A 56594-nucleotide genomic window follows, 5' to 3' on the forward strand; every position below is an offset into this window, starting at 1 on the left:
GGATGCCGAGCATCCGAACTGCGCCTACAAGTTCATGGAGCACAGCCTGAGCTCCAACCTCCAGTCGGACCTGTCTGTGTGGTTTGGATCGGTTCCCGCGGTGCCGGCGGCCTGCACGGACGGGTCGGGGATGCAGACGCAGGAAGGCTGCCACGCCAATGGGCTGGACGATTTCGACCGCATCCAGTTCTGGCGGACGCCGGTGGCCGACTGCTCCCAGGGGGAGGACGCCTGCGTGCCCTATTACCGCTGGGTGAGCGACTACATCGGCGTGATCGGCGGACGCTGAGCCACGGGTCATATAACCGGGGGCCCTTGCGGACCCCCGGGCACTCATTAACCAGCACTAGTGCGGGGCTTTATCGGCTCGCTCCGGTTGTGGGAACCTGCCCGAAGGGATCGTTCACGGATTGGCGATGATCCCGTGATCGGGCCATAGATTGATGAAGATGGTCGGGTCCACTCTGCCCAAGAAGTGCCTGTCCTGGAGCCGACGGAGGAGGTCGCGATGATTCCCGCCATATCGTTTCGGGGCGTGTCACGGCATTTCGGGACCGTCCGGGCCGTGGACGGGGTCGATCTGGACATCGCGGAAGGCGAGTTCTTTGCCATGCTGGGGCCCAGCGGGTCGGGCAAGACCACCTGCCTGCGGCTGGTCGCGGGCTTTGAGACGCCCACGGCCGGAGACATCCGGCTGTTCGGGGAGAGCGTGGCGGGGCTGCCGCCCTATCGGCGGGCCGTGAACACGGTGTTCCAGGATTATGCGCTGTTCCCGCATCTGAACGTGCTCGACAACGTGGCTTACGGTCTGATGATCGCGGGGGTGCCGAAGCCCGAGCGGCGCAGGCGGGCCGAGGAGGCGCTGGCGATGATGGCGCTGCCCGGCTACGGGGCGCGCCGTCCGAGCGAGCTGTCGGGCGGGCAGCGGCAGCGCGTGGCGCTGGCCCGCGCGCTGGTGAACCGGCCGAGGGTGCTGCTGCTCGATGAGCCCCTGGGGGCGCTGGACCTCAAGCTGCGGGAGCAGATGCAGGACGAGCTCAAGGCCCTGCAGCGCCGGGTGGGGATCACCTTTGTCTTCGTGACGCACGACCAGGGCGAGGCGCTGTCGATGGCGGACCGCGTGGCGGTGTTCAGCGACGGGCGCATCCAGCAGGTCGGCACGCCGTCCGAGGTCTATCTGCGGCCCCGGACGCGGTTCGTCGCGGACTTCGTGGGCTCCAGCAACGTGCTGGCCCCCGAGGTGGCGCGGGCCTTTGGCGGACAGGCAGCCTGGAGTTCGCTGCGCCCCGAGGCGCTGCGGGTGGTTGCGCCCGAAGGGGCGCCGGTCGCGGGGCGGGTGGTCGCGGCGCGCTATCTGGGATCGGCCACGCGGCTGGTGGTGGCGCTGCCGCAAGGCGAGGTCGCGGTGCTGGTGCCCGGCGGGCAGGCCGTGCCCGAGACGGGCGCGCAGGTCGGCCTGGCCTGGGAGGCCGGCGCGCTGCACGCGATGGAGGCGGCATGACCGTCATGGCGGACGCCGGGGCGCCGCGGCCCGCGCGGAGCGGAGTGTCGGATGCCCTGTGGCGGCATCCGCGCTTGATGCTGGTGCTGCTGCTGGCCCCGCCGCTCTTGTGGCTGGGGATCGTCTATCTTGGGAGCCTGTTCGCGCTGCTGGCGCAGAGCTTCTTCTCCATCGACGAGTTCTCGGGCGTGATCGACCGGACGCCGACGCTCAAGACCTATGGGGAGCTGCTGCGGCCCGCAAACCTCGACATCATCTGGCGGACGGTGCTGATGGCGGCGCTGGTGACGGTGGCCTCGGTCACGGTGGCGTTCCCCATCGCCTATTATGCCGCGCGCTATGCGCGGGGGCGGTGGAAGGCGGTGTTCTACCTGGGCGTGATGCTGCCGCTGTGGTCGAGCTACCTCGTCAAGGTCTATGCCTGGAAGCTGATCCTCGCCAAGGAGGGGATCGTCGGCTGGGGGTTCGAGGGGCTGGGCCTGGGCTGGCTGCTGGACGCCTTTCTGTCCGTGCCGGGGATCGGGGGGAACTCCCTGTCGGTGTCGCCCACGGGGACGTTCATCGTGTTCGTCTATGTCTGGCTGCCCTACATGATCCTACCGATCCAGGCGGCGCTGGAGCGGGTGCCGGGGTCGCTGGTCGAGGCGTCAGGGGATCTGGGGGCGAGCCCCGGGCAGACGTTCCGGCACGTGCTATGGCCGCTGGCGCTGCCGGGCGTGGTGGCGGGGTCGATCTTCACCTTTAGCCTGACGCTGGGCGACTACATCATCCCGCAGATCGTGGGCACCAGCGCGCGGTTCATCGGGCTTGCGGTGTACCAGTACCAGGGGACGGCGGGGAACGTGCCACTGGCGGCGGCCTTTGCGGTGGTGCCCATCGTCATCATGGGGATCTATCTGGCCGTGGCGAAGCGGATGGGGGCCTTCGATGCGCTTTGAGCGGGCCCCGTGGTGGCTGAAGGCGCTGGCGGGCGGGGGGCTCTTGTTCCTGCACCTGCCGATCCTGCTGGTGTTCCTGTACGCCTTTACCACCGAGGACCGGAGCTATGTCTGGCCGCCGCCGGGGCTGACGCTGCACTGGTTCGCGCGGGCCTGGGCGCGGCCCGATATCTGGGAGGCGCTGTGGCTGTCCCTGCGCGTGGCGCTGGTCGCGACGGCGGTGGCGCTGGTGCTGGGGACGCTGTGCGCCGCCGCCGTGGCGCGGTCGCGGTTCTTCGGGCGCGAGGCGGTGTCGCTGCTGGTCGTCCTGCCCATCGCCCTGCCGGGGATCATCACGGGGATCGCGCTGCGGTCGGCCTTCAGCCTGGCCGACATCCCGTTCAGCTTTTGGACCATCGTGCTGGGGCACGCGACCTTTTGCGTCGTCGTGGTCTACAACAACGCGGTGGCGCGGTTCCGGCGCGTGTCGGGCAACCTGATCGAGGCGTCGATGGACCTGGGCGCGACCTATGGGCAGACGCTGCGCCATGTGATCCTGCCCAACATCGCCACCGCGCTGCTCGCGGGTGGGATGCTGGCCTTTGCGCTGTCGTTCGACGAGGTGATCGTCACCACCTTCACGGCGGGGCAGCAGGCCACCCTGCCGATCTGGATGCTGGAGGAGCTGGTGCGGCCGCGCGAACGGCCCGTCACCAACGTCGTCGCGATGGTCGTGGTGCTGGTCACGTTCCTGCCGATCCTTGGCGCGTATCATCTGACCCGCGGGACCGACACGGTCGCGGGGAGCGGAAAATAAGGGAGAGTCCCATGACGTTGCACGACACCCAGATGCTGATCGGCTCCAGCTTCGAGGCGGGGACGGAAGGGGAGGAGACGATCCTGAACCCCCGCACCGGCGAGACGATCCTGAAGCTGCCCGAGGCGGGGCAGGCGCAGATCGACCGGGCGGTTCAGGCGGCGCGCAAGGCGTTTCTGACGTGGTCGCGGACCACGCCGGCGCAGCGGTCGAACCTGCTGCTGAAGATCGCGGACCGGATCGAGGCCGAGGCCGAGGAGTTCGCGCGGCTGGAGGCGCTCAATACCGGCAAGCCGATCAACGCGGCGCTCAATGATGAGATTCCGGCCATCGTGGACTGCTACCGCTTCTTTGCCGGGGCGGCGCGGAACATGCACGGGGCGCTCGCGGGGGAGTACATGGAGGGGCACACCTCTATGATCCGGCGCGACCCGATCGGGGTCGTGGCCTCCATCGCGCCCTGGAACTATCCGCTGATGATGATGGCTTGGAAGCTGGCCCCGGCGCTGGCCGGGGGCAACTGCGTCGTCATGAAGCCATCGGAGCAGACGCCGCTGACGGCGCTGAAGCTGGCCAAGGTGCTGGCCGAGGTGCTGCCCGAGGGCGTGGTGAACATCGTCGTGGGACAGGGCGGGAGCGTGGGGAACACGCTCATCAACCATCCCGACATCGACATGGTGTCGATCACCGGGGACGTGGCGACGGGGAAGAAGGTGCTGCAGGCGGCAGCCAAGGGCGTGAAGCGCACGCATCTGGAACTGGGCGGCAAGGCCCCGGTCATCGTGTTCGACGACGCGGACCTGGAGAGGGTCGTGAACGGGTTGCGGGCGTTCTCGTTCTACAACGCGGGTCAGGACTGCACGGCGGCCTGCCGGGTCTATGCCGCGCCCAGGATCCATGACCGGCTGGTGGCGGAACTGGCGGATGCCGCGGCCTCCATCACCTTCGCCGCGCAGGACGACACGGTGAACGAGATGCCGCCGCTGATCTCGCTGCGGCAGCGGGACCGGGTGGCGAGCTTCGTTTCCCGCGCGGCGGAGATGAAGCATATGGAGGTGGTTACCGGCGGCGAGATGCCGGAAGGGCCCGGCTTCTACTACAAGCCCACGGTGATCGCGGGCGCGAAGCAGGAGGACGAGATCGTCCAGCGCGAGGTCTTTGGGCCGGTGGTCAGCGTGACGCGGTTCGAGGATGCGGAGCAGGCGATCCAGTGGGCGAACGACTCGCCCTATGGCCTCGCGTCCAGCGTGTGGACGCAGGACGTGGGCCGCGCGATGCAGGTGGCGTCGCGGCTCCAGTACGGCTGCACCTGGGTGAACACCCACTTCATGCTGGTCAACGAGATGCCGCATGGGGGCCTGAAGCAGTCGGGCTATGGCAAGGACATGTCGGCCTATGCGCTGGAGGACTACACGGCCGTCCGCCACGTGATGATTGCCCATTAACCCTTTGTTGACAGGAGGTCCGCCCGAGCGAACAGTCGGGCGGACCCTCGGAATGGAAGTGACGGAATGCCTGCGAACCTGACGCTCGACACCCTCCGCGCCGCCGTGGAGGCGGGCGAGATCGACACCGTGCTGTGCTGCGTCTGCGACATGCAGGGGCGGCTGGTGGGCAAGAGGTTCCACGCGCAGCACTTCCTGGACAGCGGGCACAAGGAGACGCATGGCTGCAACTATCTCCTCGCTCTCGATGCGGAGATGGTGACGGTGCCGGGCTACAAGTCGGCCTCCTGGGAGTCGGGGTACGGCGATTACGTCCACAAGCCGGACCTGGGCACGCTGCGCCGCGCGCCCTGGCTGCCGGGGACGGCGATGGTCATGGCGGATTTCCTGGACCACCACGGGGAGCCGGTGCCCCACGCGCCCCGGTCCGTGCTGAAGCGGCAGGTGGAGCGGGCCCGCGCCATGGGCCTCGAGCCGATGATGGCGACGGAGCTGGAGTTCTTCCTGTTCGAGGAAAGCTTCGAGCAGTTGTGGGACGCGCGCTACCGCCGGATGACGCCCGTCGTGCGCTACAACAACGATTACGGGATCTTCGGGTCGTCGCGCGAGGAGGCGGTGATGCGGCCCCTGCGGAACACGCTGTTCGCGGCGGGCATCCCGGTCGAGAACACCAAGGGCGAGGCCGAGGCGGGGCAGGAGGAGATCAACATCCGGTATTCGGATGCCCTCGATACCGCCGACATGCATTCCATCGTGAAGATGGTCACCAAGGAGATCGCGCACCAACAGGGCCGGTCGGTGACCTTCATGGCCAAGTACGCGACGGACCGCGCCGGGTCGTCGTCGCATATCCACCAGTCGCTGTGGCGGGACGGTGCGAACGCGTTCCGCGACCCCGAAGGCGAGCACGGGATGTCGGCGCTGATGCGGAGCTACCTCGCCGGGCTGCTGGCCCATGCGGCCGAGTGCACGTACTTCCTCGCGCCTTACGTCAACAGCTACAAGCGGTTCACGGTGGGGATGTTCGCGCCGACCAAGGCGGTCTGGTCCACCGACAACCGCACGGCGGGATACCGCGTCTGCGGGGCGGACACCAAGGGCGTGCGGGTCGAATGCCGCGTGGGCGGGGCGGACCTGAACCCCTACCTCGCGCTGGCCGCACAACTCGCGGCGGGGCTGGACGGGATCGAGAAGGGGCTGGAGCTGGAGCCCGAGATGGCGGGCGACATGTACAGCGCCGAGGGGGTGCGGGCGATCCCGCGCAACCTGCGCGAGGCCGCCGAGGCGCTGACCGGGTCCGCGATGCTGCGCGCGGCCTTCGGGGACGACGTCGTGGACCACTACCACCGCGCCGCGACCTGGGAGGTCGAGGAGGCCGACCGGCTCGTGTCGGACGTGGAGCTGATGCGGGGATTCGAGCGGCTTTGACCGCATGGCGGGTGTGCGCCGGCCCATATGGCCGCAGGGGCAGGCGTGGTGGTAGAGGTGCATGGAATTGGGGCTGTCCGGCCGGTGCCTGATGGCACGCACGGCGGGCCCCCTGCGACGAGGGACTGGAATGAGCTTGATCCGATGCGTCTCGCCCGTGAACGGCGAGGTCTATGCCGAGCGCGAGGCGCTGAGCCCCGAGGCGGCGCTGGAGGCGGTCGCGCGCGCCAAGGCCGCGCAGCCCGCCTGGGCCGCGCTGCCCCTGGAGGAGCGGATCGCGCGCGTTCAGGAGGGCGTGCGACGGCTCAACGACGACAAGGACCGCATCACCGAGGAGCTGGCCTGGCAGATGGGCCGCCCCGTCCGCTATGGCGGGGAGTTCGGGGGCGTCAACGAGCGCACCGCCTACATGTCCGGGATCGCGGCGCAGGCGCTGGCGCCGATGGTGGCCGAGGAGTCCGAGCGGTTCGAGCGGCGGATCGAGCGCGCGCCCGTGGGCGTCGTCTTCGTCATCGCGCCCTGGAACTACCCCTATCTGACCAGCATCAACACGGTCGTCCCGGCGCTGATCGCGGGGAACGTCGTGATGCTCAAGGCCGCGTCGCAGACGCTGCTCACGGGCGAGCGGCTGGCCGATGCCTTTGCGGATGTGCTGCCCGAGGGCGTGTTCCAGAACGTCGTGCTGGACCATGCGGGCACCGAGGCGCTGATCAAGGCGCGGAGCTTCGGCTTCGTGAACTTCACGGGCTCCGTCGCGGGCGGGCAGGCCATCGAGCGGGCTTCGGCGGGGACCTTCACGCCGCTGGGGCTGGAGCTGGGGGGCAAGGACCCCGGCTATGTCATGGAGGACGCGGACCTCGACTGGGCGGTGGACGTGCTCATGGACGGGGCGATGTTCAACGCGGGGCAGTGCTGCTGCGGGATCGAGCGGATCTACGTGCACCGGTCGAAGTATGACGGCTTCGTGGACCGGGCGGTGGCCTGGACCAAGCAGTTGCGGCTGGGGAACCCGCTGGAGCTGAACACCTCCATCGGGCCGATGGCGAACAAGCGCTTTGCCGACACGGTGCGGGCGCAGACCCAGGAGGCCGTCGCGGCGGGTGCCACCCCGCTGATCGGCCGGGAGGTGTTCCCGGAGGATGACGGGGGCACCTACCTCGCGCCGCAGATCCTGGTGAACGTGGACCATTCCATGCGCGTCATGCGCGAGGAAAGCTTTGGGCCGGTCGTGGGGATCATGCCGGTGTCGGGCGACGAGGAGGCGCTGGCCCTCATGAACGATTCACCCTACGGGCTCACGGCTTCGCTCTGGACGGGGGACGCGGAACGGGCGGCGCGGCTGGGGCGGCTGATCGATACGGGGACCGTGTTCATGAACCGGGCCGACTACCTCGACCCGGCGCTGACCTGGACGGGGACCAAGGACACCGGGCGGGGCACGGCCCTGTCGGTGCTGGGCTTCCACAGCGTGACGCGCGCACGCTCCTACCACTTCCGCAAGGTGAAGGCATGAACATCACGGCCAACTGGTCCTATCCCACCCGCGTCCTGTTCGGGCCGGGGCGCATCAGGGAACTGGCGGCGGCCTGCGCGGAGGCCAGGATCGCGCGGCCCCTGCTGGTCACCGACCGGGGGCTGAAGGGCATGGCCATCACCGAACGGGCGCTGGACCTGCTGGAGGAGGCGGGGCTCGGGCGCGCGATCTTTTCGGACGTGGACCCGAACCCGACCGACCGGAACCTGGACGAGGGCCTGCGCGCCTATCGCGAGGGGGGGCATGACGGGGTCGTGGCCTTTGGCGGCGGCTCGGGGATCGACCTGGGCAAGATGATCGCCTTCATGGCGGGGCAGACGCGGCCGGTCTGGGACTTCGAGGACATCGGGGACTGGTGGACGCGGGCCAACGCGGACGGCATCGCGCCCATCGTGGCGGTGCCGACGACCGCCGGGACGGGGTCCGAGGTGGGGCGGGCAAGCGTCATCACCAACTCGCAGTCGCATGTGAAGAAGATCATCTTCCACCCCAAGGTGCTGCCGCGCGTGGTGGTCAGCGACCCCGAGCTGACGGTGGGCCTGCCGCCCGCGCTGACAGCGGGGACGGGGATGGACGCCTTTGCGCATTGCCTGGAGGCCTACTGTTCGCCGTTCTTCCACCCGATGAGCCAGGGGATCGCGCTGGAAGGGATCCGGCTGGTGAACGAATACCTGCCGCGCGCCTTCCGCGACGGGTCGGACCTGGAGGCGCGGGCGAACATGCTGGCGGCGGGCTCCATGGGGGCCGTGGCCTTTCAGAAGGGGCTGGGGGCAATCCACGCGCTGAGCCATCCCGTGGGCGCGGTCTATAACACCCATCACGGCACCACGAACGCGGTGGTCATGCCCGCCGTGCTGCGCTTCAACCGTTCGGCGGTCGAGGAGCGGCTGGGCCGTGCGGCGGCCTATCTGGGGATCGCGGGGGGATTTGGCGGCTTTGCCGCGCGGGTGGATGAGCTGAACGATCTGTTCGGCCTGCCGTCCGGCCTGAAGGCCATGGGGGTCGAGGACAGCCGCATCCCCGAACTGGCCGCCATGGCCATCGAGGACCCGAGCGCGGGCGGCAACCCCGTTGCCCTGACGCGCGAGAGTGCCGAGGCGCTGTTCCGCGACGCCATGTGACGGGGCGGGGGGCCTTACGCGGCCCCCCACCTGTCCCGGTCAGCGGACGATGTAGACGATCTGGCGGTTGGACTGGTCCACGACGACCGGCACGCCGTTGACATACAGGTAGCCGAAGTTCGTTTCGGGCACGGGGAGGATCTCCACCTCCTCGGGGATGCCCGCGCCGACGATGACCTCGCCCTGCAGGTAGACCGGATCGGCGGGGTTCTCACGGATATAGGTCACGGTGGCGTCGTCGGGGGCCACGGCCGCGCCGGTCGCCGCGCCGATCGCCGCGCCTGCCACGAGAGCCGCCGGGCCGCCCACGAGCGCCGCCGCCAGCGCCGCGCCGCCCAGGGCGCCCGCGCCGGTCGCTGCGTCCTGGCCCTGGTCGAAGGTCACGCTGCCGACCTGGAGCGTGGTGCGATTCTCATAGAGCGGCACGGGGTCGGGCTGGTCGGCGAGGGTGGCGGTCAGGTACTCGCCGGACGCCCAGCCCAGCGTGCCCGCGTAATCCACGCGGCACCAGCTGTCGTCATCGAGGCAGCCTTCGACCGACACCGCCTCGTTGGCGGGGATCAGGCCCACGATCTCCTGCTCGGGGCCCGGGCCGGAGCGGAGGTTGAGATCGGTGGCGGCGATCGCCGCGACCTGGGCCCAGGCGGGGACGGCCAGGAGAAGGCTGGCGGCGGCCAGGGTCGAAAGGGATCGCTTGGGCATCGGTTCCTCGGGGTTGGCGACGGACCTTGGCCCGTCCAGACCCGGAGGAACGCCGGTCGGAGGCGGTTGGTTCACCGAAGCGAGCCGCTGAGGTCCGGGCCAGGCGCACCCGAATGGACAGGCCCGCAGCCCGCCCGATGGGGTCAGGCGACGCCGTCCGCCGCGCCCAGCACGGGGAGGAAGGTGCCGGTCATCGGGGCCTGCGCCCCACGGGGCACGAAGGCCACCACGTTGGTTCGAGTGGGCGCGGGCACGCGGCGCTGCCGTTCCGCCTGAAGTGTGGCGATCAGGTCCTGAAAGGCCCCTTCCGTCGCGGTGAGGCCACGAAAGGCACACAAGTCGCCCAGGGCCATGACGTCGCTGATCGCGTCATCGATCCATTCGTTGAGGTCCATCGCCCGCTCCTCCGACGGCGTGTCTGCCATCTTTGCCGTTTGAGCAGGCCAATAGGGCCGAAAATGAGCAAAACCGCGAAGAATTGGGGCAGCGTTGCGGCAACGCTTCAGATCCCCGCCACAGGTCCGATCAATCCGTTAATGCGGTGGAACCCTTGGCAGCCCGTAGGGGAGTCGAACCCCTCTTCCCAGGTTGAAAACCTGGTGTCCTAACCGATAGACGAACGGGCCGTGGCCAAGTGGCGGCTGATTAGACAATGCCGCGGGGGAGGGCAAGAGCCCTTTGCGCGGCATTGCAGGGATCTTGGGCTAGAGCAGGACGTCATCCCGGCCCAGCGAGCCGAGGTCGGAAAGCAGGATCTCGAAGTCAGGGCGGCTGTCGCCGTCGCCGCCCCGGTCGCCCTTGAGCAGCACGCCATCGGAGGTGGCGGTCCACCAGACCCGGGCGTCGCCTCCGGTCCGGCCGCCCCAGGTGAAGTCGTCGTTGCCCGTCGTGCCGAGGCGGGCGTCGATGGCGCTCAGGTCGATGCGATCGTCGTCCCGGTCGAAGTTCAGCACGATGTCGTGGCGCGCGCCCACGGCGCTGTCGGCGGCCGAGCGGAACACGATCACGTCCGCCGCGCCGTCCACCCCGGCATCGAGCCGGTCCTGCCCGCGCCCGCCGTTCAGCCGGTCGGCTCCCCAGCCGCCGAACAGGCGGTCGTCGCCGAAGCCGCCGAGCAGACGGTCGTTGCCGCCCTGGCCCCGGAGAATGTCGTTGCCGCCCTCAGCGTCGAAGATGTCGGCGTATTTGTTGCCGACGATCTCGTCCGGCCCTCTGAGCAGGCGATCGAAGGCGGTATCGTCCTCGAGATCGAGCCGTATGCCGGAGAGCGTCAGGATGGGGGAGCCGTTGTCCGAGAACTCCATGAACCGAATGGCCGGCGTAGTGCTGACGTCGGAGGCGACGGCTACGAATTCGAGGCCATTGTCGAAGGTCCCGGTGAGTCGCACGCGATCGTTCGATATCGCTTTGTAGTTCATTTCGCTGAGGTCGAAGTCGTCGCCGAACAGATCGTCTGCATCGTCGCCGAGTCCGAATCCTGCCGCGTCGTAGATCCTGACATAAGCCATGCTGCCTGCGTTTCCCTGCTATTTGCCTTGGCCGGACCGCGCCCGTCCCGAGATCACGCGCAAAGCTGGCCACGGCCTCTTACAGCACGCCGCGCCGGCGGCGGGAAGCAGGGTCGGATGCGCCACAGCGGGACGACCGCAAAGAGCGGACGTGGACGACACTGGATCGGCGGAGGAAACCTGGCAGCCCGTAGGGGAGTCGAACCCCTCTTCCCAGGTTGAAAACCTGGTGTCCTAACCGATAGACGAACGGGCCGCGGCAGGTGGGCGCTGGATAGACAAAGCCGCGGGCGGGGGCAAGGGGTCGCGCGCAGTTTCCTGGGGACAGCTTAGCGGCGCTGTGCGGGGGCGGCGTCCTCGAGCAGGAGCTGGACGTTGCGGCGGCCTTGCCATGTGTTGATCTCGAGCCGGCCCGCGACGTGGAAGCGGCCTCCGCCTGGGGTGAGGAGGCGGAGCGGACCCTCGGCCGCGCCGAAGGCGATGGCGTCGAGCCGTCCGCCCATGCCGTCGCTGAACGCGATCTTGAGGTGCCCGTTGCCGACGATGCGCTGCATGGACACGCCCAGGTCGGAGAAGGCGAAGCGGGGCGAGGGGGCCGAGGCGCCGAAGGGGCCCGCGCGTTCGATCAGGTCCACGAGGTCCGTGCGCGCGGCCTTTGGCATGAGGAGCCCGTCCAGGGGGAGGTCGCGCGGGCCGCCAGCGCCCGCGCCCTGGCGGGCCAGAAGCTCGGACAGGCGCTCCATTGCGGCGGGGAGCTTGGCGCGCTCCACCGTCAGGCCGGCGGCCATCTTGTGTCCGCCGCCGCGCAGCAGGAGGCCCTCGGCGGCGAGGCGGTGGATCGCGGCGCCCAGGTCCACGCCAGAGACCGAGCGGGCCGAGCCCTTGCCGATGTCGCCGTCGAGCGCGATCACCACGGCGGGGCGGTGCGTCGCGCCCACGAGGCGGGCGGCGACTATGCCGACGACGCCCGGGTGCCAGCCTTCGCCCGCCGCCCAGGCGAGGGGGCCGTCACCGCGCGATTCGGCCTGGGCCATCGCGGCGGCCTGGACCCCGGCCTCGATCTCGCGGCGTTCGGAGTTGTGGTGGTTCAGGCGCTCGGCTAGGGCTTGCGCCTCGTGCGGGTCGTCGGTGGCGAGGAGGCGCGCGCCGAGGTCGGCTTGGCCGACGCGGCCCCCGGCGTTGACGCGGGGGCCCAGGACGTAGCCCAGGTGGTGGCAGGTGGGCGCGGTGTTGAGGCCCGCGATGTCCTGGAGCGCCGCGAGGCCGGGGCGTTCGCGGCGGGCCATGACCACGAGGCCCTGGCGCACGAGGGCGCGGTTGACGCCGGTGAGGGGGGCCACGTCGGCCACGGTGGCCAGCGCCACGAGGTCGAGCATGGCCATGAGGTCGGGGGCCTGACGGCCCTGCGCCTTGAGGCGGCGGTTGGCCTCGACCAACAGGAGGAAGACGACGCCGGCGGCGCAGAGGTGGCCGAGGTCGCCGGATTCGTCCTGCCGGTTGGGGTTCACCACGGCGACGCAGGCGGGCAGCGTCTCGGCCCCCATGTGGTGGTCGAGCACGAGGACGTCCGCGCCCGCCGCGGCCTCGATGGGGCCGTGGGACAGGGTGCCGCAGTCCACGCAGACGATGAGGTCGTGGGTGGTGGCGAGGCGGGCCATCGCGGGCTCGTTGGGGCCGTAGCCTTCCTCGATCCGGTCGGGGATGTAGAGCGTGGCATTCCGGCCCATGCGGCGGAGCCAGACGAGGAGGAGCGCGGCGGAGGCGCCGCCGTCCACGTCATAGTCGGCAAAGACGGCGATGCGTTCCCCGCGCTCCACCGCCTGGAGAAAGCGGTCGGCGGCCGGGCCCATGTCGCGCAGGGACAGCGGGTCGGGAAGCAGGTCGCGCAGCTTGGGATCGAGGAAGGTGGCGGCCTGGTCCAGCCCCACGCCACGCCGCACCAGGGTCAGCGCCACGGCCCGTTCAAGCCGGGCGTCGCGGGCCATGGCCTCGGCGAGGCGGTCCTCCTCCAGGCTGGGGCCGATCCAGCGGCGGCCGGTGAGCGAATCGGAGACGTCGAGGAAGGCACCCATGCCGTCCCCTGTCGCCCAACCCGGCGTTTGATGGCAAGACGTCTCCGCGGGTCAGCGGATCGGGTTGGTGTAGGTCATGCGCCGCACCGAGCCGGTCTTGCTCCGCATCAGGACGGTTTCCACGGTGATCGATTCGGGGGTGCGGCGGATGCCGGGCAGGAGGCTGCCGTCCGTGACCCCGGTCGCCGCAAAGATCACGTCGCCGGTCACGAGGTCGTCGCGGGTGTAGACGCGGTCGTAGTTGGTGATCCCCGCCTTTTGGGCGCGGTCGCGTTCGTCGTCGTTGCGGAACAGGAGCTTGCCGAAGATCTGGCCGCCCATGCATTTGAGCGCGGCAGCGGCCAGCACCCCTTCGGGCGCGCCGCCCGAGCCCATGTACATGTCGATCCCCGTCGAGGGCTCGGCGCAGTGCATGACGCCCGCCACGTCGCCGTCGGTGATGAGCCGCACCTTGGCGCCGGTGGAGCGGACCTCGGCGATCATCGCCTCATGGCGGTCGCGGTCGAGGATGCAGACGGTGATGTCGCGAGTGGAGACCCCCTTGGCCGAGGCCAGCGCCGAGACGCGTTCGGAGGGGCTCATCGACAGGGTGACGACGCCGCGCTTGAAGCCGGGGCCGACGGCGAGCTTTTCCATGTAGACGTCGGGGGCGTGCAGGAGCGTTCCGCGCGGGGCCATGGCGACGACGGCCAGAGCGTTGGGCATGTCGCGGGCGGTGAGCGTCGTCCCTTCCAGCGGGTCGAGCGCGATGTCCACGGCGGGGCCTTGGCCGGTGCCGACCTCCTCGCCAATGTAGAGCATGGGCGCCTCGTCGCGCTCGCCTTCGCCGATCACCACGACGCCCTTGATGTCGAGCATGTTGAGCTGGCGGCGCATCCCGTCCACGGCGGCCTGGTCGGCGGCCTTTTCGTCGCCCCGCCCGACATGGTCGGCGCAGGCGATGGCGGCGGCCTCGGAGACACGGGCGAGGCCCAGGGACAACATGCGGTCGGAAAAGTCGGGCTGGTCGGCCATGGGGCGTCCTTTTGGCTGCGTCGCAGCAAGGCGTAGCGCGACCTCGCGGCTACGTGAAGGACTGGGAGCGCTAACGGTCCTGTCAGGCCAGACCTTTTCGGAGGTGGACGGGCACTGGGCGGCTTGAGGTCCGGAGACGCCCCCGCTAAGTCCCGAGGGCCGAAAAACGTCTGGCCGGTCAGGTTATCCCGGTCCCCGCCCCTCTGGCGGGAGTTAGTCGATCTTCGAACCCACGGCGCAACCCGGTCGAACGGGGTGCCGTGGAGTGCCTGTCGGGACACTCCCTCGCGCCTCGTCGCCATGATTGGAGACGAGATGTCCAACTCCAAATCCACCGTCATCGTGGCGCAGGTCTTCATTTCCTGCATGATGGCCTTCCTGATGACCGGCCTCTTCACTGCCGTTCCGATGGGCTTCGAGCCGGGCTGGGTGGGGGAGTGGCTGCGCCGCTTCATCCTTGCCTGGCCGGTCGCCTTTGCCCTGTCGCTGGGCGTCGGACCGGTGGCGTTCCGCCTGGCCTATCTGGTCGTGCGTTTGACCACCCGGCCTGGACGCGGGTCCGAGGGGCTGCTCTAGGTCCGAAGCCTGCCGGCGACCCTGCCGATGGGCTGGTCGCCGGAACTGTCCGAGCAGACCTGTCCGGCCTGCCTCAAACCGCCTCGATCCGCAGGGCCACGGGATCGCCCGCGACGACCGCCGTGGCGGGGAAGGCGGCCATGGCCTCGTCGAGGGCGATGCGCGTCGTCTTGTGGGTGACGATCAGGACGGGGGCGGTGCCGTCCTCGTGGCCGTACTGGCGCATCCGGTCGATCGAGATGCCCGAGTCGCCCAGGACGCGCGCGACCTTGGCCAGCGCGCCGGGTTTGTCCACGAGTTGGAGCCGCAGATAATAGGGCGCGGGCACGGCGGCCTGGGCGGGGCGGGCGCGCGTCAGCGTCATGGCGGGCTGTCCGAAGGTGGGGAGCCGGTTGCCCCGCGCGATGTCCACGAGGTCCGACAGCACCGCACTGGCCGTGGGACCCGCGCCCGCACCGGGGCCGCGCAGCACGATCTGGCCCACGGCGTCGCCTTCGAGCACCACCATGTTGGTGCCGCCCTGGAGCTGGCCCAGAGGCGAGGTCGCGGGGACGAGGCAGGGCTGCATCCGCTGTTCGAGCCCGCGCCCGGTCATCTGCGCGACGCCCAAAAGCTTGATCCGGAAGCCCATGTCGGCGGCGCGGCGGATGTCCTCGATGGTGATCGAGCCGATGCCTTCGAGGTCCACATGGTCGAAGTCCACCTGGGTGCCGAAGGCGATGGAAGCCAGGAGCGACAGCTTGTGGCCGGCGTCGATGCCGTCCACGTCGAGCCGGGGGTCGGCTTCGAGATAGCCCAGTTGCCGGGCTTCCTCGAACACCTCCTCGTATGGCAGGCCCGCCGATTCCATCCGGGTCAGGATGTAGTTGCAGGTGCCGTTCATGACGCCCATGACGCGGGTCATCTGGTTGCCGGCCATCCCTTCGGTGAGGGCCTTGATGACGGGAATGCCGCCCGCGACGGCGGCCTCGAAGCGGATCACGCGGCCCGCCTCTTCGGCAGCGAGTGCGAGGGCCTGGCCGTGATGGGCGAGGAGGGCCTTGTTGGCGGTGACCACGTCCTTGCCCGAGGCGATGGCTGCCTCCAGCGCGTCCTTGGCCGCGCCCTCGTGGCCGCCCATCAGCTCGACGATGACGTCGATGTCGGGGTGGCGGGCGAGGGCCACGGGGTCGGATTCCCAGGCATAGGCCTCGAGGGGGACGCCACGGTCGCGGCTGCGGTCGCGGGCCGAGACGGCGACGACCTCGATGGAGCGGCCCGCGCGGGCGGCGATGAGGGGGCCGTGGGTCTGGAGGATCCGCAGCACGCCCGCCCCCACGGTGCCCAGTCCGGCGACGCCGATGCGAAGGGGAGCGGTCATGATGGGGGCACCTTGGGCTGTTGAACGGGGGACCGTTACCCCGTCCGCCCGCTCATGGCAACGAAGGGCCGGAGGAGAGCCTGTCGCGCTGCTCGGGGGTCAGGCCGCCGGTCCGCAGGCCTTCGGCGCGGGCGGCGAGGTCCGCCAGGCGCACGGCGTCGAGGGTGGCGTCGGGAGCGGTGACTGGCGGCGGGGCGGCCCCGGTCCGGGCCGCGAGGTCCGAGGCCCGGGCGGACAGGTCGTCACCGGCGTCGAGGGCCAGGGGCTGCTGGTCGCCCGCGGCGAGGAGCCCGGCCAGCGGCACGAGGGCGGGAGGCGGGGCGGTCCGTTCGGCCGGTGTCACGCGGGCGTCGAGCGCCGGGTATTCGGTGCAGGCGGCGAGGGCGAGGGCAGGGAGGAGGCGGCGCATTCCCCGACCATAGGGGAGCCGCCCCCCGAGCGGAACCCGACGCGCGTGGGCTCAGCAGACCTGCGCGGGCCAGGGCGCGTCGTTGTTGTTGGCCCAGCAGAACTGGCTGGAGTTGAAGCGCGGCCGCATGACCATGAAGTTCGTGAAGGTCTGCGGGCCGATGCCCACCCGGAAGGCGGGGGTGTAGTCGGCCGAGGTTTCGAGGATGATGGCGACCTCTCCGTCCGACATGAGCGGGATGGCCTTGTCCTTGATGCTGTTGAGCCGGGCGTTGGTCATCGTGCCGGCCCAGCCCCGTTCCTGCGACCAGACCACCCGGTAGGTGGCCGGCGGCCCGGCGGTGTAGCGGATCAGCGACAGGCGGAGCTTTTGCGGCTCTCCGGTGCCCAGCAGGAAGCCCTGGAGCCTGAACAGGCTGTCCACGAACTCGGGGGTGATGGGCTCGTTGGTCTCGCGGCTGACGATGTCGGTCAGGGTGTAGGCCACCTTGAGGTTCAGCGACTGCTGCCGGTAGCTGTTGAAGAACACGAAGCTGGCCAGCAGCACCCAGACGAGGATCGGGATCATCAGCACGGCCTCGACGGTGATGCTGCCGCTTTCGTCGCGGCGGAACCGGCGGAAAGCGGAACGAAGGGCGGAACGGAGGGACATGCCGGGGCTCAGCTCTTCGGCTCGATCACGAAGGCCGTGGTCGAGACCAGCGCGTAGGCGCCGCCGTTCTGGCGCGCCACCTGGGACGCCAGGCCCGAGGTCGGGAAGTAGGGGTCGAACAGCGCGCAGACCCGCAGGACCATGAGCTCGTTCGAGGTGCCGATGTCGAAGCTGGTGACCGGCTCGGCGGGGTTGAAGCGGTCCACGCAGTCCGCCGCGCGGGGGATGTCGGTCCAGCCCCGCGGATCGACGCGGCGCATCTCGATCTTGAGCTGCCGCATGCAGGCGGGGATGATCTCGGCGTTGCCGCAGATCGCCTCCTTGAGCGTGTCATGCGTGAGCGGCTCGATGGCCCCGAGCCGGACCTGCCGCACCGCCATGTCCACCCCCCGGTCCAGCATCACCTGTCGGGTCATCAGCATCCCGAGTTCGAAGGTGGACAGGAACAGGGCCAGGAAGAACGGCAGGAACAGCACGAACTCGATGGTGCCGGACCCGTCCTCGGAGCGGCGGAACGACCGGAGCCGCATCGTCATCGGCTCAGCCTCAGGGCGTTGATCTGGGCGGCGATGGTGCCGAAGACCCGTTCGATGGTGTCGTTGCTGGCCGTGTAATAGCGATTGTTGGCCTGCAGGTTGTCAGGATTCACGCAGTTCTTGATCGCGGTTTGGCCAGCCGCTGGGGCATCGAAGGCGATGCCGTAGACGATGACCCCAGCCGCGCGCGCTTGGGCGCAAGTCTGCGAGAGTTGGGTATTCATGGTGGCTGCGTTGGGCTGGTCGGTGATGGCGTCTCGAAAAGTCGCGGCGGTGTTGACCGGCACGCTCGTCGAACCGAACTGGAAAGCGCACGAGCCCGTCGTCCTGCTGCCGCAGCGTCGTGCATAGAGTTGCTGGCCGATCCATTGAACACGCAGCTTTCCGAACGCCTGGGTCCAGGTGAGTTGGGTCGCTCCACTGGGAATGGTCCCATGGGTTCCTGTCGTCGGGTTCCAGTACTGGTCGGTCGTCCGGGTGGTGTCTCTGTAGTAATAGGCCGACGGACTGCCCGCGACCTCGTAAATCGGCGACAACGCGTTCACGTTCAGGGACCGGAAGTCGGGGCTGTAGTGATATGAAGCCATATTTTCGCCGTCGGTCATCAGAACGACGATCTTCATCGTGTTGTCGCGCCGCCATGGGAAGAAGGGTCGGTTAGCGGGCACCAAGCCGTTCAGCAGTCCTTGTGAAGCGGGATCGAGGAAGAGCAGGCCATACTTCATCCCGAGATTGATCGAGGTATAGCCTCCAGCCTCAAGGTTCCTGATCGCGGCTTGAAGCGCGGGGATGCTCTGGCCGCCCACGATCACCATATTCTCCGGCGAGGTGCGGCACAGGATGGCAAGGGTAGCGGTGTCATTGTTGGGTGGGGGCTTTGGGGCCTGAACTAGGCCCTGAGGCGTCACCGTGGTGGCGCCGCTATACGCGTCGAAGTGGCCACTCTGAGGAATGTTGCCAGTGCCAAGGCCGGGTTGATCGTAAGCATTGTTCGGAAGGTCAAGGCAGAAGGAGTTCGTCCCGTTGTGCCGGTCGACGATCCGGCCGGGGTAGGTGTTGACGAAGCGGTTGAACAGCGTGGGCCCGAGGTTCACCTGCCCGTTGAATGGAACGATGTTGATGCTGATTCGGCGCTGCGTGTCGTTTTCCAGCACCGTCTGGACGAACTGGCTGGCGGCCGTGCGGAGCTTATCGATCCGACCGGTTGGACGGGTCGGGCTCCGAAGTTCATACTGCATCGAATACGACACATCGAGCACGAGCGAGATCTCGATGTCGGTGGCGCTTTCCTCGGCCGCCGCGTTGGTCGGAACGGTGAGTTGGGGGACGCCCAGCATGCCCATGAACAGGCTGTCCACCCGCGACCGCGTGCTTGCGCCCACCCGGCGCTGGTTGATCGTCTGGACGACCTGCACCTCCTCCAGCCGGTCGCCCATGCCCGTCTTCTCGAAGTAGTCCCGCACCACGGCTTCGGGGTCCCTGGCCTGCTGCAGGTTCGCCGCGGCCAGGACGGCGCGGTCGGCGGTGGCCTGGAGGCGGCTTCGCTCGATCTCGAAGCGCATCACGTCGATGCTCATGCCGGCGACGATCAGGCCGGCCAGGATCAGGAACAGCGAGAAGACGATCATCGACCCATCCTCGTCCCGAAGGAAGCGGACGGGGAAGGGGGGGCCCGGAGCGCGAACCTTGCGCATGGAATCACCTTTTGGCGTCAAACGGAACGAAGAGCGCACGACATGGGCCGATCAAGCCACCGTCTGTCGGCAAAAGTGTGGCGTAACCGTAAAGATCGCGGCGATTCCGGTGCGTCCTAGGCTTTGGGCAGCCTGTTTCGGGGCAAGGGCCGCGAGGACGGTCACGGCAACGGCCGGATTCGGGCTACATCATGGCGGCGCCGGGTGGTCCGGCCTGGTCCATCGCAGAAGGAGACCCCCATGAAGGATGCCGTGATGCCCCCGCAGGAGCCGTCGTTCCGCGACTCGGTGGACCTCATGTTCAACCGCGCGGCCCGGTTCATGGACCTGCCGCCCGGGCTCGAGGAGAAGATCCGCGTCTGCAACGCCACCTACACCGTGCGGTTCGGCGTGCGGCTCCGGGGGGCGATCCACACCTTTACCGGCTATCGCAGCGTGCACTCCGAGCATCTGGAGCCGGTCAAGGGCGGCATCCGCTATGCCATGGCCGTGGACCAGGACGAGGTGGAGGCGCTGGCCGCGCTGATGACCTACAAATGCGCGCTGGTCGAGGTGCCCTTCGGCGGGGCCAAGGGCGGGCTGCGCATCGATCCGCGCGCCTGGGAGGAGCACGAGCTGGAACAGATCACCCGCCGCTTCGCCTATGAGCTCGCGAAGCGCGACCTGATCCATCCGGCGCAGAACGTGCCCGCCCCCGACATGGGCACCGGCGAGCGCGAGATGGCCTGGATCGCCGACCAGTACCGGCGGATGAACACCACCGACATCAACGCCAATGCCTGCGTCACCGGCAAGCCCTTGGCCTCGGGCGGGATCCAGGGGCGGGTCGAGGCCACCGGGCGGGGCATCCAGTTCGCCCTGCGCGAGTTCTTCCGCAACCCCGAGGACGTGGGCCGGGCGGGACTGTCGGGGGGCTTGGAGGGCAAGCGGATCGTCGTGCAGGGGCTGGGGAACGTGGGCTACCACGCCGCCAAGTTCCTTTCGGAGGAGGACGGCGCGCTGATCGTGGGCCTGATCGAACGGGACGGGGCGGTCTGGTGCGACACCGGCATCGCGGTGGAGATGGCCAAGGAGTGGCTCGGGCGGAACGGTACGCTCAAGGACTGCCCCGGCACGCGGTTCGTGCCCGAGGGCGCGGCGGTGCTGGAAGCCGAGTGCGACATCCTGATCCCCGCCGCCCTGGAAGGGGTGATCCACAAGGAGAACGCCGCGCGCATCCGGGCGCCGCTGATCATCGAGGCGGCGAACGGCCCCATCACCGCCGGCGGGGACGAGATCCTGCGGGAACGGGGCGTGGTCATCATCCCTGACATGTACGCCAACGCCGGGGGCGTGACGGTGAGCTACTTCGAATGGGTCAAGAACCTGAGCCACATCCGCTTTGGCCGGATGCAGCGGCGGGCCGAGGAAGCGGAGCACCTCCTGCTGGTGAGCGAGCTGGAGCGGCTGTCGGACGACCGGGGCCTGGGATGGACGCTGAACCCGGACTTCAAGCAGAAGTACATGCGGGGCGCGGACGAGCTGGCGCTGGTGCGGTCGGGGCTCGATGACACGATGCGGACGGCCTACCAGTCGATGCGCGAGGTCTGGCACGCCCGACCCGAGGTGGGCGACCTGCGCACCGCCGCCTACCTTGTTGCGATCGGGCGTGTGGCCGAGAGCTACAGGGCCAAGGGGTTGTAGACGAACAGGAGACAATCCTCGGACTCGTCCTGTTGTCGTCCAAGATTTGCCCCGATCGCTCGGTTAACCGCCCGTTAACCAGGTTTGGGCCGCCAGGATCGGCGGCCCCATGACAGGAGGCTCTGGGGTGATGGCGACCTTGGGATGGCTGACACGGTTCGCGCGAAGCGAGGATGGCAGCGTGACCGTCGAGGCCGTGTTGTGGCTTCCGGTGTTCTTTGGCCTGCTGGTGATGATCACCGATGCCTCGCTGGCCTTCTACGGGCGGGGGGAGGCGTATCGGGTGCTGCAGAACGGCAATCGAGCCTTTGCCACCGGTCGGCTGGACAGCCCGGCTGCGACGAAGCGATGGATCGAGAGCACGATGGAGACGGTCGCCCCCAACGCGAGCGTGGAAACCAAGGTGAACGCCGACCGCACCATCGTGGTGTCGCGGATGAGCATCCCGGTCTCGGACCTGTCGCTGTTCAACATGTTCGAGGGCTTCGACATGGTCGTCCAGTCGGAGCACTACGTCGAATGAGGCGGGTTCCGGGCCGCCTGACGCTCTTCGCGCGCGAGGAGGGCGGCGGCATCACCGTCTGGGCGCTGTTCATGTTCCTGGCCACGCTGATGATCGGAGCGGTGGGCGTGGACGTGACCCACTTCTACGAGGCCAAGGCCCAGCTGCAGGTCGCGGCCGACGTGGCGGCGCATGCGGCTCTGTTCCGGCGGCAGACGGTCCCTGTCGCGCAGGCGCGTGTGGACGCGATCGACCGGGCCAAGGCCGGGATGCCCGAGAGCCTGTACGGCGAGGTCATCAAGGCGTCGGACATCACGTTCGGCACCTACGACCCGGTGACGCGGGTGTTCAGGCCGGACCCGACCGCGACCTCGGCCGTGCGGGTGAACGCCGGACGGACGCAGGCGCGCGGCAACACGGTCGAGCATCTACTGTTCCGCGTTCTCGACCTCGATCCCACGGAGATCACCGCGCAGTCGATCTTCTATCTCCAGAATGGCAGGTGCCTTTACAACGGCTTCGTGTCCAGGGGCGTGGTGGACATCCAGTCCCAGAACCAGTTCTGGGACGGGTTCTGCCTGCATTCCAACGACTATGTGTCGCTGAACTCCCAGAACTTCTTCCAGCAGGGGACCACGGTTTCGATGCCGGACCTCGCGCGGCTCGACATTCCGGAGTCCGGGTTCAAGACCAACAGGGGGCTGCAGGATGCGCTGCGTTCGGGGCGCTACGAGCTCAACATCCTCGACCGGCTGACCACGGAAGGTTCGGCGCGCGAGTCGCTGTGGGTCGGGTTGCAGACGCGGGGGTCGGCCGACTGGAACGGGCGGGGCTATCTGACCAGCCAGCCGGTCCAGGATCTCGGCACGGGTGGGGATGTGACCTACGTGCCCAGCCAGCTGCCCGCGGGGCGGGTCTACAGGCGCATGTGCGGCAACGCCGGCGATACCCTGACGCTGCCGGGCGGAGTTTATGCCGACATCGTCCTTTTGACCAACTGCCAGATCCAGATCAGCGGCAAGGTCGATCTGCAGCAGGTGGTGCTTTACACGACCAACACCGCCGCCATGTCGGTCAAGGTCAACAAGGGCGGCGGCGGCCAGACCGGGTTGTGGCTGGGCAAGGACGACGCCTGCGCGGCCGGGGGCGAGGCGCAGATCATCACCCATGGCGGATTTCACAACGCCGCCGGGCTGACCATGAATGGCGGGCAGATCATCGCGGCGGGTGACGTCAACTTCGCCGCCGACGCCGAGGGCGTGGGCGCGGCCATCGTGGCGGGTGGCACCATCGACGGCACCAGCAACATTGACATGCGCGGCTGCAGCATGGGTATGGACAAGAACTTCATGGTCGCGGCCCTGCGCATGGCCGGGTGAGCGGGGCACTCGTCCTGAGCGGGGCGCGGGCGTTGCTTCCGCCCCCCTCCAGACGTTATCGAGTCGGGAGGGGGTGGTGCATGCGGTACTCGGGCTTTCGGCTGATCCGGGAAGGCTCGACCGGCAGCAAGGGCTGGACGCGAGCCTGGCGCGATCCCGCCCTTAAGGCCGAGTACGATGCGGTCGTCATCGGGGGCGACCTCGACCTCTACGCGAGCTATGCGGCGCGGGGGAACCTGCCGATGGTAGAGCATGTGATGGAGGCGGGCATGACGCTGATGCCCATGATCGGGCGGGCGCGGGTGCTGCGGTCCTGGGGTGGGATCATGGACATGAGCCCGGACGGGTCGCCCATCATCGACCGGACCCATGTGGACGGGCTCTTCCTGAACTGCGGCTGGAACTACCGGGGGGGGGCAAGGTTGTCCCGGCGAGCGGCTGGTGCATGGCGCACCTGATGGCGACGGGGCAGCCGCACGAGGCCGCGGCGCGGTTCCGGCTGGACCGCTTCGCAACGGGGCGGGGGATCATGGACGAGGAAGGCACGGGGGCGCAGCATTCGCTGCACTAAAACGAATGGGCAGCGTCTCCGATTTCAATCTGGTCGAGCTTGGCAAGTTCTTGAGATTCATCCTGCGTGCCAAGTTCGATCCACCTGTCGATGACAAGGCATTCACGCCGGAGATCAATCGGCTGCTCGACGCTATCCGAGACGCGGCTGAGCGGCTCGATGATCCCCGGAAGGACATGATCATATTGGGCTACTTTCGTGGTTCTGCGCTGGACCAGCAGAATCTCCGAACGGTCATCGAAGCCGCTAAGCATGAGTATCAGTTCTGTCGCGGGCACATCTCCTTTCGCGACTTGGTCGAGACCGGGATTTACCCCTTCGTGCTCGATGAGAGTGGTCTTTCGGAGGTGGCGAAGGCGGCCGAGAGCATCGAGACGCCCCAGTCAAGCCGTGACCCGAGGACGTTAGAGTGAACACAAGATGCGTGTGACCTGTCCGTTCTGCGGAAAATGGGACCGGCGGGAGTTCACCGTGCAGAGGGACGACACCCCCTTGCACCGGCCCGAATGGGATGCGGGGGCGGAGGTTTGGCCGGGACCTGCGCGCGGCTGGGGGTCTACCACTATGGGGTGACGACCACGACAGCGGCGGCTGGGCCGGTCATGAGGCATCTGGACTTCGTGGCCCAGGTGCTGCGGCCGGAGCTGGACGTTGAATGCGTGTCGGTCACCGAGCAGTGGGCGCAGGTCTCGGTCGCGGGGCCGTGGTCGCGCGAGATGCTGCAAAGCGTGGTGGAGGGCGACCTGTCGGACGCGGCGGTGCCCTTTATGGGATGCGGGGCGGTGTCGGTCTTGGGCGTGCCGGGGCGGGTGTTCCGTATCAGCTTTTCGGGCGAGCGGGCCTATGAGGTCGCGGTGCCGGCGCGGTTCGGCGCGGCGCTCTGGCGGCTGCTGGTGGGGCAGGCCGAGGGCCTGGGCGGCGGGGCCTATGGGCTGGAGGCGCTGAACGTCCTGCGGATCGAGAAGGGGTTCCCCACGCACGCCGAGATACTCGGGCGGACCACGGCCTTCGACCTTGGGCTCGAGCGGATGGTGGCCAAGGGCAAGGACTGCGTGGGCTGGGCGTCGTCGCGTCGAACGGGGCTGCTGGAGGAGGACCGAGAGCAGCTGGTGGGTCTGCGGCGCGGGGCGCGGTCGGGGGCAGATCACCGCCGGGGCGCATCTGTACCGGCGCAACGACGCGGCGGTTCGCGCGACCGGGCAGGGCCATGTGACCTCGGCCTGCTGGTCGCCGACCTTTGACACCGCGCTGGCGCTTGGCTTCCTGAAGGCCGGGCGGGCGCGGCACGGGGAGTTGGTGGCGCTCGTGGACGCCATGCGAGGCGTGGAGACCCTGTGCGAGGTCACGGACCCGGTCTTTCTCGACCCGGAGGGAAGGCGGATGCGTGGCTAGGCTTCTGGAGACGGGCCCGGCGCAAGGGCTGGGGCTGCCGCTGGCTGTTGGCGGGGCGACGCGGTCAGAGGTGGTGCTGGGGCCGGCGTGGTCCATTGCGCTCTTTCGGGGGCAAGAGGCGGCCAACGCGCGGGCGTTGGGCGTCGTGCTGCTGCCCGCGCCCGCGCTGATGGAGCCGATCGACGGGGTGCGCCTGATCTGGGCCGGGCCGGGGCAGGCACTTCTGGTGGGCCGCGCCGCGCCGGATGGGCTGGACGGGATCGCCGCCGTTGTCGAGCAGGGCGATGGCCTTGTGGGGCTGAGGCCGGACGGCCCCGCCGCGCGGTATGTGCTCGCGCGGCTCGTGCCGCTGAACCTGCGGGACGGGGCCTTCCCGGAAGGGGGCACGGCCCGCACGCTGCTCGGGTCCATGAGCATGACGCTGCTGCGGTCAGGGGCGAATTGCTATTAGGTCATGGGAATGAGGAGCATGGCCCTGACCCTGGTGCACGAGATCGAGGGGGCCATGCGGGGCGTCGCGGCGCGCGCCGGGGCCGCCTAGGGCCCCAGCGCATTGCTCAAGGGTATGGCGTCAGACGCCCGAACCTGTCGCGGTCCCGGCCAGCAGGGTCGCGTTGCCGCCTGCCGCCGTGGTGTCGATGCAGACATGACGCTCGATGAGGACTTGGGCGGCGTCCGGGCGGGTCACGATCAGCGGCAGGATCGCAGCCGGACGCTGGGCCAGGGCCTGTTCGTAAGCCCGCGCCGTCGCCTCGTCGCCCCACCAGATCGCGCCGCCGAGGGGGCTCAGATCGATCAGGGCCTTGGGCGGGACAGCGCCCCCTGCCTCTACGGCCAGACCCCCGAGGTCGCGGATCGCGGCGGCCTGCGCCTGCGCAGCCTCGGGGCCCGGGCCGAGGCAAAGGATCGGCGGGCGGGGGTGGAGCGAAAGGCGGTTCGATTCGCCCGTGGGGCCCGGCATGTCGGTGGGGGCGGCCGGGGCTGCCAAGGGAGTGGCCTGGAGCGCGCGGCCGAGTGCCACGGCATCGGCCTCCCGGTCCCAGGCCCTGGTTGCCACCTCGGGCGTCCGCGGCCCGAAGCGGGGGAGGTAATGCGGCCCGCCCGCCTTGGGGCCGGTGCCTGACAGACCCTCGCCGCCGAAAGGTTGGGAACCCACGACCGCGCCGATCTGGTTGCGGTTGATGTAAAGGTTGCCCGCACGCACCCGGTCCACGATCCGCTGCACGCGGTCGTCGATGCGGGAATGGAAGCCGAAGGTCAGGCCCATGCCCGTCGCGTTCACCGCGTCGATGACGCGGTCGAGGTCTGCGGCCTTGTAGGTCGCGACGTGGAGGACGGGGCCGAAGACCTCGCGCTCGATGTCCGCGATGCCGGTCACGCGGATGACGGTCGGCGCGACGAAGGTGCCGTGATGAGGAACCGGTCGCTCGGCGACCACGCGGCCTTTGCCTCGGGCGCGGTCGATGTGGGCTTGGATGCTCGCTTGCGCCTGCACGTCGATGACAGGGCCAAGGTCGGTGGACAGGTCCCAAGGGTCGCCGGGGCGCAGTTCGGCCATCGCGCCGCGCAGCATGTGCAGCACGGGCTCTGCCACCTCTTCCTGAAGGTAAAGGCAGCGCAGGGCGGAGCAGCGTTGGCCTGCGGACCGGAAGGCCGAGGTCAGGATGTCGCGGACCGCCTGTTCCGGCAGGGCCGTGGAATCCACCACCATAGCGTTGATGCCGCCGGTTTCCGCGATCAGGGGACGACCGGCGGGACCGTTCGCCATCGCAGCCCGGATGCGTTGCGCGGTACCGGTGGAACCGGTGAAGGCCACGCCGGAAAGGCGCGGGTCGGCCGTCAGCGCGCCCCCGGTCTCGGCCCCGCCGGGAAGCAGCTGGAGCGCGTCGCGGGGCACCCCCGCCTCGTGCAGCCATTGCACGGCACGGTGGGCGATCAGGGGCGTCTGCGGCGCGGGTTTGGCAAGGACGGCGTTGCCGGTGACAAGCGCGGCGGCGATCTGGCCGGTGAAGATGGCGAGCGGGAAGTTCCAGGGCGAGATGCAGGCCCAGACGCCGCTCCCGTCCGGTCCCTGCGCCTGCGCGGCGTAATAGCGAAGGAAATCCACGGCTTCGCGCAACTCGCCCACGCCGTCGTTCAGCGTCTTGCCGGCTTCGCGGGCAAGAAGGGCGAAGATCTCGCCTTCGTTCGCCTCGTAAAGGTCGGCGGCGCGGTTCAGGATCGCGGCCCGCTCGGCCAGGGGGGCGGACCAGGGGCGGGCATCGTCAATCGCGGCGGCGACCGTGGCGGCGTCGGCCTCAGTCACGCGGCCCACGAGGCGGCCGGTGGCAGGCTCGCGGAGTTCGCGGGTGGGGCCGGTAGCCTCGGTCGCGACGAGGGGGGCGGCTTGCCAGAGCGTGTCGCGGAAGGGCGCACGGGCGGCGTCGAGGAGCGCGAGGGTCGGCCGGTCGGTGATGTCGCGCCCGCGCGAGTTGGCGCGCTGGGGCAGGAACAGCTCGGACCCGGTGGGGATCGTGCGGGTGGGGCGGGCCTCGAAGGGGTCGGGGACGACGTCTTCGGGCGGGATGGATTCGTCCACGATGCGGTTCACGAAGGAGGAGTTCGCCCCGTTCTCCAGGAGACGCCGCACGAGGTAGGCGAGGAGGTCGCGATGCGCGCCGACGGGAGCGTAGATGCGCAAAGCGGTACCCTGCGCCGCGCTGTTGAGGTCGTGCAGCGTCTCGCCCATCCCATGTAGGCGCTGGAACTCGTAGGAGGAGGACGGCATGGCCATCCCTTCGGCCATGTGGAGGATGGCTGCCACCGTGTGAGCGTTGTGGGTCGCGAATTGCGGGTAGATGCGATCCGTCATGCCCAGGAGCTTGCGGGCGTTGGCGATATAGCTCACGTCCGTCGAGGTCTTGCTGGTGAAAACCGGGAAGTCCGTGAGCCCCTCGACTTGTGCCCGTTTGACTTCGGCGTCCCAATAGGCCCCCTTAGCCAGTCGCAGCATGATGCGACGGTCAAGCGCGGTCGCGAGCGCGTGGAGCCAGTCGATCACCTGGCCTGCCCGGCGGCCGTAGGCTTGGACCACCACGCCGAAGCCGTCCCAGCCGCGCAGGCCCGGATCGCGCAGCGTGGCCTCGATCACGTCGAGCGACAGGGACAGGCGGTCGGCCTCCTCGGCGTCGATGTTGAGGCCCATCCCGGCGGCGCGGGCGAGATGGCAGAGAGACGCGAGGCGGGGGACCAGTTCGGCCATGACGCGGTCCTTCTGCGCCTCCTCGTAGCGGGGGTGCAGGGCGGACAGCTTGACGGAAATGCCGGGGTTCGCGGCGACGGAGCCCTTGGTGCAGTCTTGCGCGATGGCGCTGATCGCGCGGGAGTAGGACAGGTGATAGGCGCGGGCGTCGGCTTCGGTGCGCGCGGCCTCGCCCAGCATGTCGTAGCTGTAGGTGACGCCCCGGGCCTCCTGCGTCTTGGCGCGGGCGCGGGCGGCGTCGATGGTTTCGCCCAGCACGAACTGGCGGCCCATCTCCTTCATGGCGCGGCCCACGGCGGCGCGGATCACCGGCTCGCCCAGGCGGCGGACGGCGGAGCGGAGGCGGCCCGCGACCCCCGGAGGCGCGTCGTCCAGCACCTTGCCCGTCAGCATCAAGGCCCAGGTGGAGGCGTTCACGAGGCTGGAGGCCGATTGGCCCAGGTGCTTGCCCCATTCGGCGGGGGCGATCTTGTCCTCGATCAGGGCGTCGATGGTCTCGGCGTCGGGCACGCGCAGCAGCGCCTCGGCGAGGCACATCAGCGCCACGCCTTCGTCGGTCGAAAGCCCGTACTCGGCCAGGAAGACCTCCATCAGCCCCGGACGGCTCGCGGCACGGATCCGGCGCACGAGATCGGTGGCCTGTTTGCCAATGGCGGCGCGATCGGCGCTGGATAGCCCGGCCTGCCCGCGCAGACGATCCAACAGCGGTCCCTCGGGCGCCACTGCGCCCGCGTCCACGGCGGCGCGCAGGGCTTGGAGGTCGGGAGCGGCAAGGACGGCGTGATGGGTCATGGCGGGCATCCGAAGCAGGCTGATGACGCGGACGATACCGCATCGCAGGAAGGCGGTGGGCCTGCTATTGTCCTATTCGACAGGCGAATCGCCCTTCGTGGAGGTCAGGGATGCGCGATCTTCCCGGCTTGGATGACTTTGACAGGCGGATCCTCGATGTGGTGGCGCGCGATGGTCGGATCAGCATCGCCGACCTGGCCCGGCGGGTGGGCCTGTCCAAGTCGCCCGTGCAAGCCCGGCTGCGGCGGCTCGAGGCAAGGGGGGCCATCCGCGGCTACCGGGCTCTGCTCGATCCGGCGGCGACGGGCCGCGAGCATGTGGCCTTTGTGGAGGTCCGGTTGTCGGATACCCGCGAAACGGCCCTGGCGCAGTTCAACGCCGCCGTGCTGCGCATCCCCGAGATCGAGGCCTGCCACATGATCGCGGGCAGCTTCGACTACCTGCTCAAGGTCCGCACCAGCGGGATGCCGGCCTATCGGGCCGCCCTGGCCGAGCATATCTCGACCCTGCCGCATGTGGCCGCGACCTCGACCTATGTGGCGATGCAGGCGGTCAAGGAGGACGGAATGCCCGCCTGACCCTTTCGTCCGGAAGCCGGGCCCGCTAGGGTCGCCGGGCCTGCCCGCGTGGTGGAATGGTAGACATCAGCGACTTAAAATCGCTTGGCTTCGGCCGTGCCGGTTCGAGTCCGGCCGCGGGCACCAAATGACTGGAAATGATCCAGTTGGAACAGCCACTTATCAGTGGTTCGAGGCTGATGATCAGCCTGTCTATCCCCCTTGCTGAGGTATGCGCACGGAGACGGTGCGGGGTCCCGTCAGAGTGATGGGGCTTGGGCGAGGCGGGGGGTCGGCTTCACGCGCCAGATGACCAGTCGCAGGTCCTTCCGGTCCTTTGCACCTTCTCCGGGGTGATCCGCTTGGCCGTGATGTTCCATCTGCGCTTCCCGCTTTCGCCGGCCACTGTGGAGGACGCCCATAAGCGCGGCATGAAGTTGAGCCACGAAGCAATGTGGTTCCGGATGCAGTGCTTTGGGCCGGTGCTTGCGGCCGAGATCGGCAAGACGCGTGTGTCTGGTTTGCACGCCTCCTACGGACGATGGCACCTCAATGAGGTGTTCGTGAAAGCGAGCGGCGTCTCGCACCAGAAGGCGACCTATCCGGTCGTGCTACAATGGAACCTGTTCCGACTTGACCGCTCTTGACGGGTCAAGGCGCAGTTTCTGGTTAAGTCTGATGGCGCACCCTTTGGATTTTGGCGAGATCGCGCTGGTTCTATCCCGAAGAACGAAGAACAACAAAGCGTAGGGCGAGAGAAGTCAGCCCCATTTCGTTGATCCGGCAGGGCCAGCCGACGCGAACACGGGGCTGACCCGCAGGAGCACCATGCTGTTCGTTCCCGATCGTCAGGCCACCTCCAAGTGTCGGCCTGCTTGGCGAAGCCAGCGTTCGGCCAGAGCCTCGATTGGGAGGGGCCGGTCCAGATGATAGCCCTGCGCCAAGTCCGAGCCCAGCTCGCGCAGGAGTTCAAGCTCTTCGGCTGCCTCGATGCCTTCGCACACCACGCGCAGATTGAGGCCGTGCGCCATGCGGATCATGCCATCGACGACGGCGATCCCCTTGGCCGAGTCGCGGATCTTGGAGACGAACGAGCGGTCGATCTTCAGCGTGTCGAATCCGAGCTGCTCCAGGTAGCCAACCGATGAGTAGCCTGTGCCAAAGTCGTCGAGCGCGATCGAGAACCCTGCCGTGCGGAGTTCCCCTATGCGTTGAGCCGCCAGACGGGCATCATCAACAAGGACAGACTCCGTCAGCTCCACTTCAACCCGGCTGGTGGCGATCTCATGCCGCCTGAACGTGTCGACCAACCCCGGGATGAAGTCAGGAGCCATGAGCTGCAACGGCGAGACGTTGATGCTCACCGCCAGTTCGGGATGGGCCACGAGGTCGTTGCAGACCAGATCGATCAGCGTGCGCCCTAGTTCCACCATAAGCCCGGACTGCTCGGCCACGGCAATGAAGCGGTCGGGTGTTACCGGCCCCAGTTCAGATGAGGTCCAACGCGCCAGCGCCTCGGCCCGCACCAACTGGCCCTCTGCTCCGACGATCGGCTGATACGCGACAGAAAGCTCGCCCGGCCGGGCCAGCGCCCGCCGAAGCCCCCCTTCGATGGCCCCGGCATCGCGTGACGCCTGGTCGATGACCGAACTGTAGGCCACCAAGCCGTTGTGTCCCTTGTGGCGCTTGGCTTCATACATGGCCAGATCCGCCTGTCGCACCAGATCCTTGCCAGAGGTGCTGTCCGACAGCTGGATGGCGTAGCCCATGGCCATCTGCACTTGGATCTGGTGATTCAGGATGCGAAGGGGCGCACCGAGTTGGCGTTCCGCCGCATGGGCAAGCCGCTGCGTGCGGACCTCCGTGTCCGAGCCGGTGACAAGGAACACGAACTCGTCGCCCGCGATGCGCGCGAGCAGGCAATGCGGGTCGGTGAGCCTTGCGAGGCGCTGGGCCACGCTGATGATCACCTGATCCCCGGCTTCATGGCCGATGCTGTCGTTGATACGCTTGAAGTCGTTCACATCCAAGAACAGGACGGCACGTTCGCCGGCGAACGGCAGGTTCAAAGCCTCATTGAAGGCCGCCCGGTTGGGCAATCCGGTGAGCGCGTCCGTTCGAGCCGCCGTCCGGGCGTGCCGCTCTGCCGCAACGAGGTGCTCGGCGTTGCGGCGTACAAGGCCAACGCCAAAGCCCGCAAAGCAGACAGCGATGGAAATCACCAACAGGAGCGGGAGTGCCATCTGCCGAAGCATCGTGGTCCCAGGATGCGGCGTGCTCCAGGCGAGGTAGGCGACGGGCTGGCCGTCTCCGCCCAGGAGTGGCACTGACGAGCGACCCTGCGGCGGCTGTCGAACGACGTTCAGGTCGGTGAGTTGGTAGTCCTTGGCGGTGCGCGCGATCGTACTGCCGGCCAGCCGGCGAGCGATCAGGATGCGGGGCGTGGTGTCGTCGCGCGAGATAAGGTCGGCAACCGCGTCTGGTGCGTCCGCCTCGACCCGCGCCGCAGCGACAGTGTAAACAGCATTTCCATGCCAGATGAAGAATTCAGTGCCGCGATAAAGATTGAGTGGGATCCTTCTGAGATGCGCTTCGACCATGTCGAGCAAGTCCGAGGCAAAAAGCCCCGATCTTGGGTCGGAGCCGCCCTCCTCCTGCCAGCCCACATCGTCAGCAAAGGGGCCGCCCCACAACACCGCAAGCTGAAAGGAGACCCCGGCGACCGCCGTCGATCCGATGTTGTCGTAGATCCAGGACAGATCCCGGGACCTGACCAGCGGTACCCCTGCTTCCCACTTGGCGTAGTCGAGCATGAGCAGGCGCGTTTGATCCAGCAAGCTCGTTCGAGCGTTCTCGATCTGAATGAAGGCATTGTCATGAGCCTGACGATTGAGGGCGTGGCTCATCCAAGTGAGGGCAACCGCGATTGTGAGGATGAACACCAGAACCGTGCCAACCATTACCGCCGCGATGCGGCCTGGTAGCCGATGCATCCCTGCCTCCCACTATGCGCCTGGAACAACAATTCTTTGGACCAGCAATAGGCGCCAGCATTTAACGGAGCGCTTAAGAGAAGGAACCGGGACGCTCTCTGTGCTGGACGAATGCATACAAGTATCAGGAAGTTGAGGGCGAAACAGCGACGTTGCGCCGCCTGCAAGGTCCGGCTTTGGCTTGCTGGTGATCGACCAAGGGCTGTCGGATGAACTCGGCGGGCCCGGTGAATCTCACCTAGCCCCCGGAGGCTCGTGCTTGCACCGCAGAAGCGCCGGTCTCTGATCCTTTGGAGCCCTGAGGACGTTGGAAGATCAGCGGTAACGGGGACAGAGCCTGATCCTTTTGGACCGCCTGTCACAAGGGTGAGGCTCTTTGCCGTGATCTTGTCGTTCGACGTCCGCACCACGGCACCGATCTCCGCCCAAGAGAGCAGTCCGGATCGAGCTGGGAACCCTCAGCCCCTCAACAGGTTGCCTGAGATCAGTCTGGCTCGGAGTTCTTCATGGCCCGCTTCGGCTATCATGCCTCCCACGAGCAATTTCCGCCGTCCGATCTTCTCCGCTTGGTCCAGCACGCCGAGGAAGCTGGCTTCGATGCGGCCAAGTGCTCGGACCATTTCCGGCCCTGGGGTTCGCAGCAGGGGCATTCGGGCTTTGCCTGGTCATGGCTGGGTGCGGCGCTGGCGCGCACGAGCTTTCCCGTGGGTTCCATCTCCGCGCCGGGGTATCGCTACCATCCGGCGATCGTCGCGCAGAGCGCGGCCACGCTGGCCGAGATGTTCCCCGGCCGCTTCTGGCTCGCGCTGGGCAGCGGCCAGCGGCTCAATGAGGACATCATGGGCGTGGCCTGGCCCGAGAAGTCCGAGCGCAACGCCCGCCTGAAGGAGTCCGCCGACCTCATACGCCGCCTCCTCGCCGGGGAGCGGGTCTCCCATTATGGCCGCATCACCATGGTCGACGCCGAGATCTACTCGCGCCCAGCGACGCCGCCGTTGCTGCTGGGCGCGGCCGTGACCGAGGCCACGGCGGAGTTCGTGGGCGGCTGGGCCGACGGTCTCCTCACCGTGAGTGGCGAACCCGATCAGGTGCAGGGGGTCGTGGACGCTTTCCGGCGCGGGGGAGGGGAAGGAAAGAAGCTCGTGATGCAGGTGGGGCTTAACTGGGCTCCGACCGAGGAGGAGGCCGTCCAGGGCGCCTGGGAGCAGTGGCGCACCAACGTTCTGGGCGGCGAGGTGAATTGGGAGTTGCGCACCCCCGAGCAATTCGAAACCGCCACAAAGCATGTCCGACCCGAGGACGTCGCGGAGTCGATTCTGGTGTCCTCCAGCCTCGACCAGCATGTGGAATGGATCGGGCGTTATGCCGAGATGGGTTTCGAGGAGATCTACCTGCACCAGGTCGGCCGCAATCAGGAGGGGTTCCTCGACGTTTTCGGGGCCAGAGTTCTGCCCCAGCTCAGGGTGTAGCGAACCGGACGACGCTTCTCGGGGTCGGATGGAGAGTGGTTAGGTTGGCCCTAGCTTACGTCGCTCGCTTCGCCCGAGATGAACGGGGGCAGGGATCGAGTAGCTTGCCTGCACGTTCACGCGCCCAGCTAGCCTGCTTCTACTGCGTCCGGCTGGTCTGGAATTGTGCTACGTCATCGACAAGAGGCAACGCTGTCCGACGTTTCCACCGAGGTCCCCTCGGGCGCGTGGGTGCACTGGCCTGAAAAGCAGTCCGGTTCCAGAGGTCTGCGAGATGCGCGAGTAGCACCGAGAGCAGGAGACCCGCGAATAGCGTGCCCGCCGCGGGCGCCGACAGGGTTGCGACGGGCCTGCGCAGTCCTAGGCCTAGCAGGACGTGTCCCGTTGGATGCGCGCCCGGTCCGCCCCGATCCGCCGCCGCAGCGCGCGCGACAGGGCATCGACGCCAGCCGTCAGGACGCCCGCCGACACGAGGAGCACGACGGCCCGGTCCAGCCGTAGCTCGGCCACCGCGCCGTCCACGAAAAAGCCGAGAGTGGCGACGCCCAGGAGGCCCATGACGGCGGCCTCGCGCAGGATGATCTCCCACCGGTACAGGCAGAGCGCGAGGAAGCGGCCGAACAGGCGCGGCGCAAGCTCCCAGGCCCAGAGCGTGAGGCCGCGCGGCGCATCGCGGCGGAGCGTCGCGCCGGTTGCCTCGGCTTCGCGGCCCAGCAGGTGGCCGATGATCGCGCCGTTGTGGATGGCGAGCGCCAGCACGGCGGGCAGCATGGAAGGGCCGAGGATCTGGAGAAAGACGAAGGCCAGCATCACCTCGGGAATCGAGCGGAGGATCACGAGGGCGAGGTGTCCGGCCAGGCTGCCCAAGCGGCCTGCGATCGAGGGTACGACTAGCCCGGACGTCGCGACGGCCACGAGCCCCGTCAGCACGAGCGCGATTTGCGCCACCACCAACGTGGCGGCGAGGCCGGGGATGACCTGCCCGGTCAGGAGCGGCCAAAGCCAGGCGAGGAAAGCACCCAGCCCTTCGCCGTTCCGCAGAGGTGCTGGCACGATGTCCACCGTCAGGAAACGCAGGAGTGCGCCCTGACCCATGGGAGGGCTGGACAGGGAGGTCAGCACTACGCCGGACAGCAGCACCCAGAGCGGAACGAGGTGGGGCCGCATCCAGAGGCGCATCGTGGCGATCAGGGAGACGTAGATGATGAGGATGGCGCTGGCCGCGCCGTAATCCCCTTCGGAGAACACGGTCTCAAGTTGGTAGCCCAGCGTCGGCAGCCCGACGAAGCCCAGCACGGCGCTTGATCGGAGGCCACACTCGACGCGGTAGAGCGAGTAGGTCCGCATCGCCGGGAGCATCAGCGGCGCGCGGGCAAAAAGGAACCGGGACAGGGGGTCGACACCGGGCGGGAGGACGGCCGAGGGGCGGGGGTCGGCGTCCTCCATCTGCTCGGCAAAGACCTTGGCGAAGATCCCGGCGTAGGGAAGGGCGATGGCCAGGACGCCGGTCAGGGCGCCGATGCCGAGAGCTTGCATCAGCAGCAGAGCCCAGAACAGCTCGTGCACCGAGCGGAGCGCGACGCAGGTTAGGCGGACGATCCGGTTGCCGTAGAAGGGTGCGAGCGCGAGCCCTGCCGTCCCGCCCAGGGCGACGCCGGCCACTGCGAAGGCGACCGTGAGAACGAGCGACCAGCCGACCTGCTCTATGGCCGCGAAATCGGGCCGCAGGACGCCTTGAGCCATCCGGCCCACCGCCGCCCAGGGATCGTGCCCCGCGACATGGAGATCCGCGAAGGGCAGGAGCAGGAGCGCCAGTCCGGCAAAGAGCGCCACGACCGACCCGCGAGACAGGCGCTCAGGGAGCATAGAGCGCCTCGACCTCCGCATCCGACACGCGGGGCGGCGTGGCGTCGAACGCGATGCGACCACCCCGCAGGCCGATCAGGCGGGTCGCAAAGCCCCTCGCGAGATCGACGTCATGGAGCGCCAGCACCGCCGACGGGAACCGCGCGCGCATGAGCCCGAGAAGCTGGGCGGCCTGCGTGGCGTCCACCGCCGAGACCGGTTCGTCGGCGATCAGAACCTCGCCGCCTCGGAACAGGGCGCGGGCCAAGGCCGTCCGTTGCCTTTGCCCGCCGGACAGGCCCTCGACGGCGCGGTCCGCTTCGGGCGACAGGCCAAGACCGGCCAGGATCGCCAGGATCTCGGCCCGGTCCGCCCGGCGCGGTCGGATCAGGCTCGCGAGGTTGGCCAGAGCCCCGTGGTCGTCGAGCCGCCCCATCAGCACGTTGCGTAGCACCGAAAGCTGCGGGACCAGCACGTGATCCTGTGGCACCAGCGCGATCCTCTGGCCTGCCGCGACGAGGCGATCGTGAACCGCGTTGAGGAACGTGGTCTTGCCCGCGCCGCTGCGGCCCAGGAGCACGACCCGTTCGCCCGGAGCGAGGGCGAAGCTGACGCTGTGCAGCACCACCCCTGTCCCATAGCCCAGCGACTCGGCCCGGAGGATCGGCTGGCTCATTCGAGAAGGTCGAGCTGGCGAGCCACCTCCTCGATGGGGGCGTAATCCTCATTGGTGGCGGGAACGAAGCCCTCGCGCGGGAAGGCGGCCAGGAGGTCGGGGTCGGTCATCCCCAGCAGCGCCGCCTGCACCCGGTCGGAGAACCCCTCGCCCCAGCGGGCGTCCACGTCGCCGCGAATGGTCCAGTTGTAGTCGGGATAAGAGGGGGTCTTCCAGATGATGCGGGTCGTCTCGACCTCGGGCGCGTTGTCCGCGACGGCCTGGTCGTAGACGGCGAAGTTGAGCGCGCCCACCTGATAAGCCCCCGATGCCACAAGCCGCAGGGTCTGCGAATGGTCGCCCGAGAAGCCCACGTCGGCAAAGAATGCGTCAGGCGCCTCGCCGATCTCTTGCCGGATGAAGTGATCGGGCATGAGCCGCCCCGAGGTGGAGGTGCGGGCGCCGAAGGTGAAGGTCATGCCGCGTGCCGCTTTGGGGAACTCCGCGCTTTCCTCAAGGCCCGTCGACTCGTGGGCGATGAAGTAGGTGACGAAGGCCATGTCCTCCTTGCCCTGGGCGATGGCGCGCGAGCCGGGGGCCAGGAGCCGCGCCTGCACGCCGGTGAGCCCGCCGAACCAGGCCAGCTGCACCTGGTCGTTGCGGAAGGCGGTCACGGCGGCCGGGTAGTCCTTGACGGGCACGTATTCGACATCGACGCCGAGCTGGGCCTCGAGATAGTCGGCCACCCTCGAGAAGCGCTCCACGAGAGCGGTCTCGTCCTCGTCGGGGATGGCCGAGAAATAGAGGGTCTGGGCCGAGGCGCCGGACGCGGCGATCATGCCGAGGCCGATGGCCCAAAGGGTGCGGAGTGATGTCATGGCGGGGTCTGGCCTTGGCGTGTCTGGAAGCGTTCCCGCGGGGTCTACGCCCGACCCGCGCCCGCTTCAATCGCCGCCATGCCGGCCGCGCCCGCGGGACCAGAGCGCGGCGGCCACGATGTCGGCCGCCGCGCCTTGCCGTGCCGGAGCCGGGCTTAGAGCAGGATGTCGGACTCCTGGATGCGGGCCGACCGGAGGTCGAGGTCGAAGTCCATCCGGCCGTCGCCGTTGAGGTCGGCCACGAGGTGTCTGTTCTGGAGGACGAGGTGGCCGATGCCGCTCCCCCCCCAGGTGAAGGCCTGGTCACCGTCGCGGGTCGTGTCGGCATCCAGCGCCTGGAGGTCGATGCGGTCCGCGCCCGAGGTGAAGTCGGTGATGACGTCGGCCGCGTTGACCCGGCTGTGGCTGAGTGCGGTGAAGACGAAGGTGTCGGCCCCCTCGGCGCCCGTCAGGCTGTCCTGCTGGCTGCTGCCGAACAGGATGTCGTTACCCGCGCCGCCTTCGAGCCGGTCGTTCCCCGCGCTGCCGTCGAGGAGGTCCGCGCCGTCGCCGCCTTGCATGAGGTCGTTGCCCGCACTGCCGAACAGACGATCATCCCCCCCGTTGCCGGACAGGGCGTCGTCGCCCGTGTTGCCCTTGAGGAAGTTGGCGCCTGCGTTGCCGATGATGACGTCGTTGCCGTTCGAGCCCACGCCGTTGATGTTGCTCGACCCCTGGAGCGCCAGCGTCTCCACGCCTTCGCTCATGACCCAGTCGCTGGTGCTCTGGGCGATGTCCTGTCCGCCCAGGTCCCTGACGGTCGTGCTCTTGTGGCTGACTACGAAGACATCGTTGCCCGATGTCCCCTGGAGAACCCTGCCCGAGCCGCCGTCCGTGACGACGCCCGACCCGCTGGTCGGTGGCGGGGCTGGCGGGGGCGGGGGCGGAGGCAGTGTGCCCGTCCCGCCATTGACGGGCGCGGTCGGCGTGCCGGGTTCATTGGGCGGTTCGACCGGCGTCGTGTCCGGCCGATCGACGACGGCGGCGCCGTCATGGCGCACGTCGATGCCGTAGATCGACACCTGGCCTTCGCCGCGCGATGTCTCCTCGTTCGTGCCGAGGTAAAGGCCGGCCTTGAAGTAGAACCGGTTGTCGTCCCAGCCGCCGCCGATGGTGATGGAACTGGTGTAGGTGGTGCCGTCGGCCTGCAGCGTCAGCGTCAGGGCGTGGCCTTTGACGGCGAAGCTGTAGGTGAAGGTCTCGTCGAGACTGACCTGAGGGGTACGGCCCTGGGCGTCCTTGAACTCGTGATGGGCGTCGCGGGCCTGGACCTCGTTGCGGCCGTTGACCCAGTAAACGGTGCCGTTCTCCCAGTACATGCGCACGAGCTGGTGGTCGCCGCCGTGGATCTGGCCCACCACAACCTTGGCCGGTGCGCCGTCGAACGTCTGGGGCACGTAGTCCACCTGCATGGCCACCGCCATCGAGCCGCCCTGGTCGAGAGTCCAGGCGGCGTTCTGGCCGCCCACGAGCTCGCGCAGCTCGGACCGGGCGTAGCGGGCGCCGCCGGTGGTCACGCCCTCGACGGGGGCCTGCAGCACCATGGCGCCGTCGGAACCCGTGCGGAACCAGTCGCTGACATAGGACGAGAGGTCCTTGATCTCGGTGTAACGGCCCGCGAAGCCGCCCGCGCTGTCCACCGGCAACTGCAGCTTCCAGTCCCGCAGGTCGAAGTTCTGCCCCGGGCGAACCGATGCGCTCAACGGCATGAGAGCGCTCCCCCACGACGAGCCCAAAGGCCCCGAGGCATGATCGAGAAGGGCACGACATCATGGTCGCACCCGGCCGTCCCGAAGGACGACAGGAAGCTGGATTGCATGGCACTGTCCCACGTCGCGCGCCTTTGCGGCGCTTTCATTGCATTCAGGCCGCATCGCGGCTGGCGCCCGGCCCAAGGACAGATCTGTCGGAGCAGGCAAGCGGGTTTACAGCACGCATGGCTTTTGGCTGCCAACCCTGAACGGGGGCAATATCAAGGGATTAGCGGAAACCTGCCCGGGATGGGTGGGGTATTCCGCTTAACGATCAGCCGGCAAGCAGCATGATCGGGCCGTGTGCATGAACGAAATGGCGGGATCCGCCCAAGGTTCCTGCCTGTGGATGAAATTTGTTGGGGGGCCGACTGACCGACGACAAATCAAAGACTTAGGATCGGGTCCGGCGGCAGGGTGTGACATGGGCGTCATGCCTTCGGAAATGCCGAAGACGTCGGGCCAAGTTGCCTCTTTGGACAGTTTGGGCTGCTCGGCCATTGGCCCATCGTGCCGGCAAAAGCCTGCCGACAAAGAAGGCATGTCATGGCTTGGCCGAGCCTGATCGGATCGATCCCGCTCGGCCAGCCTGACGTGACCTGTCCGAAAGGACTGGCTGGGGACCAGGGGAGCGGCGCGTCAGCCCTGGATCTGCGCGGCCATCAGGGCGATGGCTTGCTGGTACACCGTTGCGGCGTTCCATTCCTGGAGCACCGGATAGTTGGGCTCGCCCTGTTGATAGCCGGCGCCGGGTTGCCAGCCCTTGCCCCGGAAGAAGTTGGCCGTCGAGGCCATCGCATCCGCCACGTCGGTCAGGTCCACCCGGCCGTCGCCGTTCCCGTCCTGGCCGTACTGAAGGATGTTGCCCGGAAGGAACTGGGTGTGCCCCAGTTCCCCATGCATGGCCCCCACCGACTGCGGCGAGACGGAGCCCTGATCCACCAGCGCAAGCGCCGCAAGCGCATGGGGTGCAAAGAAGTCGGGGCGACGGCAATCGTAGGCCAGGGTCGTAATGGCCGACAGCACGTTCGAGTCCCCCATGAAGTTGCCGAACCCGGTCTCCATGCCGTGGATCGCGATCAGCACCCCGGCGGGGACGCCATAGGCGGATTCGAGGGACTGATAGAACTCGGGGTTCTCGGCCAGCATGCGGCGGCCCTGGGACACGATCGTCTCGGCCCCGCGGATGCGCATGAACTCGTCCAGGGGATAGCGGAAGCTGTGCTGGTTGCGGTCGGCGTCGATGGTGCGGGTGGCGTAGCTCGTGCCCGCCAGGGCCGAAAGCCCTCGCTCGCCCACCCCATTGGCTGCGGCGACCTGGGCGAAGCCCTGCTTCCAGGCCTCGAAGCCCGAGGCGTCGTTTCCGCAGGTCAGGCCCTGAGCGGCCACCGGGCCGGCTAGGGCGAGGGCGGCAAGAAGAAGAGCAGGTCGCACGTGGGAAGTCTCCTTGAAGGCGGTCACGGCGGCATCGTCTTGAGCCTGCCGGGGATCTGTCTAGGTTCGCGGGGGAACATGGCGCGGGTCAAGGCTCCTTCCAGTCGGGCCGGCCCCGCCTCACGGAAACGGGGGACACCGGGTGCGAGCCCTTCTCATTGCTGTGATCGTGGCGCTGGCACTGGGCCTGGGGATCGGGATCGGCTTTGCCGGCGCCGGCCTGTTCGGGCCGCCCGCAATCGTTTCGGCCCCGCCCGCGCCCGCGCCCTCCATCACGGTGGCCCCAGAAGGCTCGGACGAGGCGGCCACGATCGACCTGTTCGGTGCGACCCGTGACAGCGTTGTGGCCATCTCCACCTCGGCGGCGCAGCGCGACCTGTTCGGGCGCAGCGCGGGAGAGGTGCCGCTGGGCACCGGGTCGGGCTGGCTGTGGGATGCGCAAGGCCATGTGGTCACCAACGCCCATGTGATCGAGGGCGCCACCGCCGCCTCGGTCCAATTGGCCGACGGGCGCGCCTTCGACGCGCGGCTGGTGGGCGCCGACCGGCTCCATGATCTCGCCGTCCTGCTGATCGAGGGCGAGGAGCTGCCCGCGCCGCTCCAGTTGGCCGCCCCCGAGCCGCCGCTGGTGGGCTCTCGCGTGCTGGCCATCGGCAACCCCTTCGGGCTTGATTGGACGCTGACCACGGGAATCGTTTCGGCGCTGGAGCGGGAGCTTCCGGGCGACCAATCGGGCAGCATCCGGCAGGGCCTGATCCAGACCGATGCCGCGATCAACCCCGGAAACTCGGGCGGGCCGCTGCTCAATTCGACGGGGCAGGTGATCGGGGTGAACACGGCGATCTACTCCCCCTCGGGCGGGAGCGCGGGCATCGGCTTCGCCATCCCTGCCGCGACGGTTGCCCGCGTCGTGCCCGAACTGATCCGATCGGGGCGCTATACCCCGCCCACGCTCGGGCTGGTCTTCGATCCGCGCATCAACGCCGCGATCAACCGACAGGGCCTTCCGGGGGCGGTCGTGCTGGACGTGGACCGGGGCTCCGAGGCGGCGCGGGCCGGGGTGGAGCCTGCGGACCTGCTGCGCGACGGCCGGGTGCGCCCCGGTCATGTGGTGACCGCCTTGGAAGGGGAGCCGGTCGCGACGCTCGACGACCTCCTGGGCGCGCTGGACCGTCACGCCGTGGGCGACCGGGTGGCCGTGACCTTTGACACCGGCGGCGGAGAGGAGCGGACGGTGGATCTGCCCGTCCTGGCCGGAAGCTAGGGGCAGGCCCGCAGGCCCCAAGGGTGGAGCGGGCGCAAGGGTCGCAGACCTCCAGCCTTGCCCCGAGGGTTCGCCACCGGTATCCGGGGTCGCACGACATTTAGGCATCCCGATGGCCCGACCCCCTCGACAGAACCAAGAAGACCGCGCCTCGTCCCGTCGCGTGGGTGCGCTGGCTGCGCTGTGGCCCTTCATGCGGCCTTATGGCGGCATGCTGACGCTGGCGCTGATCGCGCTGGTGCTGACGGCGGGGGTGTCGCTGATCCTGCCCATCGCGGTGCGCCGCGTCGTGGACAACTTCGGCATCGCGGAAACCCAGCTGCTCGACCAGTATTTCGGCGCGGCGCTGCTGATCGTGGGGCTGCTCGCTGTCGGCACGGCTCTGCGCTACTACCTCGTGACCCGGCTGGGGGAGAGGGTGGTCGCGGACATCCGCACCGCCGTCTTCGACCGCATGGTGGGCATGAGCCCCGCCGTCTACGAACGCCTCATGACCGGCGAGGTGCTGAGCCGGATCACCACCGACACGACGCTGATCCTGTCGGTGATCGGATCGTCCATCTCGGTCGCCCTGCGCAACACCCTGATCCTGTTCGGGGGGCTGGCGCTGCTCCTGTGGACCTCGGCCAAGCTCACGGGGCTGGTGCTGCTGATCGTGCCCGCCATCATCCTGCCCATCGTGGTGCTGGGGCGGCGGCTTCGGCGGCTGTCGCGCGAGAATCAGGACTGGATCGCGGCGTCTTCGGCCTCGGCCTCGGAGTCGCTGCAGGCCGCGCAGACGGTGCAGGCCTTCACCGCCGAAGAGCCCGTGCGGGCGCGTTTCCGCGACCTGACGGAGAAAAGCTTCCTGTCGGCCCGGACCCGCATCGGCGTGCGGGCGGTGATGACGGCCATCGTGATCTTCCTCATCTTTTCGGGCGTCGTGGGCGTCCTGTGGGTGGGCGCGCGCGACGTGGCGGCCGGGACCATGACCATCGGCAGCCTTGTCCAATTCGTCATCTACGCGGTCCTGGTCGCGGGGGCCGTGGGATCGCTGACCGAGGTTTGGGGCGAGGTCCAGCGCGCCGCCGGCGCGACCGAGCGGCTGGTGGAGCTGCTCCGCATGGAGGACAGCGTTCAGGACCCCGCCCGGCCCGTTGCCGTGCCCAGCCTTGCCGCCTCCGAGGTGCGTCTGGACGGGGTTACGTTCCATTATCCGACCCGGCCCGACCGTAGCGCCCTGCGTGGCGTGTCGCTGACCGTCCGGCCGGGCGAGACGGTGGCGCTAGTCGGTCCGTCGGGGGGCGGCAAGACCACGGTGATCCAGCTTCTCCAGCGGTTCTGGGACCCCCAGGAGGGGGCCGTGCGGGTGGGCGGCGTGGACCTTCGCGAGATGTCGCGCGAAGCGCTGCGCCGCCAGATCGCGCTGGTGCCGCAGGACCCGGTGATCTTTGGCGACACGGCGCGCGCCAACATCCGCTTTGGCCGCCCCGAGGCCACGGATGCCGAGGTCGAGGCCGCTGCTCGCGCTGCCGCCGCGCACGACTTCCTGACGCGGTTGCCCGACGGCTACGATACCTTCGTGGGTGAGCGGGGGGTGATGCTGTCCGGCGGGCAGAAGCAGCGCATCGCCATCGCGCGGGCGATCCTTCGGAACGCGCCGCTGCTGCTTCTGGACGAGGCAACCTCGGCGCTGGATGCGGAAAGCGAGCGTGCGGTGCAGACCGCGGTCGAGGCCTTGTCCAAGGACCGCACCACCATCATCGTCGCGCACCGTCTGGCGACCGTGAAGCGCGCCGACCGGATCGTCGTGCTGGAGGAGGGCCAGGTCGTGGCCGAGGGCACCCATGACGCCCTGGTGGCGCAGGGTGGGCTATACGCGCGCCTGGCCCGGCTCCAGTTCACCGAGGGCCTCGCAGCCGAATGACCCCGCGTCGGGCTTGTCTGGCCCGGCTCCCGATCCCATTCTCGTGATCACGGGGAGCCGTCATCAAGTCGGCCCTTGATCAAGGGAGGAACGGGTCATGGCCTTCGCCGGTCTCGCCGACAGTGCCGCCATCGAGTCGGAAGGGCCGTGGGACGACCGCGATCTGCCGCGCACGACCTGGGGCGTCCTGAGCCGAACCGCCGAGCGAGTGGGCGGACGCCCGGCCACCACCTTCCAGCTCCTGTCGGACCCCAAGGCCCCTTGCGAAACGCTGAGTTGGCGCGAGCTTCACGAGCGCGTGGCGCAGACGGCGAACCTGTTCCGGTCGCTGGGCATCGGGGAAGGCGACGCGGTGGCCTATCTCCTGCCCAACTGCACCGAGGCAATCCTGACCTATCTGGGCGGTCAGGTGGCGGGGATCGTCAATCCGATCAACCCGCTTCTCGACGCCGAGCAGATTGCGGGCATCCTGCGGGAAACGAGGGCCAAGGTGCTGGTGACCCTGCGGGCGTTTCCAAAGACCGATGTGGCGCAGAAGGCGGCCGAGGCGGTGGCGCTGGCGCCCGACATCCACACCGTCATTGAGGTGGATCTCCTGCGCTACCTGACCGGCGTCAAGAAGCTGGTGGTGCCGCTGATCCGGCCCAGAAGCCCGGTACGGCACAAGGCCCGCGTTCTCGATTTCGGCCGCGAGGTCGGGCGCCAGCCCCGAACGCTGCAATTCCAGGACAGCGCGGGCGACCGGGTCGCGGCCTACTTCCACACCGGGGGAACCACGGGCCTGCCAAAGCTTGCGCAGCACCGCTACCGGGGGCTCATCTACAATGGCTGGGTGGCCCATCGGCTGCTGTTCACCGAGAACGACACGATGATCTGCCCCTTGCCCATGTTCCACGTCTTTGCCGCCGTGGTCTGCATGGGGGCGTCCATCGCCTCGGGCGCGCATATCGTGCTGCCCACCCCGGCAGGGTATCGGGGCGAAGGGGTCTTCGACAACTTCTGGAGGCTGATCGAGCGGTACCGCGTCACCTTCCTCATCACGGTGCCCACGGCGTTGTCGGCGCTCATGCAGCGGCCGGTGAACGCCGACATCTCCTCGCTCCAAGTTGCCTTCTGCGGCTCCGCGCCGCTGCCCGTCGAGTTGTACCGACGGTTCGAGAAGGCGGCGGGCGTGACGATCTGCGAGGGTTACGGCCTGACCGAGGCGACCTGCCTCGTGTCGATCAACCCGCCACAGGGCGAAAAGAAGATCGGCTCGATCGGGGTGCCGTTCCCCTACACGCGCGTCCGCATCGTTGACCCCCATACCCACATGGAGTGCGAGACCGACGAGGTGGGCGAGATCTGCGTGGCGAGCCCCGGCGTCTGGAGCGGGCGCACCTATACCGAGGACGAACGGAACGCCGCGATGTTCTACCCCGGCGAGGACGGCCAGGTGCGTTGGCTGCGCACCGGCGACCTGGGGCGGCGGGATCCCGATGGGTATTTGTGGATCACGGGCCGCGCCAAGGACATCATCATCCGAGGCGGCCACAACATCGACCCCGCCGAGATCGAGTCCGCCTTGTGCAGCCATCCGGCGGTGGCCTTCGCCGGAGCCATCGGCCAGCCCGACGCCCATTCGGGAGAGGTGCCCTGCGTGTATGTGGAGCTGGTCAAGGACGCCTCCGCGACCGAGGCGGAGCTGCTCGAACACGCTCGCGCCCATGTCCATGAGCGGGCCGCCCAGCCCAAGCACCTGGAGATCATGTCCGATCTGCCCAAGACCGCGGTCGGCAAGATCTTCAAGCCGGACCTGCGCCGGAAAGCCATCCAGCGGGTCTATGACGAAGCGCTTGCCAACGCCGACGTGGCGGCCGAGGTGGCCCAGGTGGTGGAGGACCGCAAGCTGGGACTTGTGGCGCAGCTCCGGCGCACCGGCTCCGTCGCAGACGAGGACGTAGAGCGGGCGCTCGGGGCCTATACGCGCCCCTGGGCCTGGAGCCAGGACGACTGAGGTCCATCCGCGCCGGGGTGGAACAGCGCGCGCCCCGTCAGTATAGCCATCCGGGCCGCTTGCCCCCGGAGGCTTCCTGATGCTCTTCGCCTATCGTCTCGTGGACCGCCGCCTGGAGCGGATGGGGCCCAGCGCCGACCTGCGCGAAGCGATCTGGGTCGATCTTTACCGGCCTCAGCCCGAGCAGGCGGCCAAGGTGGCCGAGCAGCTCGGGATCGAGGTGCCGACGCTGGCGGACATGGAGGAGATCGAGATCTCCAACCGTCTGTACCGCGAGAACGGCAACGACTTCATGACGGCGATCCTGCCGGGCCAGTTGCCCGACGGAGCGCAGCTCAGCGGTCCCGTGACCTTCATCCTGACCCCGGAGCGGCTGGTCACCGTACGGCACCACGCGCCGCGGCCCTTCGAGACCTTTTCGGCCCGCGCGGACCGGTCCTCCACCGGCTGCGCGACGCATCTGAGGCTCTTCCTTGGGCTCGTGGAGGAGATAGTCTCGCGCCTCGCTGACCTTCTGGAGGCGACGGGGCGCGCGCTCGACACCATCGCGGCGCGGGTCTACGCCGGATCGAGCGAGCCGCTCACCCCGGCCGAACTCGAGGAGGCGCTGCGGGCCGTGGGCCGCCAGGGCGAGGTGCTGGCGCGGGTGCGCCTGGGTCTGCTGACGACCGAACGGATGCTTTCGGTCTTCGGGCTCTGGATGGAAGAGCGCAAGGACCTGGGCCTCAAGGGCTTCGTCAAGACGCTGATGCGCGATATGCAGGCGCTCGAGGTGCATGTGGACTTCCTGTCGGGGCGGGTCGGGCTCGCGACCGACACCACGCTTGGCATGGTGAACCTGAGCCAGAACCAGACGGTGCGGATCGTGTCGGTCGTGGCGGTGCTGTTCCTGCCGCCGACGCTGATCGGGACGGTCTACGGGATGAACTTCCACAACATGCCCGAACTGGACTGGCCCTGGGGCTATCCGATGGCGCTGGTGCTGATGGTTCTTTCAGCGGTGCTGAGCTGGGCTTACTTCAAGTGGCGCGGCTGGCTTTGAGCCGCCTTGCCGCGCCGCCGCATCGCCGCCTATCCTGACCGCGAAGGAGACGGCCTTGCGCAACCTGCACCATATCCCCCGAGCCGGGGCTTCGACATGACCGACGGTCCCGTCCTTCGCCTGGGCGACGCCGCCCCGGACGCCGAGCCCGCCTCGGCCCGGATGCCCGACCTGCTTCTTGCGGCCGAGGCGGGCTGGCTCCGGCCCGAGGGGCCGTTCCCGGCGCGGGGGCTCCTCCTGCGGCTCCGCTCGACGGACGAGGACGACGCGACGCTCCAGGAGGCCTGTCGCAGCCTGGCCCATGGCGGGATGCTCGATCTGGAGGTCGTGCTGCCTGAGGAGGCGGAGTGCGGACCCGGACTCGATGCCTTGGCGCTGCGGCTTGCCCGGATGGGACTTTTCCCTCGGCACGTGGCCGCCCTCCCTGAACCGCAGCTGGGCGGGGTCATCCCCCAGGAGCCCACGCCCCAGGCCTGCACCGAAGCGGTGGCGGCCGCATTCCCCGAGGCGCAGGTCGGGCTCGGCGTTCTCACCAGCTTTGCGGGCGACCGGCGGCCCACGGCCGAAGCGCCGGGCCATTACGTGACGCTGGGAGCCTCGGCCGTGGGCCCGGGCGCGGCGGACGCGGCCGTGCTGGAGGCGCTGGAAGTGCTTCCCCAGGTCTTTGCCGACGCGCGGGCGGCGGCTGGAACGCGGGCGTTGCGCCTGGGGCTCGTGTCGATGGCGCTGCGGCCTTGGCCGGGGTCGCGCTCTCACGGCACCGACCCCCGGCAGAAAGGGCTGCTCGCCGCCGCCTATGCGGTCGCCGCCTGCGCCGCCGCGGCCAAGGCCGGGGCCGAGGCCGTGGCACTCGCGGCTCCGGCCGGCCCCTTCGGGATCGTGGGCGACTCCGGGGAGGCCCGGCTGCTGCTCCATGTCCACGCGGGGCTTCATGCGGCGGCCGACCGGGTGGTCCGGGTCGATCCGGTGCCGGGCCTGCGCGGCATCGCCTGGGAGGGAGGCGCTGTCCTGGCCAACGCCTCGCTCGTGCCGGTCACGGTGCCTGCGCCCTTCGCGACGGGCGCGCACCTGTCCGCCGACGCCCTGGAGGCTGCAAGGAACCCGGACTGGCTGTCCCTCGCGGCGGGGCCGCTGCCGGGCGAGGTCACGCTGGGCCCCTGCGAGGTGCTGTTCGCGGGCGAGGCGGCTCAGTCCTTGTAGGGGTCCACGTCGCCCGCTGCGGCCATGACGACGCCGATGGGGTGGAGCACGTGCTCGATCTCCACGGTTCCGGCATGTTCGGCCAGGACGTCGGGCAGGCGGCGGTAGGCCTGCGGCGCTTCATCGAGGTCGCCGCCCACGACGGTCACCCCCTTCCGGAGGAGCCATAAGCGCATCTCCTCCGCGTCCACCCGCGGCGGACGCAGCACGCGGCCCGTCTTGCGGTCCAGCTTGCCCTTGGCGTCACTGCGCGACATCACCCGGCCCGCGCCATGGACGGTGGAATGAAGCGCCCGCGTGCTTTCGGGGCTGGCCACGCCCCGCAGGATCACCGCGTCGTCGCCCATGGAGCCGCCCACGAAGCCGCGCTGGCCGGGAAAGGCGGGCGTCGCGCCCTTGCGGACGACCCAAAGGTCACGGTCCCCGTGCCGTTCGCGCCAGACGAAGTTGTGGTGATTGTGGATCTCGTCCGTCACGGTCCCGCCGATGATCCGGCGCACCTTCTCGACCACCCAGTTCCGCCCGGCATAGGCATAAAGCCCGCCCAGCTCCACGCCCGCGAGGTAACCCTGGCCCGCATCGCTGTCGGCTGGCAGAAGAGCGGGCGGGGCGAGCATGTTCCCATTCGCCTTGGCGATCTGCAGGTACTTGGTCGTGATCTTGTGTCCGAGCCCGCGCGATCCGAAATGCGCGCCGATCCAGACGAAGCCCTCATCGTCGCGGAACAGGTCCACGTAGTGGTTTCCGCCGCCCACGGTGCCCAGTTGATCGCGAGCGAGGCGCTTCAGATCGCGGACCCCGGCGGCCTTCCACAGATCGCTTTCGAACAGCGGGTCGTCCACCTTTTCGGCGTTGGCGCGGCCCAGCCCGAAGCTCACGGTTCGGGCGATGTCCTGCAGGATCGTCGGTATCCGAGGGGCGATCGCCTCGAAGGGGGTGTCGAGCCGCACCGCCTTGTTTCCGCAAGCGATGTCGTAGCCCACGCCGCTGATCGACAGGTCATCCTCATAGGCCACCACGCCGCCGATCGGGTGGTTGTAGCCGAGGTGGCCGTCCGCGCAGAGCACGCCCGCGACCGCCGAGCCGGTCTTCAGGCAAACATCCATCTGCGACAGCGTCGCGTCGTCGTGACGACCGAAGATCGTGAGTGGGGCCGACATCCGCGCCTCCCTGGCCTGGGACGCGATGGTAGGCGGGTCGCGCGCCGGGGCCACACAAACCGCCAGGCAGGGCTCAGTCCGGTTCCGCCTCGCCGTCCTGCGGCCCGGTCACGACGAGGCGGGTGCCCCAGTCCCGGCAACGCCGGTCGAGGTCGGGCGGCAAGGCCCGGTCGGTGACGAAGACGTCGAGATCCGACAGAGAGCCCAGGCGCACCGGCGCGGTCCTCTGGAACTTGGAATGATCGGCCACGAGGATCCGCTGCCGCGACTGCGCGAGGATGGCTTGGTTCACCCCCACCTCCTGAAGGTCGAAGTCCAGAAGATCCCCGTCGCGGTCGAGCCCCGAGCAGCCGATGACCGCGAGGTCGAACTTGAACTGCCGGATCGTCTGCACGGCCAGGGTGCCCACGATGCCGCCGTCCGACCGACGGATCGTGCCACCCGCCAGGATGATCTGGCAATCGGGGTTCGCGACCAGGATGTTGGCCACGTTCATGTTGTTGGTCACCACGAGGAGGTTGCGGTGGCGCAGCAACTCGCGCGCAACCGCCTCGGTGCTGGTGCCGATGGCCAGGAACAGCGCGGCGTCATGGGGGATGAGTGCGGCGCAGGCGCGCGCCATGGCGGCCTTGGCATCGCCCTGGAGGCGACGCCGCTCTCCGTAGCCGATGTTGCTCGTGCCCGAGGGCAGGACGGCCCCCCCATGGACCCGTTCGAGCTGCCCGGTCTGCGCCAGCTCCGCGAGGTCGCGCCGGATGGTCTGGAGCGTCACGTCGAAGTGCCGGGCCAGCCCTTCCACGGTCACCTTCCCCTCGCGCCGGGCTAGCTCGACGATCTCGGGGTGGCGGAGCGTTTGCGACATCGTTCGTCCCGACGGGCCTGAGTGGAGTGGCAAGACTAGCACCTGCCGAATCTTCGCGCGAGCGCGGAAATCGCTGCATCGCAGCGCGCATGGATCAATAACGAACATCGGCGCGCATGAGCGTTGACGAAGCGCGCATGCCTCCGTTAGATTCGACACTGTTGGGAGAAGGGGACAAGGGTGACCGCGGAACGTTCGGACGTGACCTGCGACCTTCTCGTGATTGGCGGGGGCGTGAACGGCTGCGGCATTGCGCGGGACGCTGCGGGGCGCGGTCTGCGGGTGGTGATCTGCGAAAAGGACGACCTCGCGCAGGCGACGTCCTCGGCCTCGACCAAGCTCTTCCACGGCGGGTTGCGCTATCTGGAGTTTCTTGAGGTTCGGCTCGTGCGCGAGTCGCTCATCGAGAGGGAGCGGCTCCTGCGCGCCATGCCCCACATCTCCTGGCCGCTGCGCTTCGTGCTGCCGCTCCATCCCGACATGCGCTTTGAAAGCAGCACGCCGGTGTCGCGGATGATGGGCCGAGCCATGCCCTGGATGAAGGGCCGCCGGCCCGATTGGCTGATCCGGCTGGGGCTGGGGCTCTACGACAACCTTGGCGGGCGCGAGATCCTGCCGGGGACCCGGACGGTGGACCTGACCACCGATCCGGCCGGGCGACCGCTGAAACCGCGCTTCCGCCGCGCCTTCGAATACTCGGACTGCTGGGTGGAGGACTCGCGGCTCGTGGTGCTGAACGCGAAGGATGCGGAGGCCCGAGGGGCCACGGTTCTCACCCGCACACGTGTCGTGGCCGCCCATGTCGAGAATGGCCACTGGCTGGCCGAGACCGACGGGCCTGGGGGGGCGGGCACCATCCGCGCCCGCGCCGTCGTCAATGCCAGCGGCCCCTGGGCGGGCGAAGTGCTGAGCCGCGCGCTGGGCCTGCAAAGCCGTGACCGCATCCGGCTCGTGCGTGGGTCGCATATCGTCACGCGCAAGCTGTTCGACCACGACCGCTGCTACTTTTTCCAGGGGAGCGACGGACGGATCATCTTCGCGATCCCCTACGAGACCGACTACACCCTGATCGGGACGACGGACGTCGAGCACCCGGACCCCTCCGTGCCGCCCGTCTGCACGCCGGAGGAGCAGGAGTACCTTTGCGCCTTCGCGTCGGAGTACTTCGCCAAGCCCGTAACACGCGACGACATCGTCTGGACCTATTCGGGCGTCCGGCCCCTGTACGACGAGGGCGCGCAGTCCGCGACGGCGGCCACGCGGGACTATACGCTCAAGCTCGACGCCGCGCCGGGCGCGCCGGTTTTGCATGTGTTCGGTGGCAAGATCACCACCTACCGCCGGCTGGCCGAGGCGGCGCTGGAGAAGATCGGCCCGGTGCTGGGCAACACGGGGAGGCCCTGGACTGCCGGCGTGCCGCTGCCCGGCGGCGACTTTGCGGTGGACGGCGTGGGCCGCCTTGTGGCCGAGTTGCGGGGGGCGCATCCGTTCCTGACCGATCGTTGGGCCCTGCGGCTGGTGCGCGCTTATGGCACCGAGGCGCGTGACGTCCTGGGCGGCGCCAAGGCGGCGGCCGATCTGGGCAAGGATTTCGGGGCAACGCTCACCGAGGCGGAAGTGCGCTGGCTCATGACGCGCGAATACGCGCGGACGGCCGACGACGTGCTCTGGCGGCGCAGCAAGCTGGGGCTCCGGCTGGATGCGGCGCGGGCGGAGCATCTGGACCAATGGATGCGTGCGGCGCAGGCCGGGGATGGCCAACGGCAGGATGCCACGCGTCCGGCGGTCTCCGGGGCACGAGGGTAAGGGGGCGGCGATGACCTTGGAGTTGCGCGGCGTGTCCAAGACAGTGGGACGGCAGGTTCATGTGCATCCCACGAACCTCATGCTTCAGAAGGGGACGATGAACGTCCTGCTGGGGCCGACCCTGTCGGGAAAGACGACCCTGATGCGGCTCATGGCCGGGCTGGACGTACCGACGGCGGGCCGGGTGCTCTGGAACGGGCAGGATGTGACCGGGCTGCGCGTCCAGGACCGCGCGGTGGCGATGGTCTACCAGCAGTTTATCAACTACCCCTCGATGACGGTGTTCGAGAACATCGCCTCGCCCCTGCGCCTCCTGGGCCGCCCGCGCGGCGAGGTCGAGGATCGGGTCCGCCGGGCCGCCGCCCTCATGCGGCTCGAGCCCTACCTCCAGCGTCGGCCGCTGGAGTTGTCGGGCGGCCAGCAGCAGCGCTGCGCATTGGCCCGGGCGCTGGTCAAGGAAGCGGGACTGGTGCTCCTCGATGAGCCCCTGGCGAACCTGGATTACAAGCTGCGCGAGGAGTTGCGTGCCGAGATCCCCCGCATCTTCGAGGAAGCGGGATCGATCTTCGTCTATGCCACAACCGAGCCGGAGGAGGCGCTACTGCTGGGCGGCAACACGGCGACGCTTTGGGAAGGGCGGGTGACGCAGTTCGGCCCGACACCCGACGTGTACCGCAATCCGGTAGATGCGACCACGGCGCGGGTGTTCTCGGACCCTCCGATGAACTTCCTCCGCGTGGCTAAGCGGCTGGCGCAGATCCAGTTCGGGGCGGGGCAGGGCATCCCTGCCGTCGGGTCCTTGGCCGCGCTGCCCGAGGGCGTCTATGTCGCGGGCTTCCGGGCGAACCACGTCGGTCTCGACCGGCCCACGGGCGAGGCGCTGGAGTTCCGGGCCACGGTCCTGGGCTCCGAGATCACGGGCTCGGAAACCTTTGTTCACCTCGACCATGATGGCGTCCGCTGGGTGGGGCTGGTGCCGGGGGTGCGGGATCTTGCTCCGGGGATGCCGGCCACGGTTTGGGTCAACCCCGCGCATGTCTTCGTTTTCGGCGAAGATGGCCGCCTCGTGACCTCTTCCGCAACCTCCATGGCGGCGTGACCCGATGGCTCAGATCACCCTCCAGAATCTGGCGCATTCCTACCTGCCCAACCCCAAGGGCGAGGATGACTACGCTCTCAAGCAGCTCGACCATGATTGGACCGACGGGGAGGCTTATGCGCTTCTTGGCGGGTCGGGCTGCGGAAAGACGACGCTTCTCAACATCATCTCGGGACTGATCCGGCCGTCGCGCGGGCGCATCCTGTTCGACGGGCGCGACGTGACCGACGCGCCGACCGCGCAACGCAACATCGCACAGGTGTTCCAGTTTCCGGTCGTCTACGACACGCTGACCGTGCGCGACAACCTGGCCTTCCCCCTGCGGAACCGGGGCTTGCCTGCGGCGCAGGTGGCCCAACGGGTGCAGGCCGTGGCGCGGATGCTGGGACTGGAGGAGATGCTGCCCCGACGCGCGCGGGGGCTTACGGCGGACGCCAAGCAGAAGATCTCCCTCGGGCGCGGCATGGTGCGGCAGGACGTCAACGCGATCCTGTTCGACGAGCCGCTGACCGTCATCGACCCCCACATGAAATGGGAACTGCGGACCCAGCTCAAGGCGCTGCACCGCGAGTTCGGGCACACGATGATCTATGTGACCCACGACCAGACCGAGGCGCTGACCTTTGCGAGCCGCGTCGTCGTCATGCACGAAGGGCGCGTGGTCCAGATCGGCACCCCGCAGGAGCTGTTCGAGAGGCCCGCCCACACCTTTGTCGGCTACTTCATCGGCTCGCCGGGCATGAATCTGCTGCCCGCGCGGGTTGAGGGCGACCGCGCGCATATCGACGAGAGCGGCACCATCGCCCTCGGGCGTGGCTACGGCGGCCTTGGCGGGCGGATCGAGATCGGCGTACGGCCCGAATTCGCACGGCTCTCGGCCCATGAGGGCCTGCCTGTGGTCATCCGGCGGATCGAGGACGTGGGTCGTCACCGGATCGTCCGAGCCGATCTGGGCGGGCGCCCCATCAACATCGTCGCGAGCGAGGATGAGCCCATCGGCCCCGACATGACGCGGGTGGTCTTCGACCCGGCCCATGTGGGCGTCTATGCCGATGGCTGGCGCGTGGAGGGCAGCCCCAGATGAACAAGCCCATCAACAACCGCGCTTGGTTCCTGGTCCTGCCGGTGCTGGTCCTCGTGGCCTTCTCGGCGGTGATCCCGCTGATGACCGTGGTCAACTACTCGGTCCAGGACACCTTCGGCGACAACGAGTTCTTCTGGAACGGCATCTACTGGTTCGACGACCTGCTCCACAGCGAGCGGATGTGGAACGCGCTGGGCCGGCAAATCCTGTTCTCGGCCATCGTGCTGCTGATCGAGGTGCCGCTGGGCATCTTCATCGCCCTCCACATGCCCAAGAAGGGCTTTTGGTCCTCGGTCTGCCTTGTCCTGATGGCGCTGCCGCTGCTGATCCCGTTCAACGTGGTCGGCACGATCTGGCAGATCTTCGGACGCGTGGATATCGGCCTTCTGGGACGGGCGCTGGCGGGGCTGGGCCTCGACTTCAACTACACGCAGGACGTGATCGACGCCTGGGTCATCATCGTCGTCATGGATGTCTGGCACTGGACATCGCTGATCGCGCTTCTGGCCTATGCCGGGCTGCGGTCCATCCCTGACGCCTACTACCAGGCCGCCAAGATCGACCAGGCCAGCCGCTGGGCCGTGTTCCGCTACATCGAGCTTCCCAAGATGCGCGGCGTCCTTGTCATCGCGGTGCTGCTCCGCTTCATGGACAGCTTCATGATCTACACCGAGCCTTTCGTGGTCACCGGCGGGGGCCCTGGCAACGCGACGACCTTCCTGTCCATCGACCTCGTGAAGATGGCGCTGGGGCAGTTCGACCTGGGGCCCGCCGCTGCCTTCTCGATCATGTACTTCCTGATCATCCTGCTCGTCTCCTGGGCGTTCTACACCGTCATGACCAACCTCGACCGCGAGGAGGGACCCCAATGACCGAAACGCTCGCCTCTCCCGTCGCGGCAGCCCCCGTGAGGGCCGTCCGCGTGCGCCCGGAACGGTCGGTGGCCAGCGCGGTGGTCCTGACGCTCTACATTCTTTTCCTGCTCCTGCCGATCTACTGGCTCGTGAACATGAGCCTGAAGACCAACAGCGAGATCCTGGGCGGCTTCTCGCTCTGGCCACGGAACCCGACGCTGGCGAACTACCTGACGATCCTGACGGACCCGTCCTGGTACATGGGTTATGTGAACAGCCTGATCTACGTCCTGCTGAACACCGTGATCTCGGTGACGGTGGCGCTGCCGGCGGCCTACGCCTTTTCGCGCTACTCGTTCCTGGGCGACAAGCACCTGTTCTTCTGGCTGCTCACGAACCGGATGGCCCCGCCTGCCGTCTTCGCGCTGCCGTTCTTCCAGCTTTATTCCGCGGTCGGCCTTTTCGACACGCATATCGCAGTCGCCTTGGCACACTGCCTCTTCAACGTGCCGCTGGCGGTGTGGATCCTCGAAGGCTTCATGCGCGGCGTCCCGCGCGAGATCGACGAGACCGCCTACATCGACGGCTACTCCTTCCCGCGGTTCTTCGCCCGCATCTTCATGCCCCTGATCGCGTCGGGGATCGGCGTCGCGGCGTTCTTCTGCTTCATGTTCTCCTGGGTGGAGCTGCTGCTGTCCCGCACGCTCACCTCGACCGAGGCCAAGCCCATCGCGGCCACCATGACGCGCACCGTCTCGGCCTCGGGCCTCGACTGGGGGGTGCTGGCGGCGGCGGGCGTCCTGACCATCATCCCCGGGGCGCTCGTGATCTGGTTCGTGCGCAACTACATCGCCAAGGGCTTTGCCCTGGGGAGGGTGTGATGAGCGACGCAGCACGCGATCCGCGAACGGCGTCGGGCCTGATCGCCCCGGTGGACGAACATGCGACCGCGCCGGCGCGCCCGGCCCGGGTCGGCGTCCTGACCGCGATCATCGTCGCGGTGATGGGGGGGCTTCTGGCCCTCCTGTTCCAGGCCGCGCCGCGCACCGACGAGGGGGTCGCCTGGGGCGACCCGATGGTGCCCGGCGGCTGGATGGCCTGGACGCTGGCGACGGCGTTGTTCTTCTGGGTGATCGCCGCGCTGATCCTGTCGATGCTGGTCCTCGCCATCCGCTACCCGGAGACGCCGCGCGTAGGCATCCTGCGGATCGAGACGACGCGGGGCGACCGCCTGTTCATCACGCTCCTGGGCTCGGCCTTCATCAACCTGGCCTGGCTGGGGTTCGTGGGGCAGGCCCAATGGGGGGCGCTGGTGGTTTGCCTGATCTATGCCGCAGCGGTCTTCCGCTGGGCCTGACGAGGTTCCGGGACGGGCCGCACCGGAGGATGCGGCCGATCCCGACAAACGGAACAACAAGGAAACAGGGAGGAAGAACAATGAACCTGACGTTGAAGTCCACCACGGCGCTTGCCTTGGCGCTGTCGGTCCTGGGGGCGACCACCGCCCGGGCCGACATGGAGGCCGCGCGCCAGTTCCTCGACGAGACGATCCAGCGATCGGCGCTGACCCGCGAGGAGCAGGAAGCCGAGATGCAGTGGTTCGTGGATGCCGCCCAGCCCTTCCAGGGCATGGAGATCAAGGTCGTCTCCGAGACGATCCCGGTCCACGAATATGAATCGCAGGTCCTCGCCCCGGCCTTCACGGCGATCACCGGCATCACCGTCACCCACGACCTCATCGGCGAGGGGGACGTGGTCGAGCGTCTGCAAACCCAGATGCAGTCGGGCGAGAACATCTACGACGCCTATGTGAACGACTCGGACCTGATCGGCACCCACTGGCGCTACCAGCAGG

At 68.5% G+C, this 56594-nt stretch carries 50 protein-coding genes, 3 tRNA genes and 1 pseudogene (2 of these 54 cut by a window edge); 33 read left to right on the top strand and 21 right to left on the bottom strand.

Features of this window, described 5'->3' with window-relative positions:
* From FHG66_RS03630 to FHG66_RS03665, 8 genes are all read left to right on the top strand, one after another.
* Window positions 1-289: the 3' portion of an ABC transporter substrate-binding protein gene (locus FHG66_RS03630; protein ID WP_139075510.1), read on the top strand. 872 nt of this gene lie to the left of the window's left edge; only the last 289 of its 1161 coding nucleotides appear in the window; its start codon lies off the left edge, out of view; the stop codon is at window positions 287-289.
* Between the two features lie 219 nt (window positions 290-508).
* Entirely contained in the window at window positions 509-1501 is a 993-nt protein-coding gene (locus FHG66_RS03635) for an ABC transporter ATP-binding protein (RefSeq protein WP_139075335.1), read from the top strand.
* Complete coding sequence (locus FHG66_RS03640; RefSeq protein WP_139075336.1) at window positions 1498-2439, top strand: ABC transporter permease; 942 nt, start codon at window positions 1498-1500, stop codon at window positions 2437-2439. The genes FHG66_RS03635 and FHG66_RS03640 overlap by 4 nt, the downstream gene beginning before the upstream one ends.
* Window positions 2429-3235 (top strand): ABC transporter permease, encoded by an 807-nt coding sequence (locus FHG66_RS03645; protein ID WP_139075337.1) that lies wholly within the window; start codon window positions 2429-2431, stop codon window positions 3233-3235. Before FHG66_RS03640 ends, FHG66_RS03645 begins: the two co-directional genes overlap by 11 nt.
* A gap of 11 nt (window positions 3236-3246) precedes the next feature.
* Entirely contained in the window at window positions 3247-4680 is a 1434-nt protein-coding gene (locus FHG66_RS03650; RefSeq protein ID WP_139075338.1) for a gamma-aminobutyraldehyde dehydrogenase, read from the top strand.
* Between the two features lie 66 nt (window positions 4681-4746).
* Window positions 4747-6108, top strand: coding sequence for a glutamine synthetase family protein (locus FHG66_RS03655; RefSeq protein WP_139075339.1), 1362 nt, complete (start codon window positions 4747-4749; stop codon window positions 6106-6108).
* 130 nt (window positions 6109-6238) lie between these two features.
* Complete coding sequence (locus FHG66_RS03660; protein WP_139075340.1) at window positions 6239-7621, top strand: aldehyde dehydrogenase family protein; 1383 nt, start codon at window positions 6239-6241, stop codon at window positions 7619-7621.
* Entirely contained in the window at window positions 7618-8763 is a 1146-nt protein-coding gene (locus FHG66_RS03665; RefSeq protein WP_139075341.1) for an iron-containing alcohol dehydrogenase, read from the top strand. The genes FHG66_RS03660 and FHG66_RS03665 overlap by 4 nt, the downstream gene beginning before the upstream one ends.
* Window positions 8764-8802: 39 nt before the next feature.
* Here FHG66_RS03665 and FHG66_RS03670 read toward each other — a convergent pair whose 3' ends face one another.
* The 7 genes from FHG66_RS03670 to glpX all read right to left on the bottom strand — a co-directional run bounded on the left by FHG66_RS03670 (window position 8803) and on the right by glpX (window position 14059).
* A complete protein-coding gene (locus FHG66_RS03670) occupies window positions 8803-9465 on the bottom strand; it encodes a DUF1236 domain-containing protein (protein WP_139075342.1) in 663 nt (220 codons plus the stop codon).
* Between the two features lie 143 nt (window positions 9466-9608).
* Window positions 9609-9860, bottom strand: coding sequence for a hypothetical protein (locus FHG66_RS03675; protein ID WP_139075343.1), 252 nt, complete (start codon window positions 9858-9860; stop codon window positions 9609-9611).
* Between the two features lie 156 nt (window positions 9861-10016).
* Window positions 10017-10091: transfer RNA gene (locus FHG66_RS03680), tRNA-Glu, on the bottom strand.
* Window positions 10092-10169: 78 nt separating this feature from the next.
* Window positions 10170-10973, bottom strand: a complete 804-nt coding sequence (locus FHG66_RS03685; RefSeq protein ID WP_139075344.1) for a calcium-binding protein — start codon at window positions 10971-10973, stop codon at window positions 10170-10172.
* 181 nt (window positions 10974-11154) lie between these two features.
* Window positions 11155-11229: transfer RNA gene (locus FHG66_RS03690), tRNA-Glu, on the bottom strand.
* A 73-nt stretch (window positions 11230-11302) separates the two neighbouring features.
* Window positions 11303-13045: a single-stranded-DNA-specific exonuclease RecJ gene (recJ, locus tag FHG66_RS03695; protein ID WP_139075345.1), complete on the bottom strand. Its 1743-nt coding sequence runs from the start codon at window positions 13043-13045 to the stop codon at window positions 11303-11305.
* Between the two features lie 51 nt (window positions 13046-13096).
* Window positions 13097-14059, bottom strand: a complete 963-nt coding sequence (glpX, locus tag FHG66_RS03700; RefSeq protein ID WP_139075346.1) for a class II fructose-bisphosphatase — start codon at window positions 14057-14059, stop codon at window positions 13097-13099.
* 315 nt (window positions 14060-14374) lie between these two features.
* Between glpX and FHG66_RS03705 the strand changes: the two genes are divergently transcribed.
* Entirely contained in the window at window positions 14375-14635 is a 261-nt protein-coding gene (locus FHG66_RS03705) for a DUF2798 domain-containing protein (RefSeq protein WP_246082444.1), read from the top strand.
* 73 nt (window positions 14636-14708) lie between these two features.
* Here the strand turns inward: FHG66_RS03705 and FHG66_RS03710 are convergent, their stop codons facing one another.
* The 5 genes from FHG66_RS03710 to FHG66_RS03730 are packed head-to-tail and all read right to left on the bottom strand — an operon-like array spanning window position 14709 to window position 19285.
* Complete coding sequence (locus FHG66_RS03710; RefSeq protein ID WP_139075348.1) at window positions 14709-15995, bottom strand: homoserine dehydrogenase; 1287 nt, start codon at window positions 15993-15995, stop codon at window positions 14709-14711.
* 52 nt (window positions 15996-16047) lie between these two features.
* Entirely contained in the window at window positions 16048-16404 is a 357-nt protein-coding gene (locus FHG66_RS03715) for a hypothetical protein (protein WP_139075349.1), read from the bottom strand.
* 51 nt (window positions 16405-16455) lie between these two features.
* Window positions 16456-17055: a TadE/TadG family type IV pilus assembly protein gene (locus FHG66_RS03720; protein ID WP_139075350.1), complete on the bottom strand. Its 600-nt coding sequence runs from the start codon at window positions 17053-17055 to the stop codon at window positions 16456-16458.
* An 8-nt stretch (window positions 17056-17063) separates the two neighbouring features.
* The gene (locus tag FHG66_RS03725; protein WP_139075351.1) at window positions 17064-17591 is read right to left on the bottom strand and encodes a TadE/TadG family type IV pilus assembly protein; all 528 of its coding nucleotides are present in this window, start codon (window positions 17589-17591) and stop codon (window positions 17064-17066) included.
* Window positions 17588-19285, bottom strand: coding sequence for a TadE/TadG family type IV pilus assembly protein (locus FHG66_RS03730; protein ID WP_139075352.1), 1698 nt, complete (start codon window positions 19283-19285; stop codon window positions 17588-17590). Before FHG66_RS03730 ends, FHG66_RS03725 begins: the two co-directional genes overlap by 4 nt.
* Window positions 19286-19525: 240 nt before the next feature.
* Here FHG66_RS03730 and FHG66_RS03735 point away from each other — a divergent pair, with 240 nt between their 5' ends.
* From FHG66_RS03735 to FHG66_RS03765, 8 genes and pseudogenes are all read left to right on the top strand, one after another.
* Complete coding sequence (locus FHG66_RS03735) at window positions 19526-20968, top strand: Glu/Leu/Phe/Val family dehydrogenase (protein ID WP_139075353.1); 1443 nt, start codon at window positions 19526-19528, stop codon at window positions 20966-20968.
* Window positions 20969-21077: 109 nt separating this feature from the next.
* Window positions 21078-21491 (top strand): TadE/TadG family type IV pilus assembly protein, encoded by a 414-nt coding sequence (locus FHG66_RS03740; protein ID WP_139075354.1) that lies wholly within the window; start codon window positions 21078-21080, stop codon window positions 21489-21491.
* Window positions 21488-22849, top strand: a complete 1362-nt coding sequence (locus tag FHG66_RS03745) for a pilus assembly protein TadG-related protein (protein WP_176556111.1) — start codon at window positions 21488-21490, stop codon at window positions 22847-22849. Before FHG66_RS03740 ends, FHG66_RS03745 begins: the two co-directional genes overlap by 4 nt.
* 185 nt (window positions 22850-23034) lie before the next feature.
* Window positions 23035-23420, top strand: a pseudogene (locus tag FHG66_RS03750) (FAD-dependent oxidoreductase); the annotation flags it as partial.
* Between the two features lie 5 nt (window positions 23421-23425).
* Entirely contained in the window at window positions 23426-23833 is a 408-nt protein-coding gene (locus tag FHG66_RS03755; RefSeq protein ID WP_139075356.1) for a hypothetical protein, read from the top strand.
* Between the two features lie 114 nt (window positions 23834-23947).
* Window positions 23948-24661, top strand: coding sequence for a hypothetical protein (locus FHG66_RS03760; protein WP_246082445.1), 714 nt, complete (start codon window positions 23948-23950; stop codon window positions 24659-24661).
* Window positions 24582-24812, top strand: coding sequence for a glycine cleavage T C-terminal barrel domain-containing protein (locus tag FHG66_RS22140; RefSeq protein WP_246082456.1), 231 nt, complete (start codon window positions 24582-24584; stop codon window positions 24810-24812). The genes FHG66_RS03760 and FHG66_RS22140 overlap by 80 nt, the downstream gene beginning before the upstream one ends.
* Window positions 24805-25263 (top strand): aminomethyltransferase family protein, encoded by a 459-nt coding sequence (locus tag FHG66_RS03765; RefSeq protein ID WP_139075357.1) that lies wholly within the window; start codon window positions 24805-24807, stop codon window positions 25261-25263. The genes FHG66_RS22140 and FHG66_RS03765 overlap by 8 nt, the downstream gene beginning before the upstream one ends.
* Window positions 25264-25383: 120 nt before the next feature.
* Here FHG66_RS03765 and putA read toward each other — a convergent pair whose 3' ends face one another.
* Window positions 25384-28845: a bifunctional proline dehydrogenase/L-glutamate gamma-semialdehyde dehydrogenase PutA gene (gene putA / locus FHG66_RS03770; protein ID WP_139075358.1), complete on the bottom strand. Its 3462-nt coding sequence runs from the start codon at window positions 28843-28845 to the stop codon at window positions 25384-25386.
* Between the two features lie 110 nt (window positions 28846-28955).
* On the opposite strand from putA, the gene FHG66_RS03775 reads away from it, so the two are divergent.
* The 3 genes from FHG66_RS03775 (at window position 28956) to FHG66_RS03785 (ending at window position 30049) form a co-directional block, all read left to right on the top strand.
* A complete protein-coding gene (locus FHG66_RS03775) occupies window positions 28956-29423 on the top strand; it encodes an Lrp/AsnC family transcriptional regulator (protein ID WP_139075359.1) in 468 nt (155 codons plus the stop codon).
* Window positions 29424-29465: 42 nt separating this feature from the next.
* Window positions 29466-29549 (top strand) — tRNA-Leu (locus tag FHG66_RS03780).
* Window positions 29550-29764: 215 nt separating this feature from the next.
* Window positions 29765-30049 (top strand): hypothetical protein, encoded by a 285-nt coding sequence (locus tag FHG66_RS03785; protein WP_139075360.1) that lies wholly within the window; start codon window positions 29765-29767, stop codon window positions 30047-30049.
* A 201-nt stretch (window positions 30050-30250) separates the two neighbouring features.
* Here FHG66_RS03785 and FHG66_RS03790 read toward each other — a convergent pair whose 3' ends face one another.
* Window positions 30251-32395 (bottom strand): putative bifunctional diguanylate cyclase/phosphodiesterase, encoded by a 2145-nt coding sequence (locus FHG66_RS03790; RefSeq protein ID WP_139075361.1) that lies wholly within the window; start codon window positions 32393-32395, stop codon window positions 30251-30253.
* A 506-nt stretch (window positions 32396-32901) separates the two neighbouring features.
* On the opposite strand from FHG66_RS03790, the gene FHG66_RS03795 reads away from it, so the two are divergent.
* Window positions 32902-33864: a TIGR03885 family FMN-dependent LLM class oxidoreductase gene (locus FHG66_RS03795; protein ID WP_139075362.1), complete on the top strand. Its 963-nt coding sequence runs from the start codon at window positions 32902-32904 to the stop codon at window positions 33862-33864.
* 366 nt (window positions 33865-34230) lie between these two features.
* Here FHG66_RS03795 and FHG66_RS03800 read toward each other — a convergent pair whose 3' ends face one another.
* From FHG66_RS03800 to FHG66_RS03820, 5 genes are all read right to left on the bottom strand, one after another.
* Window positions 34231-35730: a PhnE/PtxC family ABC transporter permease gene (locus FHG66_RS03800; protein WP_139075363.1), complete on the bottom strand. Its 1500-nt coding sequence runs from the start codon at window positions 35728-35730 to the stop codon at window positions 34231-34233.
* Window positions 35720-36385 carry an ATP-binding cassette domain-containing protein gene (locus FHG66_RS03805; RefSeq protein ID WP_139075364.1) on the bottom strand — a complete coding sequence of 222 codons (666 nt, stop codon included), beginning with the start codon at window positions 36383-36385 and terminating at the stop codon, window positions 35720-35722. The genes FHG66_RS03800 and FHG66_RS03805 overlap by 11 nt, the downstream gene beginning before the upstream one ends.
* The gene (locus tag FHG66_RS03810; RefSeq protein ID WP_139075365.1) at window positions 36382-37242 is read right to left on the bottom strand and encodes a putative selenate ABC transporter substrate-binding protein; all 861 of its coding nucleotides are present in this window, start codon (window positions 37240-37242) and stop codon (window positions 36382-36384) included. Before FHG66_RS03810 ends, FHG66_RS03805 begins: the two co-directional genes overlap by 4 nt.
* A 155-nt stretch (window positions 37243-37397) precedes the next feature.
* Window positions 37398-38990 (bottom strand): polysaccharide lyase family 7 protein, encoded by a 1593-nt coding sequence (locus FHG66_RS03815; protein WP_139075366.1) that lies wholly within the window; start codon window positions 38988-38990, stop codon window positions 37398-37400.
* A gap of 681 nt (window positions 38991-39671) precedes the next feature.
* Window positions 39672-40466, bottom strand: coding sequence for a lytic murein transglycosylase (locus tag FHG66_RS03820; protein ID WP_139075367.1), 795 nt, complete (start codon window positions 40464-40466; stop codon window positions 39672-39674).
* Window positions 40467-40608: 142 nt separating this feature from the next.
* Between FHG66_RS03820 and FHG66_RS03825 the strand changes: the two genes are divergently transcribed.
* The 5 genes from FHG66_RS03825 (at window position 40609) to FHG66_RS03845 (ending at window position 47874) form a co-directional block, all read left to right on the top strand.
* On the top strand, window positions 40609-41730 hold the full coding sequence (locus tag FHG66_RS03825; RefSeq protein WP_246082446.1) for a S1C family serine protease: 1122 nt from the start codon (window positions 40609-40611) through the stop codon (window positions 41728-41730).
* 112 nt (window positions 41731-41842) lie between these two features.
* Window positions 41843-43636, top strand: a complete 1794-nt coding sequence (locus FHG66_RS03830; protein ID WP_139075368.1) for an ABC transporter transmembrane domain-containing protein — start codon at window positions 41843-41845, stop codon at window positions 43634-43636.
* Window positions 43637-43733: 97 nt separating this feature from the next.
* Window positions 43734-45632: an acyl-CoA synthetase gene (locus FHG66_RS03835; RefSeq protein ID WP_139075369.1), complete on the top strand. Its 1899-nt coding sequence runs from the start codon at window positions 43734-43736 to the stop codon at window positions 45630-45632.
* Between the two features lie 79 nt (window positions 45633-45711).
* The gene (locus FHG66_RS03840) at window positions 45712-46674 is read left to right on the top strand and encodes a magnesium transporter CorA family protein (RefSeq protein WP_139075370.1); all 963 of its coding nucleotides are present in this window, start codon (window positions 45712-45714) and stop codon (window positions 46672-46674) included.
* Window positions 46675-46770: 96 nt separating this feature from the next.
* On the top strand, window positions 46771-47874 hold the full coding sequence (locus tag FHG66_RS03845) for a D-apionate lactonase family protein (RefSeq protein ID WP_139075371.1): 1104 nt from the start codon (window positions 46771-46773) through the stop codon (window positions 47872-47874).
* On the opposite strand, the gene FHG66_RS03850 is transcribed toward FHG66_RS03845, so the two are convergent.
* Window positions 47862-49034 carry an RtcB family protein gene (locus FHG66_RS03850; RefSeq protein WP_139075372.1) on the bottom strand — a complete coding sequence of 391 codons (1173 nt, stop codon included), beginning with the start codon at window positions 49032-49034 and terminating at the stop codon, window positions 47862-47864. The genes FHG66_RS03845 and FHG66_RS03850 overlap by 13 nt on opposite strands.
* A 73-nt stretch (window positions 49035-49107) precedes the next feature.
* Window positions 49108-49896 carry a DeoR/GlpR family DNA-binding transcription regulator gene (locus tag FHG66_RS03855; RefSeq protein ID WP_139075373.1) on the bottom strand — a complete coding sequence of 263 codons (789 nt, stop codon included), beginning with the start codon at window positions 49894-49896 and terminating at the stop codon, window positions 49108-49110.
* A gap of 180 nt (window positions 49897-50076) precedes the next feature.
* Here FHG66_RS03855 and glpD point away from each other — a divergent pair, with 180 nt between their 5' ends.
* From glpD to FHG66_RS03890, 7 genes are all read left to right on the top strand, one after another.
* Entirely contained in the window at window positions 50077-51702 is a 1626-nt protein-coding gene (gene glpD, locus FHG66_RS03860) for a glycerol-3-phosphate dehydrogenase (RefSeq protein ID WP_139075374.1), read from the top strand.
* Between the two features lie 10 nt (window positions 51703-51712).
* Window positions 51713-52801 (top strand): ABC transporter ATP-binding protein, encoded by a 1089-nt coding sequence (locus tag FHG66_RS03865; RefSeq protein ID WP_139075375.1) that lies wholly within the window; start codon window positions 51713-51715, stop codon window positions 52799-52801.
* 4 nt (window positions 52802-52805) lie between these two features.
* Entirely contained in the window at window positions 52806-53885 is a 1080-nt protein-coding gene (locus tag FHG66_RS03870) for an ABC transporter ATP-binding protein (protein WP_139075376.1), read from the top strand.
* On the top strand, window positions 53882-54757 hold the full coding sequence (locus tag FHG66_RS03875; protein ID WP_139075377.1) for a carbohydrate ABC transporter permease: 876 nt from the start codon (window positions 53882-53884) through the stop codon (window positions 54755-54757). The genes FHG66_RS03870 and FHG66_RS03875 overlap by 4 nt, the downstream gene beginning before the upstream one ends.
* The gene (locus tag FHG66_RS03880; RefSeq protein WP_139075378.1) at window positions 54754-55620 is read left to right on the top strand and encodes a carbohydrate ABC transporter permease; all 867 of its coding nucleotides are present in this window, start codon (window positions 54754-54756) and stop codon (window positions 55618-55620) included. The genes FHG66_RS03875 and FHG66_RS03880 overlap by 4 nt, the downstream gene beginning before the upstream one ends.
* Entirely contained in the window at window positions 55620-56096 is a 477-nt protein-coding gene (locus FHG66_RS22145) for a DUF2160 domain-containing protein (RefSeq protein WP_246082447.1), read from the top strand. The genes FHG66_RS03880 and FHG66_RS22145 overlap by 1 nt, the downstream gene beginning before the upstream one ends.
* An 80-nt stretch (window positions 56097-56176) precedes the next feature.
* Window positions 56177-56594 carry the start of an ABC transporter substrate-binding protein gene (locus FHG66_RS03890; protein WP_139075379.1) on the top strand. The gene runs 1319 nt beyond the window's last position, so 418 of the gene's 1737 nt are visible here — the first part of the coding sequence; it begins with the start codon at window positions 56177-56179; its stop codon lies beyond the right edge, outside the window.

The organism is Rubellimicrobium rubrum (assembly GCF_006152115.1).
GTDB classification, from domain to species: Bacteria; Pseudomonadota; Alphaproteobacteria; order Rhodobacterales; family Rhodobacteraceae; genus Rubellimicrobium; species Rubellimicrobium rubrum.

Coding starts and splice junctions, on each gene's coding strand:
- FHG66_RS03635 (WP_139075335.1), top strand. CDS start 509: ATGATTCCCGCCATATCGTTTCGGGGCGTGTCACGGCATTTCGGGACC.
- FHG66_RS03640 (WP_139075336.1), top strand. CDS start 1,498: ATGACCGTCATGGCGGACGCCGGGGCGCCGCGGCCCGCGCGGAGCGGA.
- FHG66_RS03645 (WP_139075337.1), top strand. CDS start 2,429: ATGCGCTTTGAGCGGGCCCCGTGGTGGCTGAAGGCGCTGGCGGGCGGG.
- FHG66_RS03650 (WP_139075338.1), top strand. CDS start 3,247: ATGACGTTGCACGACACCCAGATGCTGATCGGCTCCAGCTTCGAGGCG.
- FHG66_RS03655 (WP_139075339.1), top strand. CDS start 4,747: ATGCCTGCGAACCTGACGCTCGACACCCTCCGCGCCGCCGTGGAGGCG.
- FHG66_RS03660 (WP_139075340.1), top strand. CDS start 6,239: ATGAGCTTGATCCGATGCGTCTCGCCCGTGAACGGCGAGGTCTATGCC.
- FHG66_RS03665 (WP_139075341.1), top strand. CDS start 7,618: ATGAACATCACGGCCAACTGGTCCTATCCCACCCGCGTCCTGTTCGGG.
- FHG66_RS03670 (WP_139075342.1), bottom strand. CDS start 9,465: ATGCCCAAGCGATCCCTTTCGACCCTGGCCGCCGCCAGCCTTCTCCTG.
- FHG66_RS03675 (WP_139075343.1), bottom strand. CDS start 9,860: ATGGACCTCAACGAATGGATCGATGACGCGATCAGCGACGTCATGGCC.
- FHG66_RS03685 (WP_139075344.1), bottom strand. CDS start 10,973: ATGGCTTATGTCAGGATCTACGACGCGGCAGGATTCGGACTCGGCGAC.
- recJ (WP_139075345.1), bottom strand. CDS start 13,045: ATGGGTGCCTTCCTCGACGTCTCCGATTCGCTCACCGGCCGCCGCTGG.
- glpX (WP_139075346.1), bottom strand. CDS start 14,059: ATGGCCGACCAGCCCGACTTTTCCGACCGCATGTTGTCCCTGGGCCTC.
- FHG66_RS03705 (WP_246082444.1), top strand. CDS start 14,375: ATGTCCAACTCCAAATCCACCGTCATCGTGGCGCAGGTCTTCATTTCC.
- FHG66_RS03710 (WP_139075348.1), bottom strand. CDS start 15,995: ATGACCGCTCCCCTTCGCATCGGCGTCGCCGGACTGGGCACCGTGGGG.
- FHG66_RS03715 (WP_139075349.1), bottom strand. CDS start 16,404: ATGCGCCGCCTCCTCCCTGCCCTCGCCCTCGCCGCCTGCACCGAATAC.
- FHG66_RS03720 (WP_139075350.1), bottom strand. CDS start 17,055: ATGTCCCTCCGTTCCGCCCTTCGTTCCGCTTTCCGCCGGTTCCGCCGC.
- FHG66_RS03725 (WP_139075351.1), bottom strand. CDS start 17,591: ATGACGATGCGGCTCCGGTCGTTCCGCCGCTCCGAGGACGGGTCCGGC.
- FHG66_RS03730 (WP_139075352.1), bottom strand. CDS start 19,285: ATGCGCAAGGTTCGCGCTCCGGGCCCCCCCTTCCCCGTCCGCTTCCTT.
- FHG66_RS03735 (WP_139075353.1), top strand. CDS start 19,526: ATGAAGGATGCCGTGATGCCCCCGCAGGAGCCGTCGTTCCGCGACTCG.
- FHG66_RS03740 (WP_139075354.1), top strand. CDS start 21,078: ATGACAGGAGGCTCTGGGGTGATGGCGACCTTGGGATGGCTGACACGG.
- FHG66_RS03745 (WP_176556111.1), top strand. CDS start 21,488: ATGAGGCGGGTTCCGGGCCGCCTGACGCTCTTCGCGCGCGAGGAGGGC.
- FHG66_RS03755 (WP_139075356.1), top strand. CDS start 23,426: ATGGGCAGCGTCTCCGATTTCAATCTGGTCGAGCTTGGCAAGTTCTTG.
- putA (WP_139075358.1), bottom strand. CDS start 28,845: ATGACCCATCACGCCGTCCTTGCCGCTCCCGACCTCCAAGCCCTGCGC.
- FHG66_RS03775 (WP_139075359.1), top strand. CDS start 28,956: ATGCGCGATCTTCCCGGCTTGGATGACTTTGACAGGCGGATCCTCGAT.
- FHG66_RS03790 (WP_139075361.1), bottom strand. CDS start 32,395: ATGCATCGGCTACCAGGCCGCATCGCGGCGGTAATGGTTGGCACGGTT.
- FHG66_RS03795 (WP_139075362.1), top strand. CDS start 32,902: ATGGCCCGCTTCGGCTATCATGCCTCCCACGAGCAATTTCCGCCGTCC.
- FHG66_RS03800 (WP_139075363.1), bottom strand. CDS start 35,730: ATGCTCCCTGAGCGCCTGTCTCGCGGGTCGGTCGTGGCGCTCTTTGCC.
- FHG66_RS03805 (WP_139075364.1), bottom strand. CDS start 36,385: ATGAGCCAGCCGATCCTCCGGGCCGAGTCGCTGGGCTATGGGACAGGG.
- FHG66_RS03810 (WP_139075365.1), bottom strand. CDS start 37,242: ATGACATCACTCCGCACCCTTTGGGCCATCGGCCTCGGCATGATCGCC.
- FHG66_RS03815 (WP_139075366.1), bottom strand. CDS start 38,990: ATGCCGTTGAGCGCATCGGTTCGCCCGGGGCAGAACTTCGACCTGCGG.
- FHG66_RS03830 (WP_139075368.1), top strand. CDS start 41,843: ATGGCCCGACCCCCTCGACAGAACCAAGAAGACCGCGCCTCGTCCCGT.
- FHG66_RS03835 (WP_139075369.1), top strand. CDS start 43,734: ATGGCCTTCGCCGGTCTCGCCGACAGTGCCGCCATCGAGTCGGAAGGG.
- FHG66_RS03840 (WP_139075370.1), top strand. CDS start 45,712: ATGCTCTTCGCCTATCGTCTCGTGGACCGCCGCCTGGAGCGGATGGGG.
- FHG66_RS03845 (WP_139075371.1), top strand. CDS start 46,771: ATGACCGACGGTCCCGTCCTTCGCCTGGGCGACGCCGCCCCGGACGCC.
- FHG66_RS03850 (WP_139075372.1), bottom strand. CDS start 49,034: ATGTCGGCCCCACTCACGATCTTCGGTCGTCACGACGACGCGACGCTG.
- FHG66_RS03855 (WP_139075373.1), bottom strand. CDS start 49,896: ATGTCGCAAACGCTCCGCCACCCCGAGATCGTCGAGCTAGCCCGGCGC.
- FHG66_RS03865 (WP_139075375.1), top strand. CDS start 51,713: ATGACCTTGGAGTTGCGCGGCGTGTCCAAGACAGTGGGACGGCAGGTT.
- FHG66_RS03870 (WP_139075376.1), top strand. CDS start 52,806: ATGGCTCAGATCACCCTCCAGAATCTGGCGCATTCCTACCTGCCCAAC.
- FHG66_RS03875 (WP_139075377.1), top strand. CDS start 53,882: ATGAACAAGCCCATCAACAACCGCGCTTGGTTCCTGGTCCTGCCGGTG.
- FHG66_RS03880 (WP_139075378.1), top strand. CDS start 54,754: ATGACCGAAACGCTCGCCTCTCCCGTCGCGGCAGCCCCCGTGAGGGCC.
- FHG66_RS22145 (WP_246082447.1), top strand. CDS start 55,620: ATGAGCGACGCAGCACGCGATCCGCGAACGGCGTCGGGCCTGATCGCC.